Source organism: Ruegeria sp. AN6, from assembly GCF_056540425.1.
Window position 1 is genome coordinate 1 of sequence record NZ_JBQFWR010000017.1, and the last position, 55727, is coordinate 55727.

62 protein-coding genes and 1 pseudogene (1 of these 63 running past the window's edge) are annotated in these 55727 nt (G+C 55.8%); 59 read left to right on the forward strand and 4 right to left on the reverse strand.

The genetic code is table 11. The annotated features are described in order from the left end of the window. Positions 1-1003 precede the first annotated feature (1003 nt). The 4 genes from rplJ (at position 1004) to rpoC (ending at position 10629) form a co-directional block, all read left to right on the forward strand. Positions 1004-1522: a 50S ribosomal protein L10 gene (rplJ, locus tag ACR0MQ_RS19410; protein WP_010441181.1), complete on the forward strand. Its 519-nt coding sequence runs from the start codon at positions 1004-1006 to the stop codon at positions 1520-1522. A gap of 80 nt (positions 1523-1602) precedes the next feature. Further along, positions 1603-1977 carry a 50S ribosomal protein L7/L12 gene (gene rplL, locus ACR0MQ_RS19415; RefSeq protein ID WP_010441182.1) on the forward strand — a complete coding sequence of 125 codons (375 nt, stop codon included), beginning with the start codon at positions 1603-1605 and terminating at the stop codon, positions 1975-1977. Between the two features lie 250 nt (positions 1978-2227). Then, positions 2228-6337 carry a DNA-directed RNA polymerase subunit beta gene (gene rpoB, locus ACR0MQ_RS19420; protein ID WP_480610223.1) on the forward strand — a complete coding sequence of 1370 codons (4110 nt, stop codon included), beginning with the start codon at positions 2228-2230 and terminating at the stop codon, positions 6335-6337. Between the two features lie 50 nt (positions 6338-6387). Then, positions 6388-10629, forward strand: a complete 4242-nt coding sequence (gene rpoC / locus ACR0MQ_RS19425) for a DNA-directed RNA polymerase subunit beta' (RefSeq protein ID WP_480610225.1) — start codon at positions 6388-6390, stop codon at positions 10627-10629. Between the two features lie 53 nt (positions 10630-10682). On the opposite strand, the gene fosX is transcribed toward rpoC, so the two are convergent. Continuing rightward, entirely contained in the window at positions 10683-11087 is a 405-nt protein-coding gene (fosX, locus tag ACR0MQ_RS19430) for a FosX/FosE/FosI family fosfomycin resistance hydrolase (RefSeq protein ID WP_319546240.1), read from the reverse strand. Between the two features lie 170 nt (positions 11088-11257). On the opposite strand from fosX, the gene ACR0MQ_RS19435 reads away from it, so the two are divergent. Then, a complete protein-coding gene (locus tag ACR0MQ_RS19435) occupies positions 11258-12127 on the forward strand; it encodes a DMT family transporter (RefSeq protein WP_480610227.1) in 870 nt (289 codons plus the stop codon). Here ACR0MQ_RS19435 and ACR0MQ_RS19440 read toward each other — a convergent pair. Next, the gene (locus tag ACR0MQ_RS19440; RefSeq protein WP_170775224.1) at positions 12112-12927 is read right to left on the reverse strand and encodes a putative rhamnosyl transferase; all 816 of its coding nucleotides are present in this window, start codon (positions 12925-12927) and stop codon (positions 12112-12114) included. The two genes, ACR0MQ_RS19435 and ACR0MQ_RS19440, sit on opposite strands and share 16 nt — an antisense overlap. A 397-nt stretch (positions 12928-13324) precedes the next feature. Between ACR0MQ_RS19440 and rpsL the strand changes: the two genes are divergently transcribed. The 10 genes from rpsL to ACR0MQ_RS19490 all read left to right on the forward strand — a co-directional run bounded on the left by rpsL (position 13325) and on the right by ACR0MQ_RS19490 (position 22389). Then, positions 13325-13696 (forward strand): 30S ribosomal protein S12, encoded by a 372-nt coding sequence (gene rpsL, locus ACR0MQ_RS19445; RefSeq protein ID WP_005621086.1) that lies wholly within the window; start codon positions 13325-13327, stop codon positions 13694-13696. A gap of 15 nt (positions 13697-13711) precedes the next feature. Next, positions 13712-14182, forward strand: coding sequence for a 30S ribosomal protein S7 (gene rpsG, locus ACR0MQ_RS19450; RefSeq protein ID WP_010441203.1), 471 nt, complete (start codon positions 13712-13714; stop codon positions 14180-14182). An 18-nt stretch (positions 14183-14200) separates the two neighbouring features. Beyond that, positions 14201-16318 (forward strand): elongation factor G, encoded by a 2118-nt coding sequence (gene fusA / locus ACR0MQ_RS19455; protein ID WP_010441205.1) that lies wholly within the window; start codon positions 14201-14203, stop codon positions 16316-16318. A 60-nt stretch (positions 16319-16378) separates the two neighbouring features. Continuing rightward, positions 16379-17554, forward strand: coding sequence for an elongation factor Tu (gene tuf / locus ACR0MQ_RS19460; RefSeq protein WP_010441214.1), 1176 nt, complete (start codon positions 16379-16381; stop codon positions 17552-17554). 432 nt (positions 17555-17986) lie between these two features. After that, on the forward strand, positions 17987-18952 hold the full coding sequence (locus ACR0MQ_RS19465) for an acyltransferase family protein (protein WP_480610230.1): 966 nt from the start codon (positions 17987-17989) through the stop codon (positions 18950-18952). Positions 18953-19220: 268 nt separating this feature from the next. Then, complete coding sequence (rpsJ, locus tag ACR0MQ_RS19470) at positions 19221-19535, forward strand: 30S ribosomal protein S10 (protein WP_008756422.1); 315 nt, start codon at positions 19221-19223, stop codon at positions 19533-19535. 18 nt (positions 19536-19553) lie between these two features. Next, a complete protein-coding gene (gene rplC / locus ACR0MQ_RS19475) occupies positions 19554-20279 on the forward strand; it encodes a 50S ribosomal protein L3 (RefSeq protein ID WP_039538255.1) in 726 nt (241 codons plus the stop codon). Continuing rightward, positions 20276-20893: a 50S ribosomal protein L4 gene (gene rplD / locus ACR0MQ_RS19480; protein WP_010437039.1), complete on the forward strand. Its 618-nt coding sequence runs from the start codon at positions 20276-20278 to the stop codon at positions 20891-20893. Before rplC ends, rplD begins: the two co-directional genes overlap by 4 nt. Next, complete coding sequence (locus ACR0MQ_RS19485; protein ID WP_010437040.1) at positions 20890-21186, forward strand: 50S ribosomal protein L23; 297 nt, start codon at positions 20890-20892, stop codon at positions 21184-21186. Before rplD ends, ACR0MQ_RS19485 begins: the two co-directional genes overlap by 4 nt. Before the next feature lie 168 nt (positions 21187-21354). Next, a complete protein-coding gene (locus ACR0MQ_RS19490) occupies positions 21355-22389 on the forward strand; it encodes a fatty acid desaturase (RefSeq protein ID WP_480610232.1) in 1035 nt (344 codons plus the stop codon). Between the two features lie 197 nt (positions 22390-22586). Here the strand turns inward: ACR0MQ_RS19490 and ACR0MQ_RS19495 are convergent, their stop codons facing one another. Next, positions 22587-23093 (reverse strand): MarR family transcriptional regulator, encoded by a 507-nt coding sequence (locus ACR0MQ_RS19495; RefSeq protein WP_170775919.1) that lies wholly within the window; start codon positions 23091-23093, stop codon positions 22587-22589. Between the two features lie 38 nt (positions 23094-23131). Here ACR0MQ_RS19495 and ACR0MQ_RS19500 point away from each other — a divergent pair, with 38 nt between their 5' ends. The 29 genes and pseudogenes from ACR0MQ_RS19500 to rpmD (ACR0MQ_RS19640) form a co-directional block, all read left to right on the forward strand. Further along, positions 23132-23713, forward strand: coding sequence for a YceI family protein (locus tag ACR0MQ_RS19500; protein ID WP_170775920.1), 582 nt, complete (start codon positions 23132-23134; stop codon positions 23711-23713). 85 nt (positions 23714-23798) lie between these two features. Then, the gene (locus tag ACR0MQ_RS19505) at positions 23799-24431 is read left to right on the forward strand and encodes a hypothetical protein (RefSeq protein WP_480610234.1); all 633 of its coding nucleotides are present in this window, start codon (positions 23799-23801) and stop codon (positions 24429-24431) included. A 132-nt stretch (positions 24432-24563) separates the two neighbouring features. Then, on the forward strand, positions 24564-25655 hold the full coding sequence (locus tag ACR0MQ_RS19510; protein ID WP_170775922.1) for an acyltransferase family protein: 1092 nt from the start codon (positions 24564-24566) through the stop codon (positions 25653-25655). A 245-nt stretch (positions 25656-25900) separates the two neighbouring features. After that, positions 25901-26743: a 50S ribosomal protein L2 gene (gene rplB / locus ACR0MQ_RS19515; RefSeq protein WP_008757664.1), complete on the forward strand. Its 843-nt coding sequence runs from the start codon at positions 25901-25903 to the stop codon at positions 26741-26743. Between the two features lie 3 nt (positions 26744-26746). After that, positions 26747-27025, forward strand: coding sequence for a 30S ribosomal protein S19 (gene rpsS / locus ACR0MQ_RS19520; protein WP_010437056.1), 279 nt, complete (start codon positions 26747-26749; stop codon positions 27023-27025). Positions 27026-27028: 3 nt separating this feature from the next. Further along, the gene (gene rplV / locus ACR0MQ_RS19525) at positions 27029-27409 is read left to right on the forward strand and encodes a 50S ribosomal protein L22 (protein ID WP_008756532.1); all 381 of its coding nucleotides are present in this window, start codon (positions 27029-27031) and stop codon (positions 27407-27409) included. Then, positions 27409-28119 carry a 30S ribosomal protein S3 gene (gene rpsC / locus ACR0MQ_RS19530; protein ID WP_010437060.1) on the forward strand — a complete coding sequence of 237 codons (711 nt, stop codon included), beginning with the start codon at positions 27409-27411 and terminating at the stop codon, positions 28117-28119. The genes rplV and rpsC overlap by 1 nt, the downstream gene beginning before the upstream one ends. Before the next feature lie 12 nt (positions 28120-28131). Next, complete coding sequence (gene rplP / locus ACR0MQ_RS19535; protein ID WP_010437070.1) at positions 28132-28545, forward strand: 50S ribosomal protein L16; 414 nt, start codon at positions 28132-28134, stop codon at positions 28543-28545. Between the two features lie 160 nt (positions 28546-28705). Beyond that, the gene (locus tag ACR0MQ_RS19540; RefSeq protein WP_480610237.1) at positions 28706-29254 is read left to right on the forward strand and encodes an amino acid synthesis family protein; all 549 of its coding nucleotides are present in this window, start codon (positions 28706-28708) and stop codon (positions 29252-29254) included. 40 nt (positions 29255-29294) lie between these two features. Continuing rightward, positions 29295-29915 (forward strand): 2OG-Fe(II) oxygenase family protein, encoded by a 621-nt coding sequence (locus tag ACR0MQ_RS19545; RefSeq protein WP_480610239.1) that lies wholly within the window; start codon positions 29295-29297, stop codon positions 29913-29915. A gap of 217 nt (positions 29916-30132) precedes the next feature. Beyond that, a complete protein-coding gene (locus ACR0MQ_RS19550) occupies positions 30133-30339 on the forward strand; it encodes a cold-shock protein (RefSeq protein WP_010437077.1) in 207 nt (68 codons plus the stop codon). A gap of 194 nt (positions 30340-30533) precedes the next feature. Then, positions 30534-30959, forward strand: a complete 426-nt coding sequence (locus tag ACR0MQ_RS19555; RefSeq protein ID WP_010437079.1) for an ester cyclase — start codon at positions 30534-30536, stop codon at positions 30957-30959. A 195-nt stretch (positions 30960-31154) separates the two neighbouring features. Next, on the forward strand, positions 31155-31361 hold the full coding sequence (rpmC, locus tag ACR0MQ_RS19560) for a 50S ribosomal protein L29 (protein WP_010437082.1): 207 nt from the start codon (positions 31155-31157) through the stop codon (positions 31359-31361). 4 nt (positions 31362-31365) lie between these two features. Then, positions 31366-31596 (forward strand): 30S ribosomal protein S17, encoded by a 231-nt coding sequence (rpsQ, locus tag ACR0MQ_RS19565; protein WP_010437084.1) that lies wholly within the window; start codon positions 31366-31368, stop codon positions 31594-31596. A 75-nt stretch (positions 31597-31671) separates the two neighbouring features. Next, positions 31672-32040, forward strand: coding sequence for a 50S ribosomal protein L14 (gene rplN / locus ACR0MQ_RS19570; protein WP_008757934.1), 369 nt, complete (start codon positions 31672-31674; stop codon positions 32038-32040). 2 nt (positions 32041-32042) lie between these two features. After that, positions 32043-32354: a 50S ribosomal protein L24 gene (rplX, locus tag ACR0MQ_RS19575; protein ID WP_010437096.1), complete on the forward strand. Its 312-nt coding sequence runs from the start codon at positions 32043-32045 to the stop codon at positions 32352-32354. Then, positions 32347-32907: a 50S ribosomal protein L5 gene (rplE, locus tag ACR0MQ_RS19580; protein ID WP_170592319.1), complete on the forward strand. Its 561-nt coding sequence runs from the start codon at positions 32347-32349 to the stop codon at positions 32905-32907. The genes rplX and rplE overlap by 8 nt, the downstream gene beginning before the upstream one ends. Positions 32908-32926: 19 nt before the next feature. Continuing rightward, positions 32927-33232 (forward strand): 30S ribosomal protein S14, encoded by a 306-nt coding sequence (gene rpsN / locus ACR0MQ_RS19585; RefSeq protein WP_010437098.1) that lies wholly within the window; start codon positions 32927-32929, stop codon positions 33230-33232. A gap of 13 nt (positions 33233-33245) precedes the next feature. Then, positions 33246-33638 (forward strand): 30S ribosomal protein S8, encoded by a 393-nt coding sequence (gene rpsH / locus ACR0MQ_RS19590; protein WP_010437099.1) that lies wholly within the window; start codon positions 33246-33248, stop codon positions 33636-33638. A gap of 12 nt (positions 33639-33650) precedes the next feature. After that, positions 33651-34184, forward strand: a complete 534-nt coding sequence (rplF, locus tag ACR0MQ_RS19595) for a 50S ribosomal protein L6 (RefSeq protein ID WP_010437101.1) — start codon at positions 33651-33653, stop codon at positions 34182-34184. 11 nt (positions 34185-34195) lie between these two features. Continuing rightward, positions 34196-34555: a 50S ribosomal protein L18 gene (rplR, locus tag ACR0MQ_RS19600; protein WP_010437103.1), complete on the forward strand. Its 360-nt coding sequence runs from the start codon at positions 34196-34198 to the stop codon at positions 34553-34555. 115 nt (positions 34556-34670) lie between these two features. Beyond that, a complete protein-coding gene (rpsE, locus tag ACR0MQ_RS19605) occupies positions 34671-35240 on the forward strand; it encodes a 30S ribosomal protein S5 (protein WP_170775926.1) in 570 nt (189 codons plus the stop codon). A 12-nt stretch (positions 35241-35252) separates the two neighbouring features. Further along, positions 35253-35441 (forward strand): 50S ribosomal protein L30, encoded by a 189-nt coding sequence (gene rpmD, locus ACR0MQ_RS19610; protein ID WP_008757946.1) that lies wholly within the window; start codon positions 35253-35255, stop codon positions 35439-35441. A 211-nt stretch (positions 35442-35652) separates the two neighbouring features. Next, a complete protein-coding gene (locus ACR0MQ_RS19615) occupies positions 35653-37140 on the forward strand; it encodes an ArnT family glycosyltransferase (RefSeq protein WP_480610242.1) in 1488 nt (495 codons plus the stop codon). Between the two features lie 4 nt (positions 37141-37144). Beyond that, on the forward strand, positions 37145-37330 hold the full coding sequence (gene rpmD / locus ACR0MQ_RS19620; protein ID WP_170775928.1) for a 50S ribosomal protein L30: 186 nt from the start codon (positions 37145-37147) through the stop codon (positions 37328-37330). Between the two features lie 172 nt (positions 37331-37502). Next, entirely contained in the window at positions 37503-39008 is a 1506-nt protein-coding gene (locus tag ACR0MQ_RS19625) for an ArnT family glycosyltransferase (protein ID WP_480610244.1), read from the forward strand. Positions 39009-39514: 506 nt separating this feature from the next. Continuing rightward, the gene (locus ACR0MQ_RS19630) at positions 39515-40003 is read left to right on the forward strand and encodes a TadE/TadG family type IV pilus assembly protein (RefSeq protein ID WP_480610246.1); all 489 of its coding nucleotides are present in this window, start codon (positions 39515-39517) and stop codon (positions 40001-40003) included. Position 40004: 1 nt separating this feature from the next. Next, the gene (locus ACR0MQ_RS19635; protein ID WP_480610248.1) at positions 40005-41336 is read left to right on the forward strand and encodes a TadE/TadG family type IV pilus assembly protein; all 1332 of its coding nucleotides are present in this window, start codon (positions 40005-40007) and stop codon (positions 41334-41336) included. A 114-nt stretch (positions 41337-41450) separates the two neighbouring features. Beyond that, positions 41451-41588: pseudogene (gene rpmD, locus ACR0MQ_RS19640) on the forward strand (50S ribosomal protein L30); the annotation flags it as partial. Between the two features lie 252 nt (positions 41589-41840). Here the strand turns inward: rpmD (ACR0MQ_RS19640) and ACR0MQ_RS19645 are convergent. Next, positions 41841-43313 carry an adenylate/guanylate cyclase domain-containing protein gene (locus tag ACR0MQ_RS19645; RefSeq protein ID WP_480610250.1) on the reverse strand — a complete coding sequence of 491 codons (1473 nt, stop codon included), beginning with the start codon at positions 43311-43313 and terminating at the stop codon, positions 41841-41843. A gap of 405 nt (positions 43314-43718) precedes the next feature. On the opposite strand from ACR0MQ_RS19645, the gene ACR0MQ_RS19650 reads away from it, so the two are divergent. From ACR0MQ_RS19650 to ACR0MQ_RS19720, 15 genes are all read left to right on the forward strand, one after another. Then, a complete protein-coding gene (locus ACR0MQ_RS19650; RefSeq protein WP_170775933.1) occupies positions 43719-43934 on the forward strand; it encodes a DUF1127 domain-containing protein in 216 nt (71 codons plus the stop codon). Positions 43935-44134: 200 nt separating this feature from the next. Beyond that, positions 44135-44608 (forward strand): 50S ribosomal protein L15, encoded by a 474-nt coding sequence (gene rplO, locus ACR0MQ_RS19655; protein ID WP_170775934.1) that lies wholly within the window; start codon positions 44135-44137, stop codon positions 44606-44608. 109 nt (positions 44609-44717) lie between these two features. Continuing rightward, positions 44718-46082, forward strand: a complete 1365-nt coding sequence (gene secY, locus ACR0MQ_RS19660; RefSeq protein WP_010437121.1) for a preprotein translocase subunit SecY — start codon at positions 44718-44720, stop codon at positions 46080-46082. After that, complete coding sequence (locus ACR0MQ_RS19665; protein ID WP_170424551.1) at positions 46079-46723, forward strand: adenylate kinase; 645 nt, start codon at positions 46079-46081, stop codon at positions 46721-46723. Before secY ends, ACR0MQ_RS19665 begins: the two co-directional genes overlap by 4 nt. After that, a complete protein-coding gene (locus tag ACR0MQ_RS19670) occupies positions 46720-47088 on the forward strand; it encodes a hypothetical protein (RefSeq protein ID WP_170775935.1) in 369 nt (122 codons plus the stop codon). Before ACR0MQ_RS19665 ends, ACR0MQ_RS19670 begins: the two co-directional genes overlap by 4 nt. A gap of 203 nt (positions 47089-47291) precedes the next feature. Then, the gene (rpsM, locus tag ACR0MQ_RS19675) at positions 47292-47660 is read left to right on the forward strand and encodes a 30S ribosomal protein S13 (protein ID WP_008757392.1); all 369 of its coding nucleotides are present in this window, start codon (positions 47292-47294) and stop codon (positions 47658-47660) included. 15 nt (positions 47661-47675) lie between these two features. Then, a complete protein-coding gene (gene rpsK, locus ACR0MQ_RS19680; RefSeq protein ID WP_010437126.1) occupies positions 47676-48065 on the forward strand; it encodes a 30S ribosomal protein S11 in 390 nt (129 codons plus the stop codon). Between the two features lie 115 nt (positions 48066-48180). Further along, complete coding sequence (locus ACR0MQ_RS19685) at positions 48181-49197, forward strand: DNA-directed RNA polymerase subunit alpha (protein WP_010437127.1); 1017 nt, start codon at positions 48181-48183, stop codon at positions 49195-49197. A 130-nt stretch (positions 49198-49327) separates the two neighbouring features. Then, entirely contained in the window at positions 49328-49747 is a 420-nt protein-coding gene (rplQ, locus tag ACR0MQ_RS19690; RefSeq protein WP_480610254.1) for a 50S ribosomal protein L17, read from the forward strand. Between the two features lie 207 nt (positions 49748-49954). Next, positions 49955-51340, forward strand: coding sequence for a trypsin-like peptidase domain-containing protein (locus ACR0MQ_RS19695; protein ID WP_480610256.1), 1386 nt, complete (start codon positions 49955-49957; stop codon positions 51338-51340). Between the two features lie 3 nt (positions 51341-51343). Next, a complete protein-coding gene (locus ACR0MQ_RS19700) occupies positions 51344-52657 on the forward strand; it encodes a replication-associated recombination protein A (RefSeq protein WP_480610258.1) in 1314 nt (437 codons plus the stop codon). A gap of 104 nt (positions 52658-52761) precedes the next feature. Continuing rightward, positions 52762-53805, forward strand: a complete 1044-nt coding sequence (locus ACR0MQ_RS19705; RefSeq protein ID WP_170775938.1) for an RluA family pseudouridine synthase — start codon at positions 52762-52764, stop codon at positions 53803-53805. Next, the gene (locus tag ACR0MQ_RS19710; protein WP_480610260.1) at positions 53802-54473 is read left to right on the forward strand and encodes an HAD-IA family hydrolase; all 672 of its coding nucleotides are present in this window, start codon (positions 53802-53804) and stop codon (positions 54471-54473) included. The genes ACR0MQ_RS19705 and ACR0MQ_RS19710 overlap by 4 nt, the downstream gene beginning before the upstream one ends. A gap of 5 nt (positions 54474-54478) precedes the next feature. Further along, complete coding sequence (locus ACR0MQ_RS19715; RefSeq protein WP_170775940.1) at positions 54479-55186, forward strand: ATP12 family protein; 708 nt, start codon at positions 54479-54481, stop codon at positions 55184-55186. A gap of 207 nt (positions 55187-55393) precedes the next feature. Beyond that, positions 55394-55727: the 5' end (the start) of an amino acid ABC transporter substrate-binding protein gene (locus ACR0MQ_RS19720; protein ID WP_010437135.1), read on the forward strand. Its footprint extends 686 nt past the window's final position; only the first 334 of its 1020 coding nucleotides appear in the window; it begins with the start codon at positions 55394-55396; its stop codon lies beyond the right edge, outside the window.

Sequence of the window (55727 nt, forward strand, 5' to 3'; positions counted from 1 at the left end):
ATTGCTTGACCTCTTCACCTCGTCAGGCTCATAACCTGAAGGTCAGAGGTTCAAATCCTACTCCCAAAACCAAATTCCAAACAACCCGTTCGTTCTACAAACAGTTCACCAAACTGCTTGCTCCGCGGTCAATCCTCCTCAGCACCATAACCGGAAACTCAGACGGGCAAATGTAAGTGTTGTATCTGACCCTATGGTGCGGACTGATTTGGAGTGCGTTCCCGATAATGACAAGCTGCGCGCAGCTTTGTGTTTGTGCTGCCCCCTGGCAGTTCGATCTGACACCTACGCCGCCTCCAGCGCACCCAGACCGGACGCTGTGTAACAAGTTTTCGTAAGAGGCTATCTAGCCACAGTTTCAAAGTAGTAATTTGGCATCGGTGGGTTCTGATCAGTGAACGGGCGTCAATGATAACGTTCACTTGCCCAGTAGTTAAAAACAGATTTGCTGAAGACCAAAAAGACATAAGGGATCACAGCTGTATTCCACGCTGGAAAGCGTGCAATACACCAATTCGAAGCGACAACAGGCGCTACCAACGTCGCAATCGCTTTGAGCTTGTGTTTGGTGGGTAGAAAAAAGGTGGAGCATAGCAACCGGTTACCAAAATGGCTCAAAGATCTTTCGCTCGTAGTCGCTTTGGCTGTCCTCGTTATCTACCGTGTATGAGACTTGCACCGAAAGTACGCTTATTTCTGAACGTTCGAAACACACCCATAGGTGCAATTTACCTCTTGGAAACCCGGCCTATCTGTCCTAAGTAGACCTGCGGAATAAAGCGTGCGATTCGTCGTGCGCTTTATTTTGTTTCGTCCAAGACGGTGGGTGGTGCCATGCGGCCCCTTAATTCCCTGCCTGAGACGGGTAAGACCAAAGAATTCTGAGGGTCACGATCCTCGGGCGAGTTTTGGCCCATCCCGTAACAACGGACCTGAACGCCGGAGCGTAAGCTACGGCAAATATGAGCCGGGGTGAGATATCGCCCCTAACTTGGAGAGAACTGTGGATAGAGCCCAGAAAGAGAAAGTGGTCGAGGAACTCGGCCAAATCTTCGAAAGCTCTGGCGTCGTAGTGGTTTCGCACTACGCCGGTCTGACAGTTGCCGAGATGCAGGACCTTCGCGCACGTGCTCGTGACGCGGGTGGTGCCGTGCGTGTTGCCAAGAACAGGCTCGCCAAAATCGCCCTTGAGGGTAAGCCGTGTGAAAGCATGGCCGACCTGCTGACAGGGATGACCGTTCTGACCTATTCCGAGGACCCCGTGGCAGCAGCCAAGGTGGCCGAGGACTTCGCTAAGGATAACAAGAATTTTGAGATCCTCGGCGGTGCTATGGGCGAGAACGCTCTGGACCGCAAAGGCGTCGAAACAGTTTCGAAAATGCCGTCTCGTGAAGAGCTTATTGCTTCGATCGTTGGCTGCATTGGCGCACCTGCTTCGAACATCGCCGGCGCGATTGGCGCACCTGCAAGCAACATCGCAAGCATCCTTTCCACCATCGAAGAGAAGGCGGAAGCTGCGTAAGCGGTTGGCACTGAATGATCTGCGTAGGGGAATTCCCCTGACGTTGGAACACACACTGTAAAACGGAAAGAGCTAATACAATGGCTGATCTGAAAGCACTCGCAGAAAGCATCGTGGGTCTGACCCTGCTGGAAGCACAAGAACTGAAAACCATCCTCAAAGACGAATACGGCATCGAGCCTGCAGCTGGCGGCGCCGTAATGGTTGCAGCTGGTGGCGACGCCGGTGGCGCAGCTGAGGAAGAAAAAACCGAATTCGACGTCGTTCTGAAGAACGCCGGTGCTTCGAAAATCAACGTGATCAAAGAAGTTCGCGGCATCACTGGTCTGGGCCTGAAAGAAGCCAAAGAGCTGGTCGAAGCTGGCGGCAAGATCAAAGAAGGTGTGTCGAAAGACGAAGCCGAAGAAGTCAAAGGCAAGCTGGAAGCAGCTGGCGCCGAAGTCGAGCTGGCCTAAGCCAACCGACAGGTGCATCGCTGATGCGCCGCAAATTTTGGCTGGGCCCGGAGAAATCCGGGTCCAGCCGAACCTGTCTTAGAAAGGGCCTCATTATCTGGGGCGTTTTCTAAGACACGGTTTTCGGATCGGGAGGCCACCTTCGGGACGGTGGCCACGAATTGATCCGGACGTGTCGTCTCGAATGTGCAAGATGCCGGGGCCCGACGGTGTCTTTGCCCGCTGAGAACATCGAAAGGTGACATCTGACATGGCTCAAACGTTCCTTGGCCAGAAACGTCTTCGTAAATATTACGGCAAAATCCGCGAAGTGCTGGAGATGCCAAACCTCATTGAGGTCCAGAAATCTTCTTATGATCTTTTCCTGCGCTCCGGCGATGCAGAACAGCCCACAGACGGCGAAGGCATCAAAGGTGTGTTCCAGTCGGTTTTCCCGATCAAGGATTTCAACGAAACCTCCGTTCTGGAGTTCGTGAAATACGATCTGGAAAAACCCAAATACGACGTCGAAGAGTGCATGCAGCGCGATATGACCTACAGCGCGCCGCTGAAGGTCACCCTGCGTCTGATCGTGTTTGATGTCGATGAGGACACCGGCGCCAAATCGGTCAAAGACATCAAAGAACAGGACGTGTTCATGGGCGACATGCCCCTGATGACACCGAACGGGACGTTCATCGTGAACGGCACCGAGCGTGTGATCGTGTCCCAGATGCACCGCTCCCCCGGTGTGTTCTTCGACCACGACAAGGGCAAGACCCATTCCTCGGGCAAGCTGCTGTTTGCCTGCCGCATCATCCCGTATCGCGGCAGCTGGCTGGACTTTGAGTTCGACGCCAAGGACATCGTGTTCGCCCGTATCGACCGCCGCCGTAAGCTGCCTGTGACAACCCTGCTCTATGCGCTGGGTCTGGATCAGGAAGCGATCATGGACGCGTATTACAACACCGTGTCCTACAAACTGGATAAGAAGAAGGGTTGGGTCACACCGTTCTTCCCCGAGCGCGTGCGTGGCACCCGCCCGACGTATGATCTGATCGCCGCGAAATCCGGTGAAGTGATTGCCGAAGCCGGCAAGAAAGTCACTCCGCGCGCGGTTAAGAAGCTGATCGACGAAGGTGCTGTTACCGACCTGCTTGTGCCCTTCGACAACATCGTCGGCAAGTATGTCGCCAAGGACATCATCAACGAAGAAAACGGCGCGATCTATGTCGAAGCCGGTGATGAGCTGACGCTGGAGTACGACAAGGACGGCGATCTGATCGGCGGCACCGTCAAGGACCTGATGGATGCGGGCATCACCGACATCCCGGTTCTGGACATCGACAACGTCAATGTTGGCCCCTACATGCGCAACACAATGGCTCAGGACAAGAACCTGAACCGCGAAAGCGCGCTGATGGACATCTACCGCGTCATGCGCCCGGGCGAGCCGCCCACCGTCGAGGCTGCGTCGGCTCTGTTCGACACCCTGTTCTTCGACAGCGAGCGTTATGACCTGTCCGCCGTTGGTCGCGTGAAGATGAACATGCGCCTCGCTCTGGACGCGCCGGACACCCTGCGCACCCTGCGCCGCGAAGACATCGTGGCCTGCATCAAGGCGCTGGTGGAACTGCGTGACGGCAAAGGCGACGTGGACGATATTGACCATCTCGGCAACCGTCGTGTGCGCTCGGTCGGCGAACTGATGGAAAACCAGTACCGCGTCGGCCTGCTGCGCATGGAGCGCGCGATCAAAGAGCGTATGTCGTCGGTCGAGATCGACACCGTCATGCCGCAGGATCTGATCAACGCGAAACCGGCTGCGGCTGCTGTTCGTGAATTCTTCGGCTCATCGCAGCTGTCGCAGTTCATGGACCAGACCAACCCGCTGTCGGAAGTTACCCACAAACGCCGCCTCTCGGCGCTTGGCCCCGGTGGTCTGACGCGTGAGCGTGCGGGCTTTGAGGTGCGCGACGTGCACCCGACCCACTATGGCCGGATGTGCCCGATTGAAACGCCGGAAGGTCCGAACATCGGTCTGATCAACAGCCTCGCCACCTTTGCCCGCGTGAACAAGTATGGCTTCATCGAAACACCGTACCGCGTCGTCAAAGACGCCGAGGTGACCGATGAGGTTCACTACATGTCCGCGACCGAGGAAATGCGTCACACCGTGGCGCAGGCGAACGCGACGCTGGATGCGGATGGCAAGTTCATCAACGATCTGGTTTCGACCCGTCAGGCTGGTGACTACACCCTTGCCCCGCGCGAGAATGTGGACCTGATCGACGTGTCGCCGAAACAGCTGGTATCAGTCGCTGCATCGCTGATCCCGTTCCTTGAAAATGACGACGCCAACCGCGCTCTGATGGGCTCGAACATGCAACGTCAGGCGGTTCCGCTGCTGCGGGCCGAGGCGCCGCTGGTCGGTACCGGGATCGAGGAAAAGGTTGCGATCGACTCGGGCGCTGCGATTCAGGCGAAACGCGCCGGTATCATCGACCAGGTCGATGCCCAGCGTATCGTTATCCGCGCCACCGAAGATCTGGAACTGGGCGACGCTGGCGTTGACATCTATCGTCTGCGCAAATTCCAGCGTTCGAACCAGAACACCTGCATCAACCAGCGTCCGCTGATCAAGGTGGGTGACACTGTCCAGAAGGGTGAGGTAATTGCCGACGGTCCGTCGACCGATATGGGTGAACTGGCTCTGGGCAAAAACGTGGTCGTCGCGTTCATGCCGTGGAACGGTTACAACTACGAAGACTCCATCCTGATCTCGGAACGTATTGCGCGTGACGACGTCTTTACCTCGGTCCATATCGAGGAATTCGAAGTCGCCGCCCGTGACACAAAGCTAGGTCCGGAAGAAATCACTCGTGACATCCCGAACGTCGGTGAAGAAGCGCTGCGCAACCTCGACGAGGCGGGCATCGTTTACATCGGTGCGGATGTTGAGCCGGGCGATATTCTGGTCGGCAAGATCACTCCGAAGGGCGAAAGCCCGATGACCCCGGAAGAAAAGCTGCTGCGCGCCATCTTTGGTGAAAAAGCATCTGACGTGCGCGACACCTCGCTGCGCGTGAAGCCGGGCGATTACGGTACGGTCGTTGAGGTCCGCGTCTTCAACCGTCACGGCGTCGAAAAAGACGAGCGTGCGCTGCAGATCGAGCGTGAGGAAGTCGAACGTCTGGCCCGTGACCGCAACATCTATGCGCGTCTGCAGGGTCTGATCCTGGGTAAAACCGCTGTCAAAGGCCCGAAAGGCGTCAAGCCCGGCTCGGTTATCACCGAGGAGCTGCTGGAAACCCTGACCCGTGGTCAGTGGTGGCAGCTGGCACTGGAAGGTGAGCAGGACGCACAGATCGTCGAAGCTCTGAACGAGCAGTACGAAGTGCAAAAGCGTGCTCTGGACGCCCGTTTCGAAGACAAAGTCGAGAAGGTCCGCCGTGGCGACGACCTGCCGCCGGGTGTGATGAAGATGGTCAAAGTCTTCATCGCCGTGAAGCGCAAGCTGCAGCCGGGTGACAAGATGGCCGGTCGTCACGGGAACAAGGGTGTGATCTCCAAGGTTGTTCCGATGGAAGACATGCCGTTCCTCGCCGATGGTACGCCGGTAGACTTCTGTCTGAACCCGCTGGGCGTGCCTTCGCGTATGAACGTTGGTCAGATCCTTGAAACCCACATGGGTTGGGCCGCACGCGGTCTGGGTCTGAATATCGACGACGCTCTGGGTGAATACCGCCGTTCCGGCGATCTGACCCCGGTTCGCGAAGCGATGAAGCTGGCCTATGGCGAAAATGTCTACGAAGAAGGCATCACCGGTCTGGACGAGGATGGCCTGATCGAGGCTGCGGGCAACGTAACCCGCGGTGTTCCGATCGCAACCCCGGTCTTCGACGGTGCCAAAGAAGCTGACGTCAACGACGCGCTGGTGCGTGCGGGCTTCTCGGAAAGCGGTCAGTCGGTTCTGTTCGACGGTCGTACGGGTGAGCAATTCGCGCGTCCGGTGACCGTGGGCATCAAGTACCTGCTGAAACTGCACCACCTGGTGGATGACAAGATCCACGCGCGTTCGACTGGCCCGTACTCGCTGGTCACACAGCAGCCGTTGGGTGGTAAGGCGCAGTTCGGTGGTCAGCGCTTTGGTGAGATGGAGGTCTGGGCGCTGGAAGCTTACGGCGCCGCCTACACCCTGCAGGAGATGCTCACCGTGAAATCGGATGACGTCGCCGGCCGGACCAAGGTCTATGAGTCGATCGTCAAGGGCGAAGATAACTTTGAAGCGGGCGTACCGGAATCGTTCAACGTTCTGGTTAAAGAAGTCCGTGGTCTCGGCCTGAATATGGAACTCCTGGATGCGGAGGTTGAGGAGTAAGGGCCTTGCCCTTTCTCCCGTCCCCCCTTCCGCAAGATTTGAGGTAACAAATGAACCAGGAAATCACCAACAACCCGTTCAACCCGCTGACGCCCCCGAAAGTATTCGACGAGATCAAGGTCTCGCTGGCGTCGCCCGAGCGGATCCTGTCTTGGTCCTATGGCGAGATCAAGAAACCCGAAACCATCAACTACCGGACGTTCAAGCCCGAGCGTGACGGTCTGTTCTGCGCGCGTATCTTTGGCCCGATCAAAGATTACGAATGCCTGTGCGGCAAATATAAGCGGATGAAATATCGCGGCGTTGTCTGCGAGAAATGCGGTGTGGAAGTCACCCTGCAGAAAGTCCGCCGCGAACGTATGGGCCACATCGAACTGGCCGCGCCTGTTGCACACATCTGGTTCCTGAAGTCGCTGCCGTCCCGCATCGGCCTGATGCTGGACATGACGCTGCGCGATCTGGAACGTGTTCTGTACTTCGAAAACTACGTCGTCATCGAGCCCGGTCTGACTGACCTGACCTACGGCCAGATGCTGACTGAAGAAGAGTACATGGACGCTCAGGATGCCTACGGCATGGACGCGTTCACCGCGAATATCGGTGCCGAAGCCATCCGTGAGATGCTGGCCCAGATCGATCTGGAAGCCGAAGCCGAGCAGCTGCGTGCTGATCTGGCCGAAGCAACCGGCGAACTGAAGCCCAAGAAGATCATCAAGCGACTGAAGGTTGTTGAATCCTTCCTCGAGTCGGGCAACCGGCCTGAGTGGATGGTGATGACCGTGATCCCGGTCATTCCGCCGGAACTGCGTCCGCTGGTTCCGCTGGATGGTGGCCGTTTCGCGACCTCAGATCTGAACGATCTGTATCGTCGCGTCATCAACCGGAACAACCGTCTGAAGCGTCTGATCGAGCTGCGCGCGCCTGATATCATCGTCCGTAACGAAAAGCGGATGCTGCAGGAATCCGTGGATGCTCTGTTCGACAATGGCCGTCGTGGCCGCGTGATCACCGGCGCCAACAAGCGTCCGCTGAAATCGCTGTCGGACATGCTGAAAGGTAAGCAGGGTCGCTTCCGTCAGAACCTTCTGGGTAAGCGCGTCGACTTCTCGGGCCGTTCGGTCATTGTGACCGGTCCGGAGCTGAAGCTGCACCAGTGTGGTCTGCCCAAGAAGATGGCTCTGGAACTGTTCAAGCCGTTCATCTATTCGCGCCTTGAAGCCAAGGGTCTGTCTTCGACTGTTAAGCAGGCGAAGAAACTGGTCGAGAAAGAGCGTCCCGAAGTGTGGGATATCCTCGACGAGGTGATCCGCGAACACCCTGTCATGCTGAACCGCGCGCCGACGTTGCACCGTCTTGGCATTCAGGCGTTCGAGCCCGTTCTGATCGAAGGTAAAGCCATCCAGCTGCACCCGCTGGTCTGCTCGGCCTTTAACGCCGACTTCGACGGTGACCAGATGGCCGTTCACGTCCCGCTGAGCCTTGAGGCCCAGCTGGAAGCCCGTGTTCTGATGATGTCGACGAACAACGTTCTGTCGCCTGCAAACGGCGCACCGATCATCGTTCCGTCGCAGGATATGATTCTGGGTCTGTACTACGTGACCCTGGAACGCGAAGGCATGCCGGGCGAAGGCAAGGTCTTCGGTTCGATCGAAGAAGTTCAGCACGCGCTGGACGCGGGTGAGGTGCATCTGCACTCGAAAATCACTGCGCGGATTACGCAAATCGACGACGAAGGCAACGAAGTTCAAAAGCGCTATGAAACCACTCCGGGCCGGCTGCGTCTGGGTGCGTTGCTGCCGATGAACAACAAAGCGCCGTTCGAGCTGGTCAACCGCCTGCTGCGGAAGAAAGAAGTGCAGCAGGTGATCGACACCGTCTACCGTTACTGCGGTCAGAAAGAGTCGGTCATCTTCTGTGATCAGATCATGTCGATGGGCTTCAAAGAAGCTTTCAAAGCGGGCATCTCGTTCGGTAAGGACGACATGGTTATTCCCGATGACAAGTGGGGCATCGTTGATGACACTCGCGGTCAGGTGAAGGACTTTGAACAGCAGTACATGGACGGCCTGATCACTCAGGGCGAAAAGTACAACAAAGTTGTCGATGCCTGGTCGAAGTGTAACGACCGCGTCACCGAGGCGATGATGAGCACGATCTCGGATGTCGCCAAAGCCGAAGACGGGTCGGATCAGGAACCGAACTCGGTCTACATGATGGCCCACTCCGGTGCGCGTGGCTCGGTTACTCAGATGAAACAGCTGGGCGGTATGCGCGGCCTGATGGCCAAGCCGAACGGTGACATCATCGAGACGCCGATCATCTCGAACTTTAAGGAAGGTCTGACCGTTCTCGAGTACTTCAACTCGACCCACGGTGCCCGTAAGGGTCTGTCGGATACCGCTCTGAAGACGGCGAACTCGGGTTACCTGACCCGTCGTCTGGTGGATGTCGCTCAGGACTGCATCGTTCGTGAGATCGACTGTGGTACCGAGCGTGCCATCACTGCCGAAGCCGCCGTGAACGACGGCGAGGTTGTTGCCTCGCTGGCCGAACGCGTGCTGGGCCGTGTAGCTGCGGACGATGTTCTGCGTCCGGGCACGGACGAGGTGATCGTTGCCGCTGGTCAGTTGATTGACGAGCGCATGGCCGACACTATCGATGAAGCCGGTGTTGCATCGATGCGTATCCGCTCGCCTCTGACCTGCGAGTCCGAGGAAGGCGTCTGCGCCACCTGCTACGGTCGTGACCTTGCACGTGGTACCATGGTGAACACAGGTGAGGCTGTCGGCATCATCGCCGCGCAGTCCATCGGTGAGCCCGGTACACAGCTTACCATGCGGACCTTCCACATCGGTGGTGTTGCGCAAGGTGGTCAGCAGTCGTTCCAGGAAGCCAGCCAGGAAGGTGTCGTTTCCTTCGAGAACCCGCAGATTCTGGTCAATGCCACAGGCGAAAGCCTGGTCATGGGCCGGAACATGAAGCTGGTGATCAGCGATGAACACGGCGAAGAGCGTGCCAGCCACAAGCTGGGCTATGGCTCCAAGCTGTTCGTCAAGGACGGCACAAACGTGGCCCGTGGCGACAAGCTGTACGAATGGGACCCCTACACTCTGCCGATCATCGCCGAGAAGGCCGGTACTGCGAAATATGTCGACCTTGTTTCGGGCATCGCTGTCCGCGATGAGACCGACGATGCAACTGGTATGACCCAGAAGATCGTGATCGATTGGCGCGCTGCCCCCAAAGGTAGCGACCTCAAGCCCGAGATCATTCTGGTCGGCGAAGATGGCGAGCCGGTCCGCAACGATGCGGGCAACCCGGTTCACTATCCGATGTCGGTGGATGCGATCCTGTCGGTCGAAGATGGTCAGCAGATCGAAGCCGGTGACGTTGTCGCGCGTATCCCGCGTGAAGGTGCTAAGACCAAGGACATCACCGGTGGTCTGCCGCGTGTGGCCGAACTGTTCGAAGCCCGCCGTCCGAAAGATCACGCGATCATCGCAGAAGCCGATGGTTACGTGCGCTTTGGCCGCGACTACAAGAACAAGCGCCGTATCAGCATCGAACCGGCTGACGAGTCGATGGAGACCATCGAGTACATGGTGCCCAAGGGCAAGCACATCCCGGTTGCCGAAGGGGACTTCATCCAGAAGGGTGAATACCTGATGGATGGTAACCCGGCTCCTCATGACATCCTGTCCATTATGGGCGTCGAAGCGCTGGCGGATTACATGATCGACGAAGTGCAGGACGTCTATCGTCTGCAGGGCGTGAAGATCAACGACAAGCATATCGAAGTCATCGTGCGCCAGATGCTGCAGAAGTGGGAGATCCTGGATTCAGGCGACACCACCCTGCTGAAAGGCGAACATGTCGACAAGCAGGAGTTCGACGCTGCCAACGAGAAAACCATCTCGCGCGGCGGCCGTCCGGCTCAGGGCGAACCGATCCTCCTGGGGATCACCAAAGCCTCGCTGCAGACGCGTTCGTTCATCTCGGCGGCCTCGTTCCAGGAAACCACTCGCGTTCTGACCGAAGCCTCGGTTCAGGGCAAGAAGGACAAGCTGGTTGGCCTGAAAGAGAACGTCATCGTTGGTCGCTTGATCCCCGCCGGTACCGGTGGGGCCACTCAGGCCGTGCGCCACATCGCGCAGTCGCGTGACAACGTGGTTATCGAAGCCCGCCGGGAAGAGGCCGAAGCGGCCGCTGCTTTGGCCGCTCCGACATTCGACGACGATATGGTCGGTGATGAGCTGGACGTTCTGGTGGAAACACCGGAAAGCCGCGAATAAGCACCGCACCATAAAACAAATGAGGCCCTGCAAAATTGCGGGGCCTTTTTTATTTAGCCCGCGGCGTACCGTTTTAATCGTTCCTCCAGCGTACCGCTGTGCAGTTCAAACATATGGTTGTCGTAGTCATAAAAATAGATTGATTGCCCTTCCCCGGGTACGCGGGATCGACCCTCCCGGATTTCAAGGCCCAGCGACCGGATGCGTTGCAACCTGTCGTCATATTCATCTACGCTCATCTTGAACGCGACGTGATTGTAGGTTTTTTCGGACAGCGGATCGCCCTCCATAATCGCGACCCAAACACCCCCGATATCGAAAAACCGCTCTTTTGAAAGCGAGAAAGTCCGATCGCCGCTGTCGTAGATTTTTTTGGCATCCAGAATTGTTGTCAGTACCTCTTCCATCTTGTCCAGATTTCGGGTGATGAAGGTAATATGGCTCAGGCCCTCAATCACAGTGCACCTCTTCAGTTTGACCGGACTTCAAAATAACAATGTACCGGTCAAAGTCAGCCTCTAGGTCCATCCTGACTCACCTGCGATGGCTGATTATCCATTGCAGAGTTGACATTGGGTTTGCCTGATTGGCCAATGGGCACATTGTAGTGGGATCGGGCGAAACCAGAATGACACCAAATCTAAGGGGCGCCTTGCTGATGATGGGCAGCATGGCTGCCTTTACTGTCAACGATACGCTCGTGAAGGTGGTGGGGCAGGATATGCCGCTGTTCCAGTTGGTCGCCACACGAGGGGCGTTGGCAACGATTCTCGTGTTCTTTCTTGCACGCCATCTTGGGGCGCTTCATTTGGATTTTTCCCGCCACGATAAGTGGTTGGTTGTGTTTCGATGCCTTGCCGAATTGTCGGCGACATTCTTCTTCCTGACTGCGTTAATGCACATGCCGTTGGCCAATGTAACGGCGGTGTTGCAAGCGTTACCCTTGACTGTGACCCTGGGCGCTGCGTTGTTTTTTCAGGAAAAAATCGGGTGGCGGAGGATTGTCGCGATTGCAATGGGATTTGTTGGAATGTTGCTGATCGTTCGGCCCGGCCCGGATGGCTTCAGCATTTACGCCATTTATGCACTGATTGCGGTTGCATCGGTTACGGCCCGTGATCTTATCACGCGACACATGTCCGCAGAAGTACCATCCATGGTCGTGACGTTGGCAACATCGCTTTCTATTACCACTGTTGCTGCAATCGTTTCAGTTTTCGAGGGGTGGGTGCCGGTTTCGACCCCATCAGGTGCGATGGTCGCCAGTGCAGCGGTCTTTGTTTTGATGGGGTATCTGTTCAGCGTCATGGTGATGCGCGTGGGGGAGGTCGGTTTTATTGCGCCATTCCGCTATTCCAGTCTGCTTTGGGCACTGGGGCTTGGATGGGCGGTATTTGGCGACTGGCCCGACATGATTACCCTGTTGGGTGCGGCATTGGTCGTCGGGGCAGGGATGTTCACACTGTTCCGCGAACGATCGCGTCAGGCGGAGGACTGATGTAACCGCGCGAACCGCGGATTTATCGCGAAACGTGTGGCAAATTCGGATTCGATCTCCGGTGTTATCGGAGCAAGTTGCGCCTTCTGTTTCCCTGCGCGTGGCGAGTCGTTGGAATTGTTCAGTGACCTGATCCACATCGGGTGATCAGGATAGCTGATAACCGGCATGAAACGTCCGATCCGGTTATGGGTGAAGCTTATGATTGTGTGAGTGCATCCGCCCGAGACCAGCATGCCCAGTCCAACCCCGAGCAAAGACTTGTAGACCTGCGCTGCCTGTGTGCCTGCGGGTCTAAAACTGGCCTGATACCCGTTATTGAAATCTATCCCGATCGCTTGATTTTTCTTGATCAAACCCGCGCCGTAATCTGCTGCTTCTCGGAGTTTTTCCACGAAGTCTATGGAAACGCTGTCGTCGTCGTCATGACGGAACTGAAGACAAGGCTGGTCTGGATGCGACCGCGCGTTTTGAAGGATTTGTTTCATGACCTGCCGGTGTTTCTGATCCGGCTCGACTGCTCTTTGGATGATCTGAACCTGCTTGATGTCAGTGGTTAGATCTTTGAGGCGGTCGAGCGCCGTTTTAGGTAGACAGTCTCCGACGGCGATCAGCAGCTGGAAATCCTTGTCGGTCTGTGCGCGAAAGCTGGGCAGGGTTAGGGATTCAAACAGGCGAAACCGCTCTTCCAGACGGGTAGGGTGGTATAAATGGCGGCGCCGCTTTTCGACCGTGTCGTGTTCGATTTGGAAATCGCCGAGGGCAGGGAATGAAAATCGGCACAGGCCAATGACTTGCATGGATCATCCAATGGATAGCGGGACGCGCCCACTATGCACGCGGTAGGTATAAGCCGCAATGCGGGCGAACAGTGGAATTCCCAGCCCAATCCTGATAAATGGCTGATATCTTGATGTGCCACACGCCTTTGTTGCATGGCTGTTGACACTCGGGCCGACTCCCCCTATTACGCGCGACATCTCGGTACCGGGGGCCGCCCCGTAACCGATTTCAGTAATGAACTGGTCAAGGCCCGGACACTTTTATCGTTCGCGCCCTCTGATAACAAACCGCGACGTTCACCTCGGAATGGGAACGCTCGCGGATTTTGCGCTTGTGGACGCATAAGTGCAGCGAATTTAACCGCACGCAGCCGCGTGCATGTCATGTGTGTTGCAAAACGGGGAAGAAACCGGAATGCCAACTATTCAACAGCTGATCCGCAAGCCGCGGCAGCCCAAAGTAAAACGCTCAAAGTCCATGCACCTGGAGCAGTGCCCGCAGAAACGCGGCGTCTGCACACGTGTTTACACCACCACACCTAAAAAGCCGAACTCGGCGATGCGTAAGGTTGCCAAAGTGCGCCTGACCAACGGGTTTGAGGTCATCTCGTACATCCCCGGTGAAAGCCACAACCTGCAGGAACACTCGGTTGTTCTGATCCGTGGTGGCCGTGTAAAAGACCTTCCCGGTGTGCGTTACCACATCCTGCGCGGTGTTCTGGATACTCAGGGCGTCAAAGATCGTAAGCAACGTCGTTCGAAATACGGCGCGAAGCGTCCCAAGTAAGAAGGAGAGGCTGATATGTCACGTCGTCACGCCGCCGAAAAACGCGAAGTCCTGCCTGACGCCAAATTTGGCGACAAGGTACTGACCAAATTCATGAACAACCTGATGATCGACGGCAAGAAGTCGGTCGCAGAGCGCATCGTTTACAACGCGTTTGACCGCGTTGAGAACAAGGTAAAGCGCGCTCCTGTCGAAGTGTTCCACGAAGCGCTCGACAACATCAAACCGTCGGTTGAGGTTCGCTCGCGCCGGGTTGGTGGTGCAACCTACCAGGTTCCGGTCGAAGTGCGCCCCGAGCGCCGCGAAGCACTGGCCATCCGCTGGCTGATCACTGCTGCGCGCGGCCGCAACGAAAACACCATGGAAGAGCGCCTTGCAGGTGAGCTGTTGGACGCTGTTCAGTCCCGCGGTACTGCCGTCAAGAAACGCGAAGACACCCACAAGATGGCCGAGGCGAACAAAGCCTTCAGCCATTACCGTTGGTAATCCCAGAGGCTTAGACAAATGTCACGCGAATATCCTCTCGAACTGTACCGTAACTTCGGTATCATGGCGCACATCGACGCAGGTAAGACCACCTGCTCGGAGCGTATCCTGTATTACACTGGTAAATCCCACAACATCGGTGAGGTGCACGATGGTGCAGCCACCATGGACTGGATGGAGCAGGAGCAGGAACGCGGCATCACCATCACTTCGGCTGCGACCACCACTTTCTGGGAGCGCACCGAGGACGGTCAGACCGCAGAAACCCCGAAGCACCGCCTGAACATCATCGACACCCCCGGCCACGTTGACTTCACCATCGAAGTCGAACGTTCGCTGGCGGTTCTCGACGGTGCCGTCTGCGTTCTGGACGCAAACGCCGGTGTTGAGCCCCAGACCGAAACCGTGTGGCGTCAGGCTGACCGCTACAAGGTTCCGCGTATGGTTTTCGTCAACAAGATGGACAAGATCGGCGCTGACTTCTTCAACTGCGTCAACATGATCGAAGACCGCACCGGCGCACGCGCTGTTCCGGTTGGTATTCCGATAGGTGCCGAGTCCGAGCTGGAAGGTCTGATCGACCTGGTCACCATGGAAGAGTGGCTTTGGCAGGGCGAAGATCTGGGCGCAAGCTGGATCAAAGCTCCGATCCGCGACAGCCTGAAAGACATGGCTGACGAATGGCGCGGCAAGATGATCGAAGCGGCCGTCGAAATGGACGACGACGCGATGATGGAATACCTGGAAGGCAATGAGCCCGACGTTCCGACCCTGCGCGCCCTGCTGCGCAAAGGCACCCTGGACATCGCGTTCGTTCCGGTTCTGGGTGGTTCGGCGTTCAAGAACAAAGGCGTTCAGCCGCTGCTCAACGCTGTGATCGACTATCTGCCCAGCCCGCTGGACGTTGTCGATTACATGGGCTTCAAGCCCGGCGACGAAGAAGAGATTCGTGACATCGCGCGTCGTGCCGATGACGACATGGCTTTCTCGGGTCTGGCGTTCAAAATCATGAACGACCCCTTCGTTGGCTCGCTGACCTTCACCCGGATCTACTCGGGCACCATGAACAAGGGTGACTCAATCCTGAACTCGACCAAAGGTAAGAAAGAGCGCATCGGTCGTATGATGATGATGCACTCGAACAACCGGGAAGAGATCGAAGAAGCGTTTGCAGGCGACATCATCGCGCTGGCGGGTCTGAAAGACACCACCACCGGTGACACTTTGTGTGATGCGAAGGATCCGGTGGTTCTGGAAACCATGACCTTCCCAGATCCGGTGATCGAGATCGCGGTTGAGCCCAAAACCAAAGGCGACCAAGAGAAGATGTCCCAGGGCCTGGCCCGTCTGGCCGCAGAAGACCCGTCCTTCCGTGTGGAAACTGATCTGGAATCGGGTCAGACCATCATGAAGGGCATGGGCGAACTTCACCTGGACATCCTGGTTGACCGCCTGAAGCGTGAGTTCAAGGTTGAGGCCAACATCGGTGCACCGCAGGTGGCCTATCGTGAGACCATCGGTCACGAAGTCGAACATACCTACACCCACAAGAAACAGTCGGGTGGTTCGGGTCAGTTCGCCGAAGTGAAGATGATCATCTCGCCGACGGAACCTGCCGAGGGTTATTCATTCGAAAGCCGCATCGTTGGTGGCGCGGTACCGAAGGAATACATTCCGGGCGTTGAAAAGGGCATCAACTCGGTCATGGATAGCGGCCCGCTGGCTGGCTTCCCCGTGATCGATTTCAAGGTTGCCTTGATCGACGGTAAGTTCCACGACGTTGACTCGAGCGTTCTGGCGTTCGAAATCGCGGCCCGTATGTGTATGCGTGAAGGCATGCGCAAAGCTGGCGCGAAACTGCTGGAACCGATCATGAAGGTCGAAGTGATCACCCCGGAAGAATATACCGGCGGTATCATCGGCGACCTTACCTCGCGTCGTGGCCAGGTGTCTGGTCAGGAGCCACGCGGCAACGCAATCGCGATCGATGCATTTGTTCCGCTGGCCAACATGTTCGGCTACATCAACACACTGCGTTCGATGTCGTCGGGCCGTGCCCAATTCACCATGCAGTTCGACCATTACGATCCGGTTCCGCAGAACATCTCGGACGAGATTCAGGCGAAATACGCATAAGCGAAGATTTGAGGGAGTCCGGATCACGGGCTCCCTTCATTACCGAAAAAGGAGGCCATCATGGCAAAGGAAAAGTTTGAGCGTAATAAGCCGCACGTCAACATCGGCACGATTGGCCACGTTGACCACGGCAAGACCACGCTGACCGCAGCAATCACCAAGTATTTCGGTGACTTCAAAGCGTATGACCAGATTGACGGCGCGCCGGAAGAAAAAGCACGTGGCATCACCATCTCGACCGCCCACGTGGAGTACGAGACCGACAACCGCCACTACGCGCATGTCGACTGCCCCGGCCACGCCGACTACGTCAAGAACATGATCACCGGTGCTGCTCAGATGGACGGCGCGATCCTGGTTGTGAACGCAGCTGACGGCCCGATGCCGCAAACGCGCGAGCACATCCTGCTGGGCCGCCAGGTTGGCATCCCGAAGATGGTCGTGTTCATGAACAAAGTTGATCAGGTTGACGACGAAGAGCTGCTGGAACTGGTTGAGATGGAAGTTCGCGAACTGCTGTCCAGCTACGAATACCCCGGCGACGACATTCCGATCATCGCAGGTTCGGCTCTGGCCGCGATGGAAGGCAACAACCCGGAAATCGGCGAAGAGAAGATCAAGGAACTGATGGCGGCTGTAGATGACTACATCGACACCCCTGAGCGTGAAGTTGACAAGCCGTTCCTGATGCCGGTCGAAGACGTGTTCTCGATCTCGGGCCGTGGTACTGTTGTTACGGGTCGTGTTGAGCGTGGTGTGATCAATGTTGGCGACGAGATCGAAATCGTCGGCATCCGTGACACTCAGAAAACCACCTGCACTGGTGTTGAAATGTTCCGCAAGCTGCTGGATCGTGGTGAAGCGGGCGACAACATCGGCGCGCTGCTGCGCGGCATCGACCGTGACGGCGTTGAGCGTGGCCAGGTTCTGTGTAAGCCGGGCTCAGTAACACCGCACACCAAGTTCGAAGCCGAAGCCTACATCCTGACCAAGGAAGAAGGCGGTCGTCACACCCCGTTCTTCGCGAACTACCGTCCGCAGTTCTACTTCCGGACCACTGACGTGACCGGCACTGTGACCCTGGCGGCTGGCACCGAGATGGTTATGCCCGGCGACAACGTCGGCTTCACCGTCGAGCTGATCGCACCGATCGCGATGGAAGACGGCCTGCGCTTTGCGATCCGCGAAGGCGGCCGCACCGTCGGCGCCGGCGTCGTGTCAAAAATCATCGAATAAGTCGCGCAAGCGAATGTTCAGACGAAAAGAGCGTCCCTTAGGGCGCTCTTTTTTTGTCTAAACTCACCTCTCCCTCGGCGCAGACAGAGTGTCGAAGCTTGTTGGTCTAAGGCTATCACGCGCCAAAATTTCTGGGCAGAAGCGGGTTAAGGGGCTGAGACTACTTGTCGAATATTCTCGGGCGTCTCTCTGCCAAGCAACCTCACTAGCGGCCTTCCTAACTTGACCATCGCGGGCAAGGTGCCTCCCCGATCGCCTCTGAACTTGATTACAAGATCACACATAAGTAGGCTGTCAGCTACGATGTCCACTTGTATGTTTTGGTGCAAGTCGGGTCCAACAAGTTCTGAGTTTGTATAGTGTGAATTGGTGACTGAGACTTTACCGCATTCCAACACAGCCACAGTGAAACAGGCCGCGCGCGATCAGTGGGTGGATGCGATCCGCGGTTTTGGCATATTGCTCGTCACCATCGGCCACACCTGGCGCGGCATCGAAGGAGCGGGCTTGATTCCGAACCTTGCACTCTTTGAGGCCGTCGATGCGCGTATCTATGCCTTTCACATGCCCCTGTTTTTTATGGTTTCAGGCTTCTATTTTCCCAGAGTGCTCGGGGCCAAAAGCTGGGTGCCATTTCTGACAAGCCGAGTGGAACGCCTGTTGTGGCCCTTGTTCGTCTGGACGTATCTGTTCTTTGCCTTTCGGATTGCGGCCGGGAGTCTGGCCAATACGCAATCCAGCTGGTCAGACTTCCCCTGGTTTCCGCTCCCCCCGCGCGAGCAATTTTGGTTTCTTTGGGCACTTTTCCTCATTCAGATCTCCGCGCTTTTGATCAAGCCGTGGCTAGGTGAGGATAAGCGCAGAGCGACTGCTCTGTGTTCATTGATGCTGTTGATGTCTTTGGTGCTGTACGCTTTTCCGCTCGGGCTTACCGATTATGGCGTGTGGCTGCACGGAGCCTATTTTAATGCACCGTATTTCTTCCTTGGAGCGGTCATTGGCCGTGCGGGCCTTCCCACGATATCCAACAAACTTGGCGCCACCGCGCTTGTTCTTTTTTTGGTGCTGATTGCCTTTGCCCCTGCGTTGGAAACAGGTCAAGCTTCTAGGCTGTTGCTTGCGACCAGTCTTTGCGTGTTGTGTTGCGGGGCAATTCAGTTTTTGTATCGCCAATTCAATGGAGCAGGTTCGCTGTTCGCCTTTTGTGGGGTGGCGTCGCTGGCAATTTTTGTTGCACACGTGATCTTCTCGGCGGCCACCCGGGCCGTCCTGATCAAGCTGGGTGTAGACGATATCTGGTTGCACCTAGTTGCCGGAACCGTGATTGGTATGCTCGGCCCGATTTGCTTGTACCTGATTGCAAAGCGCCTGAACGTCTTGCGTTTGGTGGGATTCTGAGCCTTCTCAGCTTGTATGTTTCTGCATATCTATACAAAACTTGGGTCAGCGTTTGGTGCAGTGAGTTGTCCGCTAAAGGGCAACCGGATGTAACATCGTCCCGTGGTGGCCAATTGCCCCTTGCCAAACCCCACACACCCCTGTATTTCGCGCGAGTTCTCAACAAGAACATCAAGGCGGGGTGATTCCCGCCTTTTGGGTTCGATGAGGGTTGGCGATGCGCGCTTGTCCTCCTCTCAACCTCAACGCCTGATAAAAGGCTGTTAATATGCAAAGCCAAAACATCCGTATTCGGCTGAAGGCATTTGACTATCGCGTTCTGGATGCCAGCACGCAAGAGATCGTCAACACTGCCAAGCGGACCGGCGCGAACGTGCGCGGCCCGATCCCGCTGCCGAACAAGATTGAGAAGTTCACGGTTCTCCGTGGCCCTCACGTTGACAAGAAATCCCGCGACCAGTTCGAGATCCGCACCCACAAGCGTCTCTTGGACATCGTTGATCCGACCCCCCAGACCGTTGACGCGCTGATGAAGCTCGACCTCGCTGCTGGTGTGGACGTCGAGATCAAGCTGCAGTCGTAAGATCGGAGGGTATAGATTATGCGCTCTGGTATTATCGCAAAAAAAGTTGGCATGACCCGCCTGTTCATGGAAGACGGCAAGCAGATTCCTGTGACCGTTCTTCACCTGGACAACCTGCAGGTCGTCGCACAGCGTACCGCTGACAAAGACGGCTATACTGCCGTTCAGCTGGGCGCCGGTGCTGCCAAGGCAAAACGCACCTCGAAGGCCATGCGCGGTCACTATGCCGCTGCCAAGGTCGAGCCCAAGCGTAAGCTGGCCGAGTTCCGCGTCTCCGAAGATGGCCTGATTGATGTGGGCGCCGAGATTTCGGCAGAACACTTCCTGGAAGGTCAGAAAGTTGACGTTTCGGGTACTTCGATCGGTAAAGGCTTTGCCGGTGCGATGAAGCGTTGGAACTTTGGTGGTCTGCGCGCCTCGCACGGTGTTTCGATCAGCCACCGTTCGCACGGTTCGACCGGTCAGTGTCAGGACCCGGGCAAGGTGTTCAAAGGCAAGAAGATGGCCGGTCACATGGGTGCTGCCCGTGTTACCACCCAGAACCTGGAAGTTGTCAAAACCGACGCCGACCGGAACCTGGTCTTCATCAAAGGCGCCGTTCCCGGACCGAAATCGGGCTGGGTCACCGTCAAGGACGCCGTCAAGAAGAAAGCACCTGAAGGTCTGCCGTTCCCGGCAGCCGTAAAAGGTGCTGCAACTGAAGCACCTGCGGAAGAAGCTCCCGCGGAAGGTGGTGAAGCATGAAACTTGATGTAATCAAACTGGACGGCGGCAAAGCCGGCAACATCGAGCTGGATGCAGACCTGTTCGGCCTCGAGCCGCGTGCGGACATCCTGCACCGTGTGGTCCGTTGGCAGCGCAACAATGCGCAAGCCGGCACCCACAAGGTGAAGACTCGTTCGGAAACCAGCTACTCGACCAAGAAGATCTATCGCCAGAAAGGCACCGGTGGCGCTCGCCATGGTGACCGTAACGCGCCGATCTTCCGTGGTGGTGGTATCTACAAAGGCCCCGTGGTTCGTTCGCATGGTCACGACCTGCCCAAGAAGTTCCGCAAGCTTGGCCTGCGCCACGCTCTGTCGGCAAAAGCCAAGGCAGGTGAACTGGTCGTAATCGAGAACGCCGAAGCCGAAGGCAAGACCGCCGCTCTGGCCAAACAGGTTGCAAACCTGGGCTGGAAACGCGCTCTGGTCATCGACGGTGCTACCGTGAACGAAGGGTTCCTGAAAGCGTCCAAGAACATCGAAGGTCTGGATATCCTGCCGTCGATGGGCGCAAACGTCTATGACATCCTCAAGCGTGACACTCTGGTGCTCACCAAAGCGGCTGTCGAAGCACTGGAGGCTCGTCTGAAATGAGCGCGAAGGCAGAACACTACGACGTGATCCGCAAGCCGGTCATCACCGAAAAGTCGACCATGGCGTCCGAAAACGGCGCGGTTGTCTTTGAAGTGGCGATCGATAGCAACAAGCCGCAAATCAAAGAGGCCGTTGAGGCTCTGTTTGGTGTGAAGGTCAAAGCGGTGAACACCACCGTGACCAAAGGCAAGGTCAAGCGGTTCCGCGGCCAACTGGGCCGTCGCAAAGACGTCAAAAAAGCATATGTGACCCTGGAAGAGGGTAACACCATCGACGTGTCCACCGGTCTCTGATCGAACCCGTCTTTGGAGAGATATGAAGGCCCCCGCGAAAGTGGGGGTTTTTTCTTTAGCAGCGACACAGAAAATTGAGCGCGGAACGATCGTGTTTTGAACAAATCGCTTGCTAAGTCGGGCCGGTAGTCTATCCGGTACCCAACAAACAAAAGATATGGCAGGCGTATGGCAAACTTTTCTCACTCGACCCGGGAAAATCCGGATGTGACCGCGGCGCGGGATTGGGTGTCTACACTTGCCAAATACCGCGAACCGAACCAGTGGCGCAGTTCCTTTGAGCTGGGTGTCAGCATCATCCCTTTCTTTGCGCTTTGGACGCTGTCCTGGATGTCACTTTCGCTCAGCTATTGGCTGGCGTTTGCGATTTCGGCCCTCAATGCAGCCTTCCTGCTGCGGCTGTTTGCGATCCAGCATGATTGCGGGCACGGGGCGTTCTTCAAAAACAGGGCGGTCAGCGACTGGGTCGGGCGGGTGATCGGGGTGTTTACGCTGACACCCTATGATGTCTGGCGTCGTACGCATTCCACGCATCACAACAGCTCGGGCAATCTGGACAAACGCGGCATGGGCGATGTCCATACGCTGACAGTGGCCGAGTATAAGGCGAAGACGCCAATGAACCGGTTCTGGTATCGTGTGTATCGCCATCCCATAACCCTGTTCGGTTTTGGCCCTGGCTATTTGTTCATGTTTCAGAACCGTCTTCCGCTTGGGCTGACCAGCAGCTTCAGGTTCTGGGTCAGCGCGATGGGCACCAACGTGGTCATTCTGGCTGCTTTACTGGCTGTTTATTATTTTGGCGGCCTGATGCCGGTCTTGTTGATTTTCCTGCCTTCGACCCTGATTGCCGCAACCGCAGGCGTATGGCTGTTCTACGTCCAGCACCAATTCGAGGACACGCACTGGGATCCCGATAAAGACTGGCAACTGCACGAAGCTGCCCTGCATGGAAGTTCCCACTACATCCTGCCGTCGGTATTGCAGTGGTTCAGCGCCAATATCGGTATCCACCATGTGCACCATCTGTACAGCCGCATCCCGTTCTACCGCCTGACCGAAGTGCTGCGCGATCATGATGAATTGGCAAACAGCAACCAGATGACCATCCGAGAAAGCCTCGCCAACGCGCGCCTACATCTGTGGGACGAGCAAAGTCGTCGTCTTTTGTCCTTCGCCGAAGCCCGTGCGCTTTATGGGTGATGGTAGGTTTTGCGGCTAGTTGAGCCGTCGGAAAGACATCGAGAAAGCATATAAGACCTTGGAAGAGGGTAACACCTTCAACGTGTCCACCGGTCTCTGATCGAACCCGCCTTGGGAGAAAGACTAAGTCCACTGCGAAAGCGGGTTTTTTGTGCCCCAATGTGAGGTGCTAGCCCATACACGCTATCAAAGTTCCTTCAGTCTGGACTGGATTGATCCTGTTCTGCTTCGATGAATGCTTGCCAGCCATCCACTTTACCAAACGCGCGCATTCTTTCGTGCAGCATAGGACCATATATGGACCACATGCGTTTTCGTAAGTTCCGGCCCTTTTCCGTAACTTTCAGAACTTTTCCACGTCTATCACGATCAGATTCGATGAACTCCACCAATCCCTCTGCCAATAGCCGCTTGCTCAGATGGGACAGGTTCGACTGTTCGAATATGGTATCCTGAGCAAGCTCATACGGACGCAACTGACCCCCGTGCCGTTCAAGCGACCAAAGCACATCATACCATTTCAAAGGTGGAAACCCGGCATCCTTTAGGGCCGCGCCGATGTCAGACTGGATGCGCCGGGTAGCGCGGTTCATAGCGACCCAGATTTCTGTCTCAAACTCTGTTGGCAGATCGTTCTTCACAACTTCGTGTTTGCCTTGTTTCTGATTGCAGTCTTGGTTCGACTTAATTAGATGAAAATTCATCTACATTCCAGTGCCCATCGGATGAAAGGAATACAACCATGACTTTTAAACCTGTGATTGCCGCCGCTGCCTTGACCGTTGCCGTGACACCGGCCCTTGCGCAAACCTACAAGACCGATCAGGGGCATACCGAAGTCAGGTTCGGTTGGAGCCACGCAGGTGTCTCGAACCAGCATGGCGAGTTCACCAAAGTAGACGGCGTGCTGGACCTGAATGCCGACGATGTGGAGGCCTCGACGTTGAACGTGACAATTGACACCAACAGCCTGGCTTCGGGGTTTGGGCCTTTGGATGATCACCTTAGATCGGCTGATTTCTTCGAGGTTGAAACCTATCCCGAGATCACATTCGTCAGTACCGAAATCAAACGGACCGGCGATACAACGGCGGATGTGACCGGAGATCTGACCATCCATGGCGTGACCAAGCCCGTAACGCTGCAGGCCACGCTGACCCATCAGGGCGAGCATCCTTTGGGTGGCGCCATCGAGTATTACAAAGGCGATTGGGTTGCTTTCTCGGCGACCGGAGAGATTGATCACACAGAGTTTGGTGTCGGTCCGTTCTCGACCGGACCGATATCCATCATGATCGATACCGAGATGAAGGCGGACGGGTGAAATCTTAGCTGGGCCATTGGAAAGACGTCGATCCAGTATAGTTTACTGTGGAAGAGGATAACTCAATCGACGTGAGGACAGGCCTTTGATCCGGCGCTTGCTGCAACTATTCACGGCCTCGGAGGTTCAACCCGCCGGGGCCGACTTCGTTTCTGACCCTGCGACTGTGCGTGTGCAGGTGCTGGAACAGATGCGGGCGTTCAGCGCCGAGCCGTATTTTCAGATCGCTGATGAACGGCTTGGGTTGTTATCGGTGTTCGATGACCTGAAATACGACCGGGCGGATGTGGACATGATCTCTCCGGCGATGCGCAAGCATGTGATCGGAAAGCTTGGCCCGCTTGGGTTTCGTCAGACCTCCGGCACGGTGTTGGAGCACGCCGAGGCCGATATGCGCGTGCACAACCCGAAATTCCACGCTCTCGGCGCGTCGCCTTTCGACATCGCGCGCTACACCGAGAAACGCCCGCAGGATTACTGCCTACTAACGCCCACGCAGGTGGCCTGTCAGTACGTGGATCATCTTGAGCTGGACGAGGCTGTGCAGCGGATCGAAGCGCTGATTGCGAAGCATCCGATCAACCTGCTCAAACTGGCGGATTATCTGGAAGGCACACCCAAACACCGCGCCTTTCGCGAGGTGTTGGGGCATATCAAACTCAAGCAGAGGATCGCGGTGGAGTCTGAGCCGCTGTGCCGCAGGCGGTCCTTGGGGTGATCGGCGGCACCTTATACTCGAAAGACAGCGACACAAAAATGCCTCTCTTGGATGTTAATAGAGGGCTCAAACCAGTTTCAAAAACTGAAGGTTGATCGATAAGAAAAAAGGCTAAGAACTTGTGGCAGAGCTGTGAAGTCTTCTACCGGTGAGTACTACGTCGGATTGGATCATGTGCGCGCTTTCGCGGCGTTTATGGTTTTTTCCTGGCATTTTTCACATGTCAATGGCGGGCATCTGATGCCCCCAACAGTGGTGCCGTTTTCGCTGTTTACTGAAGGTCACGTCGGAGTTGCACTGTTTATGTGTCTCAGCGGGTACCTGTTTGCAAAGCTGCTGGACGGTCGAACTATTGTGTTTTCAGCATTTTTTTGGAACCGTATTATCCGGCTTTTTCCGCTTCTTTTCTGTGTATTCGCGTTCGAAGGTGCAATCCGTTGGCTAAGCGGTCAATCCATGCAACCTTTTTTCGCGACTTTGTTGCAAGGCTTCGTATTGCCTGTTTGGCCGAATGGAGGGTGGTCAATAGCAGTTGAACTGCATTTTTATCTGATCCTCCCCCTGCTTCTCTTCATTTCATCAATTCGGCCACAACTCATTCTGCTGGTAGTGTTAGCTTCCGTTTTGGGACGTTACCTTTATTGGAAAGAGATGGGTGAGGTGCAGTCACTCGCCTATTGGACGATAGTTGGCGGTATTGATCAGTTTGTTTTTGGGATATTCGCCTTTCATTTCAGAGACTGGATGCGCGGCAAACATATGCTTGCCGTAGCGATTGCATCCGCGTTTCTATACTTCAATTTTCAATTTGATGCCTTTGGCGGGTTCTACAAAAATGAAGGATACCCGACGCAAAATCCAATATGGATTTTCTATCCCGCAATCGTCGGCGCCGCATTCGCTTTCCTGATTGCATGGTATGACGGGTCGTTTAAGCCCCGGAGCGTCGGGGTGTCCGGGCTTTTTGCCAAGGTCGGAGCATGTTCCTACTCGATCTATCTGCTTCACGCCTTCTTTGTGTTTGATGTTGCAGAGTATATTGACAAAAACTTGGTTGAGCTGACCGACCCTGTGACGACAACGGGAGTATCGTTCTTGGTGTTCTTGGCTTTTGTCCCCATTGCGTATGTCAGCTTTCAAAAAATTGAAATTCCACCGATGGTTTGGAAAGTTCCGTATCAAAAAATACCAAGCGCAAAGTTGGTGGAACGTGACCTAATTTAAGGTGCCCAACCCGCGATCTGACAGCAGGATGCGCAGTGTGACAGGCGTAGCAATGAACTTTTCGATTCCTATAGACACCCACCCCCAACCCTGTTAGATGCTCCAAATCTTGCGGCCTCGGATTCGTTCCGGGGCCTCTGATATTTGTAACCGGGGACCTTCGGGGCCCTATACCCTTGGCACCTACGGGGGCCTATCACATAGCGGGGGAACCCCTCGCACTTGCTAAACGGAAGACAGAAAGCATGGCACTCAAGTCGTACAAGCCGACGACGCCGGGCCAGCGCGGGCTGGTGCTGATCGACCGTTCGGAGCTTTGGAAAGGACGTCCGGTCAAGTCTCTCACAGAGGGTTTGACCAAATCGGGCGGCCGGAACAACACCGGACGGATCACTTCACGCCGCCGCGGCGGTGGCGCAAAGCGTCTCTACCGGATCGTTGACTTCAAACGGAACAAATTTGATGTCGCGGCAACCGTTGAACGGATCGAATATGACCCGAACCGGACCGCATTCATCGCACTCGTAAAATACGAAGACGGCGAGCAGGCATACATCCTGGCTCCGCAGCGTCTGGCTGTTGGTGACAAAGTCGTGGCATCCGCCAAGGCCGACATCAAGCCGGGCAACGCAATGCCGTTCTCGGGCATGCCCATCGGTACCATCGTCCACAACATCGAGATGAAGCCTGGTAAAGGCGGTCAGATCGCACGTGCGGCCGGTACTTACGCTCAGTTCGTTGGTCGCGATGGCGGCTACGCTCAGATCCGTCTGAGCTCGGGTGAGCTTCGCATGGTCCGTCAGGAATGCATGGCCACCGTCGGTGCCGTGTCCAACCCCGACAACTCGAACCAGAACCTCGGTAAAGCCGGTCGTATGCGCCACAAGGGCGTTCGTCCGTCGGTTCGTGGTGTTGCCATGAACCCGATCGATCACCCGCATGGTGGTGGTGAAGGTCGTACTTCGGGTGGCCGTACGCCGGTTACACCGTGGGGTAAGGACACCAAGGGTAAGCGTACCCGCAACAAGAACAAAGCGTCCCAGAAGCTGATCATCCGCTCGCGGCACGCCAAGAAGAAGGGACGTTAACTCATGTCTCGCTCTGTTTGGAAGGGTCCTTTCGTCGATGCTTACGTGCTGAAAAAAGCCGAAGCAGCGCGCGAGTCGGGCCGCAACGAAGTCATCAAGATTTGGTCGCGTCGTTCCACCATTCTGCCCCAGTTCGTGGGTTTGACCTTTGGTGTGTACAACGGCCATAAGCATATCCCCGTCAACGTCTCGGAAGACATGATCGGTCAAAAGTTTGGTGAATATTCGCCGACTCGTACCTATTACGGTCACGCCGCAGACAAAAAAGCGAAGCGGAAGTAAGTCATGGGCAAGGAAAAGAACCCCCGCCGCGTGGCCGAAAACGAAGCAATGGCGAAAACGCGCATGCTCCGTACCAGCCCGCAGAAACTGAACCTGGTTGCGCAGATGATCCGCGGCAAGAAAGTTGAGAAGGCTCTGACCGACCTGACTTTCTCGAACAAGCGTGTCGCGCAGGACGTCAAGAAGTGCCTGCAGTCTGCAATCGCCAACGCCGAGAACAACCACAACCTGGACGTTGACGAGCTGATCGTCGCCGAAGCCTGGGTTGGCAAGAATTTGGTCATGAAGCGCGGTCGCCCGCGTGCCCGTGGCCGTTTCGGGAAAATCCTGAAGCCGTTCTCGGAGATCACCATCAAGGTGCGTCAAGTTGAGGAGCAAGCCTAATGGGTCATAAAGTCAATCCGATCGGCATGCGCCTGCAGGTCAACCGCACCTGGGACAGCCGTTGGTACGCAGATACCAAGGACTACGGTGATCTTCTGCTGGAAGATCTGAAAATCCGTGAGTTCATCAACAAAGAGTGCAAGCAGGCCGGTGTTGCCCGTGTGATCATCGAACGTCCGCACAAAAAGTGCCGCGTAACGATCCACACCGCACGCCCGGGTGTCATCATCGGTAAGAAAGGCGCGGACATTGAAGTTCTGCGCAAGAAAATCGCGCTGATGACCGACAGCGAACTGCACCTGAACATCGTCGAAGTGCGCAAGCCCGAGCTTGACGCGCAGCTGGTTGCCGAGTCCATCGCTCAGCAGCTGGAGCGCCGCGTCTCGTTCCGCCGCGCGATGAAGCGGTCGGTTCAGAACGCCATGCGTATGGGCGCCCTGGGTATCCGGGTGAACGTCGCTGGTCGTCTGGGCGGCGCTGAAATCGCACGGACCGAGTGGTATCGCGAAGGCCGCGTGCCTCTGCACACCCTGCGCGCCGACATCGATTACGCACATGCCGAAGCGATGACCCCCTACGGGATCATCGGGATCAAGGTCTGGATCTTCAAAGGTGAGATCATGGAGCACGATCCGCAGGCACGTGACCGTAAAGCACAGGAACTCCAGGACGGCCCTGCACCTCGTGGTGCTGGTGGCGGTCGTCGCTAAGGAGGGAAAGATATGCTTCAACCAAAGCGTACTAAATTCCGCAAGATGCACAAAGGCCGGATCAAGGGTCTCGCCAAAGGCGGCTCTGATCTGAACTTTGGCACCTACGGCCTGAAAGCTCTTGAGCCTGAGCGTGTAACCGCACGCCAGATCGAAGCTGCACGTCGTGCCATGACGCGTCACATGAAGCGTCAGGGTCGTGTCTGGATCCGCATCTTCCCCGACACTCCGGTTACTGCAAAGCCGATCGAAGTTCGTATGGGTAAAGGTAAAGGTTCGGTCGACCGCTGGGCATGCAAGGTCAAGCCTGGCCGCGTGATGTTCGAGATCGACGGCGTCAATGACGACATCGCCCGCGAGGCCCTGCGCCTGGCTGCGATGAAGCTGCCGATCAAGACCCGCGTTGTGATCCGCGAAGACTGGTAAGCGATCCGGGGGCAACTCCGCTCGTGACAAAATCGACCCCCGTCGGGACACCGGCGGGGGATTTCTTTTGGCTCGACCGCTTTTGATGATGCAGGTCGCGAAAAAAGTCGACCTCAACCCGCGAGGCCCTTAGGCTGCCCAATAGGAATGAGGGGGGCATATGGTGCAGCTACGCAAAAAGATGTTCATCAAAGAAGTCATAACCACCGACCAGCTGGGTCAGCCATGTGAGCCGATCAGTCGGGTTGCCGCGTTAGCTGTGATACAGAACCCTCTGGCTGGACGCTTCTCGGATGATCTTTCCGAGCTGTTTGAGATCGGAGTCCTTCTGGGCCCTAACCTTGCGGCTGATGCGCTCTCGCAACTGGACGGTGCGCCGGTGTCATATGGCAAGGCAGCGATCATCGGCATGAACGGCGACCTTGAGCAGGGCGGGGCGGTGATCCACCCCAAGCTCGGCGCACCCATGCGCGCGGCGGTCGGCGGTGGTGAGGCGGTGATCCCCTCGAACGCCAAGCTGGGCGCGCCGGGTTGCGCGATTGATCTGCCGCTGGGGCACAAGGACAATCCGTGGTCGTTCGATCATTTCGACACGATGACGCTAAACGTTCCAGACGCGCCGAAACCGGATGAGATCGTGCTGTGCCTCGCCTATGCCGATGGCGGTCGCCCGATTCCGCGCTGTGGCAAAGGGCCCATCAAAAGCTAAGCGTCTGGTCTTGCCGAAAGGGCTGGGGTATTCCCGGCCCATGGCACAGATTGAATCACTCTTCGTCACCCGTCTCTACCGCGCGTCCCTGTCCGAGTTCGATCCTAAGATCGACGCCCAGGAATTGGAAAGCTCTTGCCTTGTCATCGCCGAAGATGATGAAGCCGGGCAGGAATGGTGCGAGGAAAACGGCTATCCCGGTTACACCAGTTATGCCTCGCTCACCGATCTGCCTTGGCGCTTTCCGATCTTCGCTGATCTGGTTACGGCGCTGGATCAGCACGTCGCCGCCTTTGCCAAGGATCTGGAGTTCGATCTGGGCGAGGGAGAGCTTAAGTTGGAAGACCTCTGGATCAACATCCTGCCCGAAGGCGGCATGCATTCCAGCCACTTGCATCCGCACAGCGTGATCTCGGGCACGACTTATGTGGCGATGCCTGAAGGGGCGAGTGCGTTGAAGCTCGAAGATCCGCGTTCTGGCCGTATGATGGCCGCACCGACACGGTTGAAAGGCGGGCGGCGGGATTTGCAGCCGTTCATTTACATGAAGCCTCAGGTGGGCGACGTTCTGCTATGGGAAAGCTGGCTGCGCCACGAGGTACCGATGAACATGGCCGAGGATGAGCGGATTTCGGTGAGTTTTAATTATAAGTGGGAGTGATGGCGCAGCAATCTGTCAGAGCCCTGATCAACCACGATTCACATTGATCTGTCGATTAGCCTTGCAATGCGACCGAACATGACCCATGTGAAGCACGCTTACGTTTTTCTTTTTCGACCACTGTCTCCCGATATTCGGCGTTCAGTCTCTCGATCCAGACCGACCACGCCGCGCTGTCGCAATCCTGCGGACAGCAATTTATTAGGAGACTACGGATATGGCCAATGGCACCGTAAAATGGTTCAACACAACTAAAGGTTTTGGCTTCATCGCACCTGAGACTGGTGGCAAAGACGTGTTTGTACACATCTCTGCTGTCGAGCGCTCGGGTCTGACCGGCCTGGCCGACGACCAGAAAGTAACATTCGACATCGAGCCCGGCCGTGACGGTCGCGAGTCGGCTGTGAACATCGCTCTGGCGTAAGTCACTCAGACATAGACGGTTGAAGACGCGGTCTCGTGCAAACGGGGCCGCGTTTTGCGTTTCCAAGCTCCATGAAACAATTCTGGACGGGGTACGAAACTTCGTTGGCAGAATCCGTCAAATCTCAATGTGAGAAACCAGAAGCCAGCTCATTTTCTATCCTGTATCCTGCGTGGATAACGGAGGTATCCAGTATGAAAGAAGCAGAGCGGGTGGTTCGCCAATTCCATGAAAGCTGGGGCATGCGCGATCCTGATCGTGGCGCTGAAGTGATTGCTGAAGATTGCCAGTTCGAAGATGTTGCTCGGGACGAAAAGCAGCTTGGAAAGTTGGCGTATAAAGAGGACTACGAGCGTTGGCGAACGGCATTCCCAGATGGAGAATGCATTGTGGACAATGTAATCGTCAGCGATTGCGGTGAATGGGCAATCGTAGAGTTCCACAATAACGGAACCCACACTGGTGTTCTGCATTCAAGCCTCGGTGACTTCGAACCAACCGGAAAGCGTTACGAAGTGCGCTATTGCTCAGTAATGCGGGTAGTGGGCGGTATGGTTGTCGAGGGACGAGACTATTACGACAGCGCCACTATTGCACGGCATTTAGGCTTGGTGAAATAGGCAACGACTTTTGCGTGAGGGTGGGCGAAGTTTTTTCTAAACTTTCCCTTGCCACCCACCCCCTATCCCACTATAGAGCGGCATCTTGCGATCTCCCGGCCTAGTCGGGCGATTCGTATGTCTATCATTCATCCACCAGGTCAAAGGTGACCCGTGTACGGGGCCTTCTGGTGTTTTGAGCAAAGGAAAAAGGCGATGAACGCCCAAGAACTGCGTGACAAGACCCCGGACCAGCTCCGCGAGGAACTGGCCAACCTGAAGAAAGAGAGCTTTAACCTGCGCTTTCAACAGGCAACCGGTCAGCTGGAAAACACAGCCGGCATCAAAGCGGCCCGCCGCAATGCTGCCCGTGTCAAAACCATTCTGAACGAAAAGGCCGCTGCTGCGGCATCCGAGGAGTAATCAGATGCCCAAGCGTATCCTGCAAGGCACCGTGACCAGCGACGCCAACGAACAGACCGTAACCGTATCCGTCGAGCGCCGCTTTACGCATCCGGTTCTGAAGAAAACCATCCGTAAGTCCAAGAAATACCGGGCTCACGATGAAAAGAACGCCTTCAAGGTCGGTGACTCAGTTCGCATCATCGAATGCGCACCGAAATCGAAGACGAAACGTTGGGAGGTTCTGGAGGCGTAAGCCCCCAGGACTTTTCATTTGTCGAAACCCTGGGGGATTTAACGAGACCAGCCCCCACAGGTCGGGAGAAACCACATGATCCAGATGCAGACCAATCTGGATGTCGCTGACAACTCCGGCGCACGCCGAGTTCAGTGCATCAAGGTCCTGGGTGGTTCCAAGCGTAAATACGCCTCCGTTGGCGACATCATTGTCGTCTCGGTGAAGGAAGCCATCCCGCGCGGTCGCGTAAAGAAAGGTGACGTCCGAAAGGCCGTCGTCGTACGCACCGCCAAGGAAGTCCGTCGCGAAGACGGCACCGCGATCCGTTTCGATCGCAACGCCGCCGTCATCCTGAACAACAACAACGAGCCAGTCGGTACCCGTATCTTTGGCCCCGTTGTTCGCGAACTGCGCGGCAAGAATTTCATGAAAATCATCTCGCTGGCTCCGGAGGTGCTGTAATCATGGCTGCTAAACTCCGCAAAGGCGACAAGGTCGTCGTGCTGGCCGGCAAGGACAAGGGCAAAGAGGGGACTATCACCTCGGTTGACCCGAAAGCCGGTAAAGCTGTTGTCGATGGCATCAACATCGCCATCCGCCACACCCGTCAGTCGCAAACCTCGCAAGGTGGTCGCCTGCCTCAGGCAAACCCGATCGAGCTGTCGAACCTGGCACTGCTGGACAAAAACGGCAAAGCAACCCGCGTTGGCTTCCGCATGGAAGGCGACAAGAAGGTGCGCTTCGCCAAGACCACAGGGGACGTGATCGATGCTTGATAACGCAACCTACACCCCGCGTCTGAAAACTCAGTACGCCGAAACCATCCGTGCCGCTCTGAAAGAAGAGTTCGGCTATAAGAACGACATGCAGCTGCCCAAGCTGGAAAAAATCGTTCTGAACATCGGTTGTGGTGCTGAGGCCGTCAAAGACTCGAAGAAAGCGAAAGCTGCTGTCGAGGATCTGACTGCGATTGCTGGCCAGAAGGCTGTTGCAACCAAGGCGAAGAAGTCGATCGCGGGTTTCCGCGTCCGTGAAGACATGCCGCTGGGTGCGAAAGTGACCCTGCGCGGTGACCGGATGTACGAATTCCTGGATCGTCTGATCACCATCGCGATGCCTCGCGTTCGTGACTTCCGCGGTGTTAAGCCGTCTTTCGATGGTCGTGGCAACTTTGCCATGGGCATGAAAGAGCACATCGTGTTCCCGGAAATCGACTTCGACAAGGTCGACGAGGTCTGGGGCCTGGATATCGTAATTGCCACCACAGCGAAAACCGACGCTGAAGCAAAGGCATTGTTGAAAGCATTCAACATGCCGTTCAACGCGTAAGCGCCGGGAGGATTGAGACATGGCTAAAAAAGCAATGATCGAACGCGAGAAGAAGCGCGAACGCCTGGTGGCCAAATATGCCGCAAAGCGTGCCGAGCTGAAAGAAATCGCGAATGACGAGAGCAAGCCGATGGAAGAGCGTTTCAAAGCGCGTCTGAAACTGGCGAAACTGCCGCGCAACAGCTCGGCAACCCGTCTGCACAACCGTTGTCAGCTGACCGGTCGTCCTCACGCTTACTACCGTAAGCTGAAGGTCAGCCGTATCGCGCTGCGCGAGCTGGGTTCTGCTGGTCAGATCCCCGGCATGGTGAAATCGAGCTGGTAAGGGAGACATAGATATGAATGATCCTATCGGCGATATGCTCACCCGTATCCGCAACGCGCAAATGCGCGGCAAGTCCACCGTTTCCACCCCGGCTTCCAAGCTGCGCGGTTGGGTTCTGGACGTGCTGGCGGACGAAGGTTACATTCGTGGCTACGAAGCGACGACCGGTGAAAACGGTCATCCGGCCATCGAAATCAGCCTGAAATACTACGAAGGCACCCCTGTTATTCGCGAACTGAAGCGGGTCTCAAAACCCGGTCGTCGCGTATACATGGGCGTCAATGACATCCCGCAGGTCCGTCAGGGTCTGGGCGTGTCGATTGTCAGCACTCCGAAAGGTGTGATGTCGGACGCAAACGCTCGCTCCAACAATGTTGGCGGCGAAGTGCTCTGCACCGTCTTCTAAGGAGGTCTGTCAATGTCTCGTATTGGTAAAAAACCGGTCGAGCTGCCCAGCGGCGTTTCCGCCTCTGTGTCGGGTCAGACCATCGAAGTGAAAGGTCCGAAAGGCACCCGTAGCTTCACCGCAACCGATGACGTAACGCTGTCGGTCGAAGACAACGTTGTGCAGATCAACCCTCGTGGGATGTCCAAGCGCGCGCGCCAGCAGTGGGGCATGAGCCGCACTATGGTTGCCAATCTTGTTGAAGGCGTGACAAACGGCTTCAAAAAAGAGCTGGAGATCCAGGGTGTTGGTTACCGTGCTCAGATGCAGGGCAACACCCTGAAGCTGAACCTGGGTTACAGCCACGATGTTGATTTCACTGCTCCGGAAGGTGTCACCATCACCGCACCGAAGCAGACCGAGATCGTTGTGGAAGGTATCGACCAGCAGCAGGTGGGCGAAGTCGCGGCCAAAATCCGCGAATGGCGCCGTCCCGAGCCGTACAAAGGCAAGGGCATCCGCTACAAGGGCGAGTTCATCTTCCGCAAGGAAGGCAAGAAGAAGTAAGGACGCAAACAATGGCAAACAGCAAAAGAACCCTGTTTCTGAAGCGCCGCCTGCGCGTTCGGAACAAACTTCGCAAGGTCAACGCGGGTCGCCCGCGTTTGTCCGTACACCGTTCGAACAAGAACATCTCTGTTCAGCTGATCGACGACGTACGTGGCGTGACCCTGGCGTCGGCCTCGACCCTGGAAAAAGATCTGGGTGTTGTTGGCAAGAACAACGTCGAAGCGGCTACCAAAGTGGGCGCGGCCATCGCCGAGCGTGCCAAGAAGGCAGGCGTCGAAGAGGCCTATTTCGATCGTGGTGGCTTCCTGTTCCACGGCAAGGTGAAGGCAGTTGCCGACGCCGCGCGTGAAGGTGGTCTTAAGATCTAAGACTTGCGGGCAGCTTTGCGGCTGCCCCGATGATCCGGGGGCCTCGGCACTAGTCGGGGCTCACTTGGATTGAACAAACGGCGCTAATGGCGCCACATGAGAAAAGGGATGCCAAATGGCAGAACGTGAAAACCGCCGGGGCCGTGGTCGTGACCGCGATGAAGCACCGGAATTCGCAGATCGTCTGGTTGCGATCAACCGTGTGTCGAAAACCGTAAAAGGTGGTAAGCGCTTTGGCTTCGCCGCTCTGGTGGTTGTCGGCGATCAGAAAGGCCGCGTCGGCTTTGGCAAAGGTAAAGCGAAAGAAGTACCCGAGGCCATCCGTAAGGCGACCGAGCAAGCCAAGCGTCAGATGATCCGCGTGCAACTGCGCGAAGGTCGTACACTGCACCACGACATCGAGGGTCGCCACGGCGCTGGTAAAGTGGTCATGCGGACCGCACCTGAAGGTACCGGTATCATCGCCGGTGGTCCGATGCGTGCCGTGTTCGAAATGCTGGGCGTAAAGGACGTTGTGTCCAAGTCGCTGGGCTCGCAGAACCCCTACAACATGATCCGCGCGACCATCAACGGCCTGCAGAAAGAGCAGAGCCCGCGTTCGGTTGCCGCACGTCGTGGCAAAAAGGTTGCCGACATCCTGCCCAAGCGGGAAGAAGCACCAGCTGCTGCTGAAGCAGAAGCATAAGGAGAGCGACCCATGGCAAAAACCATCGTCGTCAAGCAGATCGGCTCCCCGATCCGCCGCCCCGCCGAACAGCGCGCAACCCTGATCGGTCTGGGCCTGAACAAAATGCACAAAACTCGCGAGCTGGAAGACACGCCTTCCGTTCGCGGTATGGTCAACAAGATCCCGCATCTGGTTGAGATCATCGAAGAGCGCGGTTAAGCGCCATATCAAATGCAAAAGGCGCCTCCGATGATATCGGTGGCGTTTTTTGTTTGCGACCCATTTGGCGCAGGCCCGGCGCAGGTCATACAAGGGCACATACCGCCTCGGTTTATCCATCAGAGAATCCGTCCTCGCGCGCATACATTTGGCTTGCACCGCATTGACCTGGAACCTACTGAACCAAAAAACAGCATACGTGACGGTTGAAATGGAAACTGGACGACACAACGGGTTTGGCTATGCGTTATTGGCCTGTATCTGTATCGTCATTGCCGCGGTGTACTGGCATTCTCGGGATCTGGGGGCCGGGGGCCTTGCCCATTTCGATGAATTTTTCACGCACGACAGGACTTTGGGTTTTTCTGCGTTCGAGGACTGGTTCACCGTTTATAGCCTGGGCATACCAACGCTAAAGAAACCCCCGCTCCAATACTGGTTCTCCGCAGGCCTCATCGAGGCTGGATTGACCGATCTGATAGCCCTTCGGCTGCCATCACTGATTTTTGCGGCGGGTTCGATGTTGGCGACCGCAATGTTGGCCTACGCCATGTTCCCGCGCCAGGTCTGGCTGATGCCCGCATCGGTGCTGCTGTTGTCCACATCCAACCAGTTCTGGCAATACTCAACCTCTGCGATGCTGGATGCGGGTGCCGTCCTGTTTTCAACCCTGGGATTGGTTTCGGTGTTCATGTCCCTGATGAACCCGCGCTATTGGCCGACGTTCCCAGCTGCCGTGTTCCTTGCTGGTATGCAGAAAGCTCCGACACCGCTAGCGTTCCTGCTCATCAGCCTGATTGGAATCTCACTGACCTCACGCTTCCATGGCGAACGTGTGCGGGAAATCTGTGGGAATACGCGCTTTGGATTTTCGGTCGGTATTGCGTTTATTACCGGTTTTGCCTGGCAGATTTTTCAGCATATCCGGTATTGGGGCCAGGACCGGCTGGATGGCTCAATCGAACGCGAAATGATCAATCGGTTTATCCCGGAGAATGCAGAGTTTCTTTCGACAACCCTGTCAAATTTTGACACTCTCATTCTGCATGGTGAACCCATGGTACGGCTTGCCGGTTTTGCGGGGCTTCTGGTGATGCCTTTCGTGGTAAAACGGCCCGCCTATTTTGCCATGTCATCTGTGACGGTGTTCTTTGTGCTGATCATGGTACTTGGGCAGGACAGGGTATATTCGAGATACACGCTGACGATCTTACCGTTGCTGTGCATTGGCGCGGCCTGGTTGATTTTCCAACTGTGCCGCCGTCCTTTGATCAGTGTCTTGGCGACAGTTCTGCTCGCTATTCTTCTTGGGGGTCCGCTGCGCCCATACGATGCTCTTTCGCAATCGACTTCTAGAAACTTCAGCTTGCCCGTCGGCACAATTCTCGGGCGGTTGGAAACGACCTTCGGGCCCGGTGAAACAGCCGTCTTTTGTCGGATCAATAACAAGTATTTCCCGCCGGGCGCTATCCACGTTCATGCGCCCAAGGCGGGGAGCGGCGGCTATATCTATGTCAAAAGTGTCGACACAATTGAGCGCAACATGAAGAAATACAAAGGTGGGCCGGTGCGCGGGCTCTGCCAAAAATCCGAGATTGATCAGATTGGTCCATATTTTGAGGATTTGACGACCGAGCTTGCAGTTGGCGAGTTCTTTATTTGGACCGCGTCCAGTTACCGCCGGGTGCCCACGGAATGATCAGATGATCATCACCAAGATGGCTCAGCCTTGGTGGACGATCCGGAGACTTACCGAACAGCGCGCAACCCCGATCAGTCTGGGTCTGAACAAGATGCACCGCAACCGTGAACTCGAAGATTCGCGTTCAGTGCAAGGCATGGTCAACAAGATCCCGCATCTGGTAGAGATCATCAAAGAACGCGGATGAGCACGATTTCTTTGTGGAATAAGAACGCCCCTGACCGGACCGGGGGCGTTTTTTATATTCCGGCCACCTAACCATCGAACTGGTTCTGGGTTTTTCGTATCATCAATCCCATGGGTTGTGCTGAACTGGCGCAGAGACCCGTGAATCCCAAAATAACATGGATTTTGAAAAAATGACGCAGATTGAGCTCAAGAGCAGTAAATTTCAAAACGGGTTTGGCTATGCGGTGCTGGCCTGTATCTGCATCGTCATCACCGCGGCGTACTGGCACGCGCAGAACCTCGGCGGCGGGGATCTGTGGCGCTATGACGAGTTTTATACCCATGACCGAACCCTGGGTTTTGCGGCGTTTCAGGACTGGTTTACAGTTTACAGCCTTGGCAAACCCTCACTCGAAAAGCCGCCCCTGCAATATTGGATGTCCGCGGGCCTGATCCAGGCAGGTCTGACCGATCTGATCGCGCTGCGCATTCCCTCTCTGATCTTTGCAGCCGGAGCGATGATAGCCACCGCAGCGCTCGCCTATGTTATGTTTCCGCGTCAGGTTTGGCTGATGCCGATCTCGGTGTTGCTGTTGTCCACATCCGATCAATTCTGGCAATATTCAACCTCGGCGATGCTGGATGCGGGTGCGGTTTTTTTTGTAACGCTTGGTGTATTGTCATTGTTCTTGTCGCTCAAGAACCCACGCTATTGGCCGACTTTCCCGATTACTGTTTTTCTGGCCGGTTTGCAGAAGGGTCCGACACCGTTGGGGTTTCTGCTGATCGCTCTGATTGGTGTGGCGCTGACCTCGCGGTTCCATGGGGACAAACTGCGAGACATCGCCCGGAATCGACGTTTTCGGTACTCGGTTCTCGCTGCATTTTTCCTTGGGTTCATCTGGCAGATTTTCCAGCATGCAAAATATTGGGGGCAGGATAGGCTCAGCGGGTCGATCGAGGGTGAGATGATCAACCGCTTCATCCCCGAAAACCTGCAGTTCGTGTCTAGAACCATCTCCGGTTTCGACACGCTGATCCTGTATGACGAGCCCGTGATACGGCTGGCCGGTCTGGCAGGTCTACTGATGATTCCGTTCATCTACAGGACATCGGCCTATTTCGCCATGTCCTCGATCGCGGTCCTGTTTGTTTTGATTATGATCCTTGCCCAAGACAGCGTGTATGACCGCTATACACTCACGATCTTGCCTTTGTTGTGCGTCGGCGCGGCATGGTTGATCTTCTACGTCTGCCGACGCCCTGTAATCGGATGCATTGCAGCGGTTCTGGTTGTTGTTGCACTGGGCGGTCCGCTGCGACCGGTCGAGGTTCTGGCGCAATCGAAGTCACGGGACTACGGCATGCCTATCGCCGAGATCCTTGGGCAATTAAACGACAGCTTTGAATCTGGTGAGACGGCAATCTTCTGCAGGCTCGAAAATCGGAACTTCCCCCGTGGCGCGGTGCACGTTCATGCTCCCAAGGCCGGACCGGGGCAGCATATCTATCTGCGCAGCGTAGACTCGCTTACACGCGACATGCGCAAATACAAGGGCGGGCGGATACGTGGCCTGTGTCTGAAATCTGAGATCGACCTGCTCAGTCCGCATTTCGAGGGTGTAACAACCGAACCTGTGGGCGGCGGCTTTCATATCTGGACGGCCTCCCGTTATCGCCAGGCAATCTCCGAATGATAAGGCATAACGGCCAATACATTCGGCACCTGCGCTGTTTGCCTGTGCACCATCTCTTTGCAGGCCGAGTTGCCCTCGGATCGTCTGCCCGTGGGGTGAGTACACCTAATCAACCCACACACCGAAGCACCGCACACGACTAATATCCATGATGATGACGGTTACATTTCATCAGAACGATAGTTTGATTGACACCTATTCTGTGCACGCCTCGGTCAATTCCTGCCAAGTGGATTGAGTGCGCTCCAAGGTCGCCAGACTAATAATTCACTGGGCGAACCGATAAAAAAGGAGATTTCTCGGAACTTCGATAACCTTAGGAAATCAAGCGTTTTAAGCAGAAAACTTTGATGAACACAGTTAATTGTGCACGAAAAACACTCAATGTTAATTGAATATGAACGGTGTGTTCAAAAGGTGTTTAATAGCTTTCGGGCAAACTCTCTCTGCAAGTCAGGGTTGAAGACGATTCGACCAAAGAGTCTTTGTTGAGAAAGGACCGAGAAATGGCTGAAACTGCAAACCAAGGTGCAGTTTGTGAAGTAGCTAGTGTAAAAAGTTGTTCAATGTCAAAACTGCACGAAAAAATATTTTCTAACTCGAAGCGGCGCATGTCGGATTTCTGGAACTGCGAGTCTGGCTCTTTCACTGTAGAGGCTATGATCTGGATTCCGATGTTCTTTTTCTTGATGATTTTCGCCTTAAATGTCTCGATGGTTTTTGTGCAGGAGTCATTAATTTTGCGCGTTGTCCAAACGGTATCGAGAGAGCACTCACTGGGTCTTTACCGCGACGATGCAGAAGCAGAACTAGATTTATCGAACCAGCTCTCGCACCTAGGTGCCAATGTCACTGTTGATGTGTCAAAATCGTTCAAGATGGCGACTGCATCAGTGCAAGTTCCAGCAGTTGATCTGATGCCAATGCAGTTTTTACGCAATACATTCAGCGGAGTTGAGATCGACGTAACAAGCAACCATCTCGTGGAGTTTTGAGATGAAACTCTCTGAATATCTCGCCAGTTTTTTCCTGAGTGACGAAGACGGATCGGCCACAATTCTGTCTCTGTACTTTTGCATTATATTGGTGGTCTTGGGGGGGTTAGCGATCGATTTCCAAAAGCGCCAAGCCGATAATCAAAGGCTGCAGAACGCGGCGGATTCTTCCGCTCATGCGGCGTTGTTGGCGCGTCAGACCAAGAGTGCCACGGACGCAAGGGCAGAAGGCCTTGCCGTACTGACGAAGATGTTGCCCAGAACAAATATGGATACTGCGGTAAGATCAGCCGATTTCACATTTGGAACTTGGGATTTTGATAAGCGCACTTTTGTATCATCGCCCGTCGCGACCGAAGCCGTGCACGTCTATGCGGGAATGACGCAGGACCGAGGCAATCCAACTCTGAACTTCATTTTGTCTATTATTGGTTTTGACAGCTTTGACGTGGCTAGCGAAGCAATCTATGCGATGAAGCTCAAGCCATGTTCGTATCAAGGTCTCTTGGCTCAAGGCCCCCTTACAGTTGATTCCCAGAACTTCTATGGGCCTGGTTTTTGTATGCATTCCAACCAATATGTCAGTCTGAGGTCGAATAACTATTTCACGCCGGACAACTATGATGCAAATATCATGGGTGCCAAGGTCTCGATGCCTCATGCCGAAGATCTTCGTCTTCCTGATTCAGGCTTTGCGACAAACGCAAACCTTGAACATGCACGGACCGAAGGTTGGTACGATTTTTCCTCACTTAGCCAAATTCCTACGATCATCGACGAATTGAAGACAGGCACCAGTGCGTTTACGCCTTCAACCGTTACCGAAGTGGCGGAAGATACGATTTCTGTAATGGAGATACGCCCTGAAGATATCACTTCCGGAAAGGCCTACAAACATGCATGTTCCGGCGGCACTATTACCTTCAAGTCGGGTACTTATGAGAACTTCTCGATGGTAACCGACTGCAAAATCGAGTTTTCCTCGAACGTTGTGCTGGAGGATGCAACGATTGCCACAACCAACACCTCCGCACAATCTGTCTATTCGCATTCAGGATTACAGATGGGCAAGGATGACGACTGCGCGCCGGGCGGCGAAGCCAGCATTATCAGTATGGGCGGGTTTTATGCCAACGCAAACTTTTCTTCCTATGGTGGAACAGTCTGGACACAGGGTGACATTTATTTTCATGCCAGAGCCAAGAAGATCGAAGGCATTACCATGAAGTCATTGGGTTCTATTACCGGCACCTCGGAAGCAGAAATGAGAGTGTGTGATACAACCCCCATTTGGGAAGAATATGCCGAGTATGGGCCGCGTCTCGTAAGGTAAAGATACAAGCCCAGGCTTGGACCGAGTTTAGGATATTCAATCTGGGCTCTATCTCAATTCGACGGGTGCGAATTGTGAGCAGTATTTTCGTAACCAAGCCCTGACATTAAGGTCGCTGAACAGCGTGCAACCCTGATCGGTCTGGGCCTGAACAAGATGAACAAAACCCGTGAACTGGAAGACACTCCTTCGGTCCGCGGCATGGTCAACAAGATCCCGCATCTGGTTGAGATCATCGAAGAGCGCGGCTAAGCGCGAGCTCTTTGAAGAAATGGAAACGCCCTCGGCATAGTCGGGGGCGTTTTTCTTGTGGTGGAAACCACTGGAATCTTTGGCCAATTCGCACCCGAAGAAACATGCCCATTATGAGTTCTACTGTTGCTCGCTCACCAGAGCGTCCAATTCAAAGGCAGCAATGTTATTACCAATGCCTTTTAGGTCAAATGGCCCTGCCGGTTGTAATTCGTAGTCGATCTGCCATGCAGTCGCGTGCGAAATCAGAATCTAATCTTCTGCAGCTTGTTCGCAAAGCCTCGCAGCCAGATTGGGCGCGGGGCCGATAGCAGAATAGTCGCGCCGACCTTCAAACCCGATTTGACCCAAAGTCGCCGCACCGGTGCCAATCCCGATGCCGACCCCAAGATGATGTGCATCCGAACCGGCCTCAAATGGAACTATCGCCTTTTTGACGGCCGAGCGCAGATCCAATGCCAGAGCAACCGCTTTTTGCGCCGGGGCTTCCATCGCAACGGGTGCTCCGAACAACACCATTAGACCATCCCCCAGAAAGCGTTCCAGCGTTCCGCCGCTCGCTTCAATCAGCGGGCCGCAAGCGCCATGAAACGCGTTGAGCGCTTCGATGACCTGATCAGGAGTGGCGGCATTGGCGAAGGCGCTAAACCCTCGAAGGTCGATAAACAGCACGGTGATCTCAGCGCGTTGCGTGCGCAATATCTCGAGTTCATCCGGTGCGGCAACAATCATCTCGGCCACTTGGGCTGGTAAAAAACGCCGCAATCGATTTGCTCGGTCGATTTCTTCTACTTGCCTTTGCACTTTGCTTTCCAGCGCAGAATTCAGGTCAGCAAGCTCGGCCTTCTGATGTTCTACAGCCTCGTAAAGCTCTCCCAATTTAATACTTGTCTGATTTGCGTGCGCTGCAAGTTCACCAAATTCATCACGGTTAGATACATTGACGCGTGTATTGAAGTCTCCAACGGCGAGTTGACTCAGCGCCAGCTTTATCCGGTCCAGAGAACTTGTGATAGAAGCCGAAATTGAAAGGCCCAGAACCAAAGCAAGAGCAACAGCAAAGCAAGATGCACCAAGTACCAAGCGCCGTGCGCGTTCGAACGCGTCGGCGTTCTCTTTGGCCCGCGCGCGCATTTCTTGCCCCAGATTAAATGAAATCTTGGAAACGATACGGTCAAATGCATCCAAAGTTTGTAGGAAGTCCGTATCATAGACAGCTCGGGCTCCTTTGATATCGCCTTCGGCGAACAGGTTACGCAATTGCGACGCAACTGGTTGGATATCTCTGTCTTTCGCGTAATATTCTTGCTCGTATTCTGGCGTAACAAAAAATGTGGCTCTGGTATCGATTCCGGTTTGATCTGCGGCAGCACGAAGCAAGAAAACTTCGTCATTGAACCTACTCGCGAGACTTTTGTTCTTTTCGCTGTCACCGTGGTTTAGAAACAGTTCCGCACCCGCGAGTCTGACGGCTTGGATGCTGCGTCCAATCGAACGCAATGTGCTGACCCTGATTTGATCATCTACCAAGTCAGACGCCCTTTTGTTGGCCTGGCGCAATTCTGAAACACCCGTGAGGGCCAGCGAAACCATCAGGCCCACGATTACCAAAAAAGCAAAGGGAAGCTTGATGCGAATTGGAAGCGCAATCCGGCTGACTGCTTCTCCAATCCATCTAAATGGGTCAAACTGCTTTAGCGGCGCTGCAAAATTCTTGAGGACCATTCCAGACCTCCTTGTCGTCGAAACGCGTGAGCATCGTGCAGACATTATGTTGGCAATTGTCCGAACTGCCAAATTGAGAGAGTATCGCTGTTGAAATCGGGCGCTCTGTTGACCGCGTAGCGTGAGAAATTCGGCGTCATTCGGTTGATATTAGGCAGTTAACACAAACAGATTAGACAATATCCAAGACAGTGCGATGAATGACTAGTCTACTCTGCATGGGCGATTTGGTTCAGTTGTGACAACAGGTACGATACCCGCACTGCCATTACTCTATCGCATACCGGCTAGACCAAAACACGCGTTGTTAGCGGTATCGAGTGCGCCTATCTCACCCTTGTCCAATGAAGGAACAAAGTAAGTGACATCGGGGAATGCGCCCCGATATTCGAAAGGATCAAAGATATGGCACATACAGCTACACTGACACATGGCGGCTTCAACCTGAGCGCGCGTATTGCGAGCTTTGTTGAGCGTGTAAAAGAAAACCGCGCACGTGCTGCTCAATACAGCCGCACCTATCGCGAATTGCAAAGTCTGACCAATCGCGAGCTGGACGACATCGGCGTTCGCCGCTGCGACATCGCGGATATCGCGCGCGATCACGCTTATTGCTCGTAACACCCCAACCACTCACCGATGAAGAGGCGCCAATCCGGCGCCTCTTTTGGTTTTGCAGTTGTGATGCAACAAACCTTGCAACCGCAGCCGCAACGCTGTAGAGCGCTCCGGTGGATTTCCGTCCACGAGAATCAAAACCAAGAAATGCCGTGTTTGGCCCATCACGCTTCGGGGGTCACATCCGGCTTAGGAGAAGCGAAATGAAACTGAACGAATTGCGCGACAATCCTGGCGCCGCACCGAAACGCACTCGCGTTGGTCGTGGTCCCGGTTCCGGCAAAGGTAAAATGGGTGGCCGTGGTATCAAAGGCCAGAAATCCCGTTCGGGTGTGGCCATCAATGGCTATGAAGGCGGCCAGATGCCGCTGTACCAGCGCCTGCCCAAGCGTGGCTTCAACAAGCCGAACCGCAAGGAATTTGCCGTTATCAATCTGGGCCTGATCCAGAAATTCGTCGACGCCGGCAAGTTGGACGCCAAAGCTGCGATCACCGAGGATACACTGGTTGCATCCGGTCTGGTTCGTCGCAAGCTGGACGGTGTCCGCGTTCTGGCCAAAGGCGAGATCAGCGCCAAATTGAACCTAGAAGTAACCGGTGCTTCGAAAGCTGCTGTTGAGGCGGTTGAGAAAGCGGGCGGCTCACTTACGGTCACAAAAGCGGCTGCGGCAGAGTAAGCGCTTGTGAGCGGGTCAAGACCCGCTTACATAGACCACAGAGTTTTCCAAGACGCCGCCCGAGCCGGAAAACGGTTCCGGGCGGTGTTTTCATAAGAGAGACCGATTTATGGTATCAGCAGCAGAACAAATGGCAGCCAACACAAGCTGGGCTGCCCTTGGTAAAGCCACCGATCTGCGCAACCGCATCCTGTTCACGCTTGCATTGCTGATCGTCTATCGTCTGGGCACCTTCATTCCGGTGCCTGGCATTGACGGTGCAGCCCTGCGCGAGTTCATGGAGCAGGCGGGGCAGGGCATCGGCGGCATGATTTCGATGTTCACCGGCGGGGCGCTGGGGCGGATGGGTATCTTTGCCCTCGGCATCATGCCCTACATTTCGGCCTCGATCATCGTACAGCTGCTGACATCGATGGTTCCCGCGCTTGAGCAACTCAAGAAAGAGGGTGAGCAGGGCCGCAAGAAGATCAACCAATACACCCGTTTCGGCACCGTGGCGCTGGCCACCGTTCAGGCTTATGGTCTGGCCGTTTCGCTGGAATCGGGTGATCTGGCCACTGATCCGGGCCTGTTCTTCCGTATGTCGACCATGATCACTCTGGTCGGCGGCACCATGTTCCTGATGTGGCTGGGTGAGCAGATCACTGCACGCGGCATCGGCAATGGTATCTCTCTGATCATCTTCGTCGGCATTATCGCCGAGGTTCCGGCTGCTCTTGCGCAGTTCTTTGCCAGTGGCCGCAGCGGCGCGATCAGCCCTGCCGTGATCGTTGGTGTAATCATCATGGTCATCGCCGTGATCACATTCGTGGTGTTCATGGAGCGGGCCCTGCGCAAGATCCACATCCAATACCCGCGCCGTCAGGCCGGTATGAAAGTCTATGAAGGTGGCTCCAGCCATCTGCCAGTCAAAGTGAACCCGGCGGGCGTGATCCCGGCGATCTTTGCAAGCTCGCTGCTGCTGCTCCCGGTGACGATCTCGACTTTCTCGTCGGGCGCCACAAATGGCCCGGTCATGTCGTGGCTGCTGGCGAACTTCGGTCCCGGTCAGCCGCTGTACCTGCTGTTCTTCGCGTCGATGATCGTGTTCTTCGCCTATTTCTACACGTTCAACGTGTCGTTCAAGCCGGACGATGTGGCGGACAACCTGAAAAAGCAGAACGGTTTTGTACCGGGTATCCGTCCGGGCAAGAAAACCTCTGAGTATCTGGAATACGTGGTCAACCGCGTGCTGGTGCTGGGTTCGGCCTATCTGGCGGCGGTCTGTCTGTTGCCTGAAATTCTGCGGGGCCAGTTTGCCATCCCGTTCTATTTCGGCGGCACCTCGGTTCTGATTATCGTCTCTGTGACCATGGACACCATCCAACAGGTCCAGAGCCACCTGCTGGCGCATCAATACGAAGGGCTGATTGAAAAGTCCCAACTGCGCGGCAAAGGCAAGAAACGCGGCAGAAAGGGAGCTGCTCGTCGATGAACATCATTCTTCTCGGCCCCCCGGGGGCAGGCAAAGGAACGCAGGCGCGTCACCTGGTTGAAACCCGCGGTATGGTGCAGCTGAGCACCGGAGACATGCTGCGCGAGGCCAAAACCTCGGGCACGGAAATGGGCCAGAAGGTTGCTGCGATCATGGACGCGGGCAAGCTGGTCACCGACGAGATCGTGATCGGCCTGATCGAAGAGAAACTGACCACCGAAAAAGGCGCCGGTTTCATCTTTGACGGCTTCCCTCGGACGCTGGCACAGGCCGATGCGCTGTCGGCTCTGCTGACCAAGCTGGGCCAGTCACTGCATACGGTGATCGAGATGCGCGTGGACGATGACGCGCTGGTGGACCGGATCACGGCGCGGTCAACCTGTGGCGGATGTGGTGAGGTCTATAACGACAACACCAAGCCGATTCCTGCGGATGGCAAATGCACCAATTGTGGCAAGGAAAATGACTTCGTCCGTCGTGCCGACGACAACGAAGACAGCCTGCGCACGCGCTTGATGGAATACTACAAGAAGACCTCTCCGCTGATTGGTTATTACTACGCCAAAGGTGATCTGCGCCCGGTGAATGGGCTGGCGGATATCAAGGAAGTCACCGCGTCGATTGAGGCCGTGCTGGGTTGAGTCAACGCGCATCTGTCAGCGTACCGGAGACTCTTCAAAATTCGGCTGCGAGATATGGTGACCTTCTTCGGCTGGAACTGCGCTTATGCGCTCTAGTTCTTGTTGTGGGCTTACTGGTGTTCTTTCCAGCGGCGGCGCTCTTTTTCGAATGGTTTGCTGCGCCCCATACCTTTAGCGACCTTTCGTTTGCGTCGTTGAGTTTCTGGGGAGTATTCCTCATTGCCTACTGGTCAGTGGTTCGGATTATCTGGAAACCCATTGAGGAAAAGAAGCGGGAAATTGAAGCCGAGTTTTCGCAACATGGGCTACGGATTTTTCAAGTCAAAGGCACAAAGTTCGAAACTGCAAAACTCGAAGATAAGTGAAGCGATCAATTGTCCTTGACGCCAACGCCAAAAGCCCATATCGACCCCCATCCCTAAAGGGAATCAAGATCGCGTGCGGGATTCGTCCCAAACGCCCCGACCACCTCGAATAATACTGGACCCTCTGGCGTCACTGCCACGGTAAAGTGTTGTGAAAAAAGGTTCCGGAGTTACGGAACCGCAACAAAAAAGGAAAGTGACACGTGGCACGTATTGCCGGCGTAAACATCCCGACTGCAAAGCGGGTACCAATCGCCCTCACATATATCACCGGTATCGGAAACACTTCGGCCAAAGCAATCTGCGAAGCCGTGGGCATTGAAGCGCATCGTCGCGTCAACGAACTGTCCGACGCCGAAGTTCTGGCCATCCGCGAGCACATCGATGCAAACTTCACCGTCGAAGGTGACCTGCGTCGTGAAGTTCAGATGAACGTCAAGCGTCTGATGGACCTGGGCTGCTATCGCGGTCTGCGTCACCGCCGCAACCTGCCGGTTCGCGGTCAGCGTACCCACACCAATGCTCGTACCCGCAAAGGCCCCGCAAAGGCCATTGCCGGTAAGAAGAAATAAGGGAGGGTCTGACCGATGGCACGCGATAAGACTCGCATCAAGCGCAAAGAGCGTAAGAACATCGCATCGGGCGTTGCCCATGTGAACTCGACCTTCAACAACACCAAGATCCTGATCTCGGACGTACAGGGTAACGCCATTTCGTGGTCGTCTGCCGGTACCATGGGCTTCAAAGGATCGCGGAAATCGACACCCTACGCCGCTCAGATGGCTGCAGAAGACGCAGGCAAAAAGGCGCAGGACCATGGCGTCAAGACGCTGGAAGTCGAAGTTCAGGGCCCCGGTTCGGGCCGTGAATCGGCTCTGCGCGCGCTGGCAGCGGTGGGCTTCAACATTACGTCGATCCGCGACGTGACACCGATCGCTCACAACGGCTGCCGTCCGCCGAAGCGTCGTCGCGTCTAAGCGATTTTGAATTAGGCTGGGGCCCGTGTTTTTGCACGGCCCCAGCACGTCATTTTGAACCTCGGGCGTCTGCACCTTGTTGGTCATGGGGCGCGGACAGGAATGGAGGGATTACATGATCCATAAGAATTGGGCAGAATTGATCAAGCCGACCCAGCTTGACGGCAAGCCAGGCAACGACCCCGCGCGTCAGGCAACCCTGGTTGCTGAGCCGCTGGAGCGTGGCTTTGGTCTGACACTGGGCAACGCGCTGCGTCGCGTTCTGATGAGCTCGCTGCAAGGCGCGGCCATCACCAGCGTTCAGATCGACAACGTCCTGCACGAGTTCTCCTCGGTCGCAGGCGTACGTGAAGACGTCACCGACATCATCCTGAACCTCAAAGGCGTGTCGCTGCGCATGGAAGTTGAAGGCCCCAAGCGCCTGTCGATCAATGCCAAAGGCCCTGCCGTTGTCACCGCAGGCGACATCAGCGAAAGCGCCGGCATCGAGGTTCTGAACCGCGATCACGTCATCTGCCACCTCGACGATGGCGCTGACCTGTTCATGGAACTGACCGTCAACACCGGCAAAGGCTACGTCTCGGCTGAGAAGAACAAGCCCGAAGACGCACCTATCGGTCTGATCCCGATCGACGCGATCTATTCGCCGGTCAAAAAGGTTGCCTATGACGTTCAGCCGACCCGTGAAGGTCAGGTTCTGGACTATGACAAGCTTACCCTGAAGATCGACACCGACGGTTCGATCACGCCGGAAGACGCGCTGGCCTTCGCCGCACGCATCCTGCAGGATCAGCTGTCAATCTTCGTCAACTTCGACGAGCCGGAATCGGCTGGCCGCCAGGACGAAGACGATGGTCTGGAGTTCAACCCGCTGCTGCTGAAGAAAGTGGACGAGCTGGAACTGTCTGTCCGTTCGGCAAACTGCCTGAAGAACGACAACATCGTTTACATCGGCGATCTGATCCAGAAAACCGAAGCCGAGATGCTGCGCACCCCGAACTTCGGCCGCAAGTCGCTGAACGAGATCAAGGAAGTGCTGTCCGGCATGGGTCTGCACCTCGGCATGGATGTCGAGGACTGGCCGCCCGACAATATCGAAGATCTGGCGAAGAAATTCGAAGACGCGTTTTAAGCGCGTCTTCCCAAATGCCCGGCCCGAATTGGGACTATCCGGGGACGAAATGGGCACTTCCGCCCCAAGGAGAGCCGGTGACACGCATCGCCGGCCAGACAAAGCAAAACGCGAAAGAAGGAACTAGAAAATGCGTCACGCACGTGGTTACCGCCGCCTGAACCGTACTCATGAGCACCGCAAAGCTCTGTTTGCGAACATGGCTGGCTCGCTCATCGAGCATGAGCAAATCAAAACAACTCTGCCGAAGGCAAAAGAACTGCGCCCGATCATCGAAAAGCTGGTCACCCTGGGCAAGCGCGGCGACCTGCACGCCCGTCGTCAGGCCGCTTCGCAGCTGAAAGAAGACAAAGACGTCGCAAAGCTGTTCGAAGTTCTGGCCCCCCGCTACGCCGAGCGTCAGGGCGGCTATGTCCGCATCCTGAAAGCTGGCTTCCGCTATGGTGACATGGCTCCGATGGCGATCATCGAATTCGTTGATCGTGACGTCGACGCTAAAGGCGCGGCTGACAAAGCCCGCGTTGCTGCTGAAGAGGCTGCAGACGAATAATAAATTCTGACCATTTGGTCGGAAATAAACCTCCGCTCGGGCAACCGTGCGGAGGTTTTTCTGTTTTGAGGTTCAGATACGGGAATTGTCGGCCACGCCTATGCCTGCAGTGTGTCGACTAAGCTAGTCGCGGTCGCACAGTTCATCGGCTCTTGCATTCATGGCGCGGGCTTCGCATATCTTCGATCATTCCTGATTGGAGGTCACATGATCCGCAGTATTCTAGTGATAAGCCTGATGGTGGTGGCTGCGACTGCCTCAGCTGAAACGCGAGTGCCCCAATCACAGGCCGAGATTGGACTGGGTTTTGCCCCGGTAGTTCGGAAAGCTGCCCCGGCAGTGGTAAATATCTATGCCAAGATCATACGGGAAGGTCGAACCAATTCGCTGTTCTCAGACCCGTTCTTTCAGGACTTCTTTGGTCGGGGGTTTGGGGAGCCCCGTCAACGTATTCAGAACTCGCTCGGATCGGGCGTCGTTTTGTCGGAAGACGGCTATGTCGTGTCCAATTATCACGTGGTTGGGACAGCCACAGAGATACGGGTGGTGACCACGGACCGTCGTGAGTATTCGGCCAAGGTTGTGCTGGGCGATAAGGAAAGCGACATTGCCATCCTGCGGCTGGAGGAGGCGGGCGAGCTACCTTTTCTGCATTTGCGCGACTCCGATCATGTAGAAGTAGGTGAACTGGCGCTTGCGATCGGGAACCCGTTCGGGGTCGGGCAAACTGTGTCTTCAGGGATAATCTCGGGATTGGCACGGACCGGCACGGCGACGGGTAATGCACGTGGATATTTCATCCAAACCGATGCGGCGATCAATCCCGGTAATTCGGGCGGTGCACTGATCGATGTGAATGGGGATTTGATCGGCATCAATACTTCGATTCTGACCCGGTCGGGAGGGTCAAACGGTATTGGATTTGCAATTCCGGCGAATTTGGTGGCGGAATTTCTACGTCAGGCGCGGGCAGGGAATGAAAGCTTCGTCAGCCCTTGGGCCGGTATGGCCGGTCAGCACATGAGCGCGGATATTGCCGAATCTTTAGGATTGGTCATCCCGATGGGCGTTGTGGTGTCGGACCTTCATGCGCTTAGTCCGCTGGCCGAAGCGGGCTTGCGGGTAGGCGATGTAGTCACGCATGTGGATGGGGATGAGGTGAATTCTCCAGCCGAGATGAAGTTTCGCATGGTGGTTGCCGGGGTGGGCGGCAAATCCGTGCTGACACGGCTACGAGGTGAGGAGCGTGCTGATATCGAAGTCGCATTGATCCGAGCGCCCGAAACGCCTGCCGCGAACGAGACGATTTTGGGCGAAGATACCGCGCTGCCGGGGCTTATAGTCTCCGGGGTCAATCCGGCGGTCATTGTGCGCCTCGGATTGAAGCTGTCTCAAACAGGTGTTGTTGTCGTCGATCCCGGACAATACGGCGCGCGGGCGGGCTTGCGTGCAGGGGATGTGCTTGAGGTTATAAACGGCGGCAAGATTGACGTGCCAGAAGATGTTGTTCAGGTTCTGACCGACCCGGGTCGCCGGGTTCAGGTTCAAATTGAACGCGGTGGGCGGACAATCTCATTGCGGTTCCGGATGTGATCCGTGAATGATCTGTTTGATACAGGGTCGAGCGAACCCACGGCTTCGCCGCACAGACCGCTAGCAGATCGGTTGCGTCCGCAATCCTTATCCGAGGTGATCGGGCAGGAACAAGTGTTGGGCCAGGATGCTCCGTTGGGAGTGATGCTGGCTTCTGGAAGCCTGTCGAGCCTGATCTTTTGGGGGCCTCCGGGCGTAGGTAAGACGACAATTGCCCGGTTGCTCGCGCAGGAAACTGATCTGCATTTCGTACAGATCAGTGCTATCTTTACCGGTGTTCCGGATCTGAAGAAGGTGTTCGAAGCCGCCAAGATCCGCCGTCAGAACGGGCAGGGCACTTTGCTGTTCGTTGACGAAATCCATCGCTTCAACAAAGCCCAACAGGACGGGTTTCTGCCGCATATGGAAGACGGCACGATCCTTCTGGTCGGCGCGACCACCGAAAACCCGTCCTTCGAATTGAACGCAGCGGTGCTCAGCCGATCTCAGGTGCTGGTGCTGGAACGTCTCAGCCTCGCTGATCTTGAACGCTTGACCCAACGGGCCGAGAAAGAGCTGGACCGTGCCTTGCCCCTAACCCCTGCGGCGCGCGAAGCGCTGCAGGAAATGGCGGATGGCGACGGGCGCGCGCTGTTGAACCTGATCGAACAAGTTGCCGCCTGGACCGTGGAAACCGCACTGGATTCTGATGTGCTGTCGACGCGTCTGATGCGGCGGGCAGCGAAATACGACAAATCGGGGGACGAGCACTACAACCTTATTTCGGCCCTGCACAAATCTGTGCGTGGATCGGATCCGGACGCGGCGCTCTATTGGTTCGCGCGGATGCTGACAGGGGGTGAAGACCCGCGCTATCTGGCACGCCGGATCACGCGAATGGCGGTCGAGGATATCGGACTGGCAGATCCGCAGGCGCAATCAATCTGTCTTCATAGCTGGGAAACCTACGAACGGCTGGGCTCGCCCGAGGGCGAATTGGCACTGGCACAAGCGTTGGTGTATCTGGCGCTCGCTCCAAAATCGAACGGGGCTTATGTGGGGTACAAGGCAGCGATGCGGTTGGCAAAACAATCGGGCAGTGAACCGCCGCCCAAACATATTCTTAACGCACCGACATCGCTGATGAAGGATCAGGGGTATGGGGCAGGTTACGCCTATGACCACGATACCGAAGATGGGTTCTCGGGTCAGAACTATTTCCCGGATGATATGAAGCGCCCGGTTCTCTATCAGCCGGTCGAGCGCGGTTTTGAACGAGAACTAAAAAAACGGTTGGAGTACTTTGCCAAACTGAGAACGCAGCGCAATCCGGGCTAGGCTTGACTCTGCACCCGATGCGCGCGACAGACGCGCATGATTTCTAAAGCACTGAAACCAGCACAATCCGGGCGGATCAGCCGTGCGGAAAAAGGGGCAATGGCATGAGCGGCGTACAGGTGATCACCGTAGCTGAGGGCGATGGCGAACAGCGGTTGGATCGTTGGCTGCGCCGGCTGTTTCCCCATGTCAGCCAAGGCCGGATCGAGAAGATGTGTCGCAAGGGTGAGCTGCGCGTTGATGGCGGGCGGGTCAAAGCCGCGACTCGATTGGAGGTCGGGCAGTCGGTGCGTGTGCCCCCGCTACCGGATGCGGACCATAAGCCGGCAGTCGTAAAGCACCGTGTCTCGGACGCCGACGCAAAGATGATCCAGTCTTGCGTGATCTATAAGGACGATCACGTGCTGGCGCTGAACAAACCACATGGGCTGCCGGTGCAGGGCGGAAGTGGTCAGACCCGCCATGTGGACAGCCTGTCAGAGGCGTTGCGCTTTGGGTGCGATGAGAACCCGCGCCTTGTGCATCGGTTGGATAAGGACACATCTGGGGTTCTGTTGATGGCCCGTACGCGCGAGGCCGCCAAGGGGCTGACGGCAGCCTTCCGGCACCGCAACACCCAAAAGATCTATTGGGCGCTCGTTGCAGGGGTGCCGACGCCTTATCTCGGAGAGATCAAGACCGGTCTGGTCAAGGCTCCGGGGCATGGCAAACAGGGCGAAGGCGAGAAGATGATCGCTGTTCATCCGAGCGAAGTGAACGACACGCCCGGCGCAAAACGCGCGCATACGCTCTATGCCACGCTCTACCGTGTGGCGGGCCGGGCGGCATGGGTTGCGATGGAGCCGGTGACCGGCCGAACACATCAACTGCGGGCGCATATGGCGGCGATCGGCCACCCTATCATTGGAGATGGAAAATACGGTGGCTCGGGACAGGAAAACCTCGGCGATGGTTGGGGGGCTCAGCTGGGCGGCATCATCAGCAAGAAACTTCACCTGCACGCCCGCAGTCTGTCATTTGAGCATCCGGAAACACGAAAACCCATCACGATTACAGCCCCATTGCCAGACCACATGAAGCACAGTTGGGATACGCTCGGCTGGACCGAGGATCTGGCATCCGACGATCCATTCGAGCAGCTGCGATGAGTGCGCCCTTACGGCTGGTTTTGTTCGACGTGGATGGCACGCTTGTCGACAGTCAGGGTGCCATCGTGTCGGCAATGACTGCCAGCTTTCAGGCGCAGTCTTTGCCAGTGCCGAGCCGAAACGCAATCCTGTCCATCGTTGGCTTGTCTCTGCCCCATGCGATGGCACGTCTTGCGTCAGATCAGTCCGATCTGGTGCAGAACGCGCTGGTTGATGGCTACAAACAGGCCTATCACGCGCAACGGTTAGAGCAGGGCGCAGCCAGCTCTCCGTTTTATCCGGGCGCTCGAGAAGTAATTCAGGCACTCCATGATATGCCCGAGTTGCTGCTGGGCGTTGCGACCGGGAAATCCAAGCGCGGACTGGATGCGCTATTAGAGGCGCATGGGTTGGAGCAATATTTCATCACTCGGCAGGCGGCCGATCATCACCCCTCAAAACCGCATCCATCGATGATCGAGACGGCGCTGGCCGAAACCGGCGTGGGGGCCCCTCATTCGGTCATGGTGGGCGATACCAGTTTTGACATGGAAATGGCTGCTGCCGCGCAGGTCGCTGGGATCGGAGTAAGCTGGGGATACCATGATCGATCAGCCCTGAGCACTGCCCAATACGTGATCGAGAGCTTCGAAGAATTGCCAGTGACACTGGCCAACATCTGGGACTGAAAAATATGAGCGACTGGAAACCAAAACGCTTCTGGACGTCAGGCGCAGTCGTTGAGATCGACAACGGTTACACGGTTGAGCTGGATGGTCGTCGTGTCAAGACACCGGCAAAAGCAGCGCTGGTCCTTCCCACGCATGCCATGGCGCAGGCCATTGCCGATGAATGGGATGCGCAGGAAAAAGAGGTCGATCCCACCACGATGCCTTTCACCCGTTCGGCCAACGCGGCGATCGACAAGGTGCAGCATCAGCATGGTGAGGTTGCTGATATGCTGGCAGATTATGGCGATTCGGATTTGTTGTGCTATCGGGCGACGCACCCCGAGGCTTTGCAAAACCGGCAGGCAAACGACTGGGACCCTGCATTGGATTGGGCTGCCGACGCGCTGGGCGCACGTTTAATTTCGCGCGTGGGCGTGGTGCATCAACCGCAAGACACCGAAACACTGCAAACGTTGCGCAACCGGGTACACGCGCTCAATGCCTTTCAATTGGCGGCGTTTCACGATCTTGTCAGTCTGTCCGGATCATTGATTCTTGGATTTGCTGCGGCTTTGGATTGGCGAGCGCCAGATGAGATCTGGCATATTTCCCGATTGGATGAACTGTGGCAGATCGAACAGTGGGGTCATGATGATGAGGCACACGCTGCAGCCGAAGTAAAAAAAGCAGCGTTTTTGCATGCCAAGCGTTTCTTCGACATCTCGATCTGAGACTTTTTGAGCTCAAATCGTGATTTTGCGCCCCTTTTTGCCCAAATTGATCAATCGTTTTCCCTGATCCAGCCCTTGACGTTTGTTGATGAATACGCCCAAACTCGGGCCACTAAAGGGGAGACACCTTTTGGGTAACCTTTCTGGCGCGTATAGTGCTGGATCGAACCGTCCCATAAAGGGATGGAAAATCAGGAAGAGGTAAAAATGAAAAAATCCGTAATCTTGGGCATGGCAACCATTGCCGGCCTGGCTGCTGGCGCAGCTGCGGCGGGGACTGTTGACGATGTCAAAGCACGCGGCAAGCTGAACTGCGGTGTGACCACCGGTCTGGTCGGCTTTGCTGCACCCGACGCAAATGGCGAATGGCAGGGCTTTGACGTCTCACTGTGCCGTGCTGTTGCAGCCGCTGTACTGGGCGATGCAAGCGCTGTTGAATTTGTTCCGACCACCGGCAAGACTCGCTTTACCGCGCTGGCTTCGGGTGAGATCGACATGCTGGCTCGTAACACCACTTGGACATTCAGCCGCGACGTAGACC

Excerpts from the sequence above, each read along its gene's own strand:
- rplL (WP_010441182.1), top strand. The coding sequence starts at position 1,603 with ATGGCTGATCTGAAAGCACTCGCAGAAAGCATCGTGGGTCTGACCCTG.
- rpoB (WP_480610223.1), top strand. The coding sequence starts at position 2,228 with ATGGCTCAAACGTTCCTTGGCCAGAAACGTCTTCGTAAATATTACGGC.
- rpoC (WP_480610225.1), top strand. The coding sequence starts at position 6,388 with ATGAACCAGGAAATCACCAACAACCCGTTCAACCCGCTGACGCCCCCG.
- ACR0MQ_RS19435 (WP_480610227.1), top strand. The coding sequence starts at position 11,258 with ATGACACCAAATCTAAGGGGCGCCTTGCTGATGATGGGCAGCATGGCT.
- ACR0MQ_RS19440 (WP_170775224.1), bottom strand. The coding sequence starts at position 12,927 with ATGCAAGTCATTGGCCTGTGCCGATTTTCATTCCCTGCCCTCGGCGAT.
- rpsL (WP_005621086.1), top strand. The coding sequence starts at position 13,325 with ATGCCAACTATTCAACAGCTGATCCGCAAGCCGCGGCAGCCCAAAGTA.
- rpsG (WP_010441203.1), top strand. The coding sequence starts at position 13,712 with ATGTCACGTCGTCACGCCGCCGAAAAACGCGAAGTCCTGCCTGACGCC.
- fusA (WP_010441205.1), top strand. The coding sequence starts at position 14,201 with ATGTCACGCGAATATCCTCTCGAACTGTACCGTAACTTCGGTATCATG.
- tuf (WP_010441214.1), top strand. The coding sequence starts at position 16,379 with ATGGCAAAGGAAAAGTTTGAGCGTAATAAGCCGCACGTCAACATCGGC.
- rpsJ (WP_008756422.1), top strand. The coding sequence starts at position 19,221 with ATGCAAAGCCAAAACATCCGTATTCGGCTGAAGGCATTTGACTATCGC.
- rplC (WP_039538255.1), top strand. The coding sequence starts at position 19,554 with ATGCGCTCTGGTATTATCGCAAAAAAAGTTGGCATGACCCGCCTGTTC.
- rplD (WP_010437039.1), top strand. The coding sequence starts at position 20,276 with ATGAAACTTGATGTAATCAAACTGGACGGCGGCAAAGCCGGCAACATC.
- ACR0MQ_RS19485 (WP_010437040.1), top strand. The coding sequence starts at position 20,890 with ATGAGCGCGAAGGCAGAACACTACGACGTGATCCGCAAGCCGGTCATC.
- ACR0MQ_RS19490 (WP_480610232.1), top strand. The coding sequence starts at position 21,355 with ATGGCAAACTTTTCTCACTCGACCCGGGAAAATCCGGATGTGACCGCG.
- ACR0MQ_RS19495 (WP_170775919.1), bottom strand. The coding sequence starts at position 23,093 with ATGAATTTTCATCTAATTAAGTCGAACCAAGACTGCAATCAGAAACAA.
- ACR0MQ_RS19500 (WP_170775920.1), top strand. The coding sequence starts at position 23,132 with ATGACTTTTAAACCTGTGATTGCCGCCGCTGCCTTGACCGTTGCCGTG.
- rplB (WP_008757664.1), top strand. The coding sequence starts at position 25,901 with ATGGCACTCAAGTCGTACAAGCCGACGACGCCGGGCCAGCGCGGGCTG.
- rpsS (WP_010437056.1), top strand. The coding sequence starts at position 26,747 with ATGTCTCGCTCTGTTTGGAAGGGTCCTTTCGTCGATGCTTACGTGCTG.
- rplV (WP_008756532.1), top strand. The coding sequence starts at position 27,029 with ATGGGCAAGGAAAAGAACCCCCGCCGCGTGGCCGAAAACGAAGCAATG.
- rpsC (WP_010437060.1), top strand. The coding sequence starts at position 27,409 with ATGGGTCATAAAGTCAATCCGATCGGCATGCGCCTGCAGGTCAACCGC.
- rplP (WP_010437070.1), top strand. The coding sequence starts at position 28,132 with ATGCTTCAACCAAAGCGTACTAAATTCCGCAAGATGCACAAAGGCCGG.
- ACR0MQ_RS19540 (WP_480610237.1), top strand. The coding sequence starts at position 28,706 with ATGGTGCAGCTACGCAAAAAGATGTTCATCAAAGAAGTCATAACCACC.
- ACR0MQ_RS19545 (WP_480610239.1), top strand. The coding sequence starts at position 29,295 with ATGGCACAGATTGAATCACTCTTCGTCACCCGTCTCTACCGCGCGTCC.
- ACR0MQ_RS19550 (WP_010437077.1), top strand. The coding sequence starts at position 30,133 with ATGGCCAATGGCACCGTAAAATGGTTCAACACAACTAAAGGTTTTGGC.
- ACR0MQ_RS19555 (WP_010437079.1), top strand. The coding sequence starts at position 30,534 with ATGAAAGAAGCAGAGCGGGTGGTTCGCCAATTCCATGAAAGCTGGGGC.
- rpmC (WP_010437082.1), top strand. The coding sequence starts at position 31,155 with ATGAACGCCCAAGAACTGCGTGACAAGACCCCGGACCAGCTCCGCGAG.
- rpsQ (WP_010437084.1), top strand. The coding sequence starts at position 31,366 with ATGCCCAAGCGTATCCTGCAAGGCACCGTGACCAGCGACGCCAACGAA.
- rplN (WP_008757934.1), top strand. The coding sequence starts at position 31,672 with ATGATCCAGATGCAGACCAATCTGGATGTCGCTGACAACTCCGGCGCA.
- rplX (WP_010437096.1), top strand. The coding sequence starts at position 32,043 with ATGGCTGCTAAACTCCGCAAAGGCGACAAGGTCGTCGTGCTGGCCGGC.
- rplE (WP_170592319.1), top strand. The coding sequence starts at position 32,347 with ATGCTTGATAACGCAACCTACACCCCGCGTCTGAAAACTCAGTACGCC.
- rpsN (WP_010437098.1), top strand. The coding sequence starts at position 32,927 with ATGGCTAAAAAAGCAATGATCGAACGCGAGAAGAAGCGCGAACGCCTG.
- rpsH (WP_010437099.1), top strand. The coding sequence starts at position 33,246 with ATGAATGATCCTATCGGCGATATGCTCACCCGTATCCGCAACGCGCAA.
- rplF (WP_010437101.1), top strand. The coding sequence starts at position 33,651 with ATGTCTCGTATTGGTAAAAAACCGGTCGAGCTGCCCAGCGGCGTTTCC.
- rplR (WP_010437103.1), top strand. The coding sequence starts at position 34,196 with ATGGCAAACAGCAAAAGAACCCTGTTTCTGAAGCGCCGCCTGCGCGTT.
- rpsE (WP_170775926.1), top strand. The coding sequence starts at position 34,671 with ATGGCAGAACGTGAAAACCGCCGGGGCCGTGGTCGTGACCGCGATGAA.
- rpmD (WP_008757946.1), top strand. The coding sequence starts at position 35,253 with ATGGCAAAAACCATCGTCGTCAAGCAGATCGGCTCCCCGATCCGCCGC.
- ACR0MQ_RS19615 (WP_480610242.1), top strand. The coding sequence starts at position 35,653 with ATGGAAACTGGACGACACAACGGGTTTGGCTATGCGTTATTGGCCTGT.
- rpmD (WP_170775928.1), top strand. The coding sequence starts at position 37,145 with ATGATCATCACCAAGATGGCTCAGCCTTGGTGGACGATCCGGAGACTT.
- ACR0MQ_RS19625 (WP_480610244.1), top strand. The coding sequence starts at position 37,503 with ATGACGCAGATTGAGCTCAAGAGCAGTAAATTTCAAAACGGGTTTGGC.
- ACR0MQ_RS19630 (WP_480610246.1), top strand. The coding sequence starts at position 39,515 with ATGGCTGAAACTGCAAACCAAGGTGCAGTTTGTGAAGTAGCTAGTGTA.
- ACR0MQ_RS19635 (WP_480610248.1), top strand. The coding sequence starts at position 40,005 with ATGAAACTCTCTGAATATCTCGCCAGTTTTTTCCTGAGTGACGAAGAC.
- ACR0MQ_RS19645 (WP_480610250.1), bottom strand. The coding sequence starts at position 43,313 with ATGGTCCTCAAGAATTTTGCAGCGCCGCTAAAGCAGTTTGACCCATTT.
- ACR0MQ_RS19650 (WP_170775933.1), top strand. The coding sequence starts at position 43,719 with ATGGCACATACAGCTACACTGACACATGGCGGCTTCAACCTGAGCGCG.
- rplO (WP_170775934.1), top strand. The coding sequence starts at position 44,135 with ATGAAACTGAACGAATTGCGCGACAATCCTGGCGCCGCACCGAAACGC.
- secY (WP_010437121.1), top strand. The coding sequence starts at position 44,718 with ATGGTATCAGCAGCAGAACAAATGGCAGCCAACACAAGCTGGGCTGCC.
- ACR0MQ_RS19665 (WP_170424551.1), top strand. The coding sequence starts at position 46,079 with ATGAACATCATTCTTCTCGGCCCCCCGGGGGCAGGCAAAGGAACGCAG.
- rpsK (WP_010437126.1), top strand. The coding sequence starts at position 47,676 with ATGGCACGCGATAAGACTCGCATCAAGCGCAAAGAGCGTAAGAACATC.
- ACR0MQ_RS19685 (WP_010437127.1), top strand. The coding sequence starts at position 48,181 with ATGATCCATAAGAATTGGGCAGAATTGATCAAGCCGACCCAGCTTGAC.
- rplQ (WP_480610254.1), top strand. The coding sequence starts at position 49,328 with ATGCGTCACGCACGTGGTTACCGCCGCCTGAACCGTACTCATGAGCAC.
- ACR0MQ_RS19695 (WP_480610256.1), top strand. The coding sequence starts at position 49,955 with ATGATCCGCAGTATTCTAGTGATAAGCCTGATGGTGGTGGCTGCGACT.
- ACR0MQ_RS19705 (WP_170775938.1), top strand. The coding sequence starts at position 52,762 with ATGAGCGGCGTACAGGTGATCACCGTAGCTGAGGGCGATGGCGAACAG.
- ACR0MQ_RS19710 (WP_480610260.1), top strand. The coding sequence starts at position 53,802 with ATGAGTGCGCCCTTACGGCTGGTTTTGTTCGACGTGGATGGCACGCTT.
- ACR0MQ_RS19715 (WP_170775940.1), top strand. The coding sequence starts at position 54,479 with ATGAGCGACTGGAAACCAAAACGCTTCTGGACGTCAGGCGCAGTCGTT.